Below are 57,671 nucleotides of genomic sequence, written 5' to 3' on the forward strand. Positions count from 1 at the left end.
GAAGCTTTTTAGGGATTTCTGACTTAGAAAATTTTGAAACAAAAGCTGCAACATATAAAGGCAACCAGAACACAAGTGACATCCCTATTATTGCTAGATACTCCATTACCCCTCCTGTATAGCTAACGCCCCAATCAGAGGCAAAAAATAGTTGGTTAAAATAAGCGACGCAGGAGCAAAACCAACTGTTTTTTGTCCTACTGAATTGGCTTGTTAGGATTCACATTTCAACATGCTAGAAACTATACTTGAAATAAAGTCTTGTCCTTTTTCTGTAACTTCTAGAGGTGTATTAATTCTTTCGGCCTCAATATAACCATTTTCGTATAAATCTCTCCGTACAGGTGGAACCGATTTCTTATTTAGCAAATACAAAAGTTCATCAGGGCTATATGTTGCAGCATCTTCTAGCCCCATACTTTCAATTCTACGACTTAAGTAGCTTTTTAAACGTACCATACGTTTAGTATCTATTTTTATTTGCTGCTCTCTCAGTGAATTTAATTCTGATTCTTTCGTTTTTAATTGCTGCTCCAGTTTCAGTTTTTCTTCTGGTTCGATTGTTGCTGCATTCAGTATTTTATCTAGAGACTCTTGCCACTTTAATTGCACAGCGTCTATCTGCTCTTGATTCTCTTTGCTATTGTTACCCGGCTCATCATCTCCGTTATTGTTTTCCAAATAGCGTTTATCAATTCTCTCTCCGAGTTCTTTTTGTCCAGAATTGACATGTTTAATTTGCTCATCAAGCCTTCCGAGTAACTCTGATGTGTCCTTATTGAATTTATTTATATTGTCATAAAACTGATTGCTTGCATTTGTTGCTGCAAAATAGAAAGCGGCAGAGAGAGAAATTGAAAAGAAGGCTAATAAAATGGACACTAATTCTGATGGTGTCAATTTAGTAAAGTCTATACTCAAATCACCACTAAACACCCTTATAGCTAAATAACTTGCTACGCCTATGATTGCTATTTCACGTATTAACCGTAGAACATGCCCAAACGTTAATTCAGATATTTTTACATTCACCAACTTCATTGAAACTCCTTGTGAAACCTAACGCCCATTTAAGGGGCTGATAATTGTTTGCTAAAATGTGTAGCGAAGCGAAACCGAGCAAACTGTTAGCAGTCCCGCTTGAAATTCTTGTTAGCAGTTTTACGCTAAGGCTGCTTTTCGAACACCTTTACACCTTCTGGAATTTGATACCAATTTAACTTTTCACAGACCCAAACATGAGCGGAAGGTTTGAAAATTTCGCTATCTTCTAGATTAACAGGCTTTAGTTTTAATTTAATCGTTTCTGAATCTGCTGGATTGTAATGGTAGATTCTGTTTCCACACGTAGGACAAAATTTAGCGTGATTTTTATTGCCACTATCTGCATCTCTACACCACTCTTTCAGTGCACCTTTAAACTCTATACCTGTTGATGCAACTACAGCTGTAACACTAAATGGGCTAGTTGATAATTTTTGGCATTCGGTGCAGTGGCAAGCTAAAACCATTTTTGGCTTTTCAAACAGTTTATAAGTTAATTGTCCACACTGACAAGAACCTTTGATTGGAAATTCCATGTTAAATTACTCTCCTATATTGAGAAACAGCTAACGTCGCGTTTCAGTGGCGCGGAGCGTCCAACTGAAAACGCCTTGTTGGGCAGCAGCATCAATTACCGGTTGTCAGTTCCGCTGAGCGATCCCAAATATTCGGAGTCACCTTGCTTGAATATCCGGAAACAAATGTCTTTTTCCGCCCGGTATCCGATTCATAGATATGGCGCTTTACGGCGCCGATATTGGCGCCGTAAATGTGGATGCTGATCGACACACGATCGGTGAGGGCGTTTGACACCTTGTGGATATCTCCGATGCGCGGTGATACCAGGTCAATGCCGCCGGGGGACAGCTGATGTGTACCTCTTGAACGCAAGCAACCTGCTGCAGGTTCTAGATCAAATTCCTCACAGGCTTCAGCGCCACGCATTACTCCAACCATGCCCCACACCGTGTGGTCATGTACCGGGGTCGTTTGACCCGGCCCCCATACAAAACTCACTACAGAGAAACGTTCCGTCGGATCGCAATACAGCAAGTACTGCTGATATCTTTCTGAACTCGGCTGAGCAAAATCATCAGGCAACCAGTCATCATGACTGACGAGATCTGACAGAAGCCTTTCTCCATCCGCGAAGATGTTCTCCTCGTCTCCGCCAGCTTGCTCGATCAAACGCGTGAAGGACTGAACGAAGTCCCGTAACCTAGTTATGTTTTTCATCATTGATCCTCCCTCCGAAGAGCATGCGCGCATATCGATCGCTCCCCTTGCCTGTTGCTGCCTAACGCTTGCTTAAGCGGAAAAATATTGTTGGCTAAAATGTTGAACGGAGTGAAAACAGCCAACTGTATTTTTTCCGTTTGAAGCCCTTGTTAGGTATACGTTAATCACCGTACTCTGATAAGTAAAGTTTTATACCAAGCTGCCCCATTATTGCCATTGCTTGAGGCGACAAAATAGCTCCACCACCACAGGCATTTTCTCTAATGCTAAAACCTACATCCACAATATAATTTGATGGTGAGAGACTTAACGGGTTTTCAAATAGCCATGACTCTAGCGCTTTGATTTGCGGTGGAAGATCCCAAACACCTTTTTCTAATTGGACAATATCTTCTGTAGAACCTTCTAACTTGATATGAATTGGCACCAGTCTTCCTTGTATACCTAACGCCCTGTTAACAGGCAATAAAATAGTTGGTTAAAATAAGCGACGAAGGAGCAAAAACCAACTGTTTTTTGTCCTTGTTTAACAGCTTGTTAGGCGAATTAAACTCTCAAAGTTTCCCAAGGTACGTTAGGAGATTTAACACTAACCAGTTTATATAAATCCTCCAGATATTCATTAACCATTTGCTGAATAGGAATGCTAATATTTTCTTCAGTAGTGATGTTGCCGCCACTAGTAAAAATAGGCCTATCAAATTTGATAGAAGCATTCCTTTTCTTAGTTTCGTGAACCTGACCAGAAGAATCTACTGATGCTTCAGCTTCACTACCAGTTTGTTTTGACGTTTTTACTTTTACAACACCGTGCTGAGCTGTAAATCCAGGTAAAAAGCTAATGGCGCTACGGTGAAAATCTTGGACTCGGTATGTGGCAATTAAAGTAGCATGGCGCACAGTAGAATATTCTTTATCAAAATCATGCCACTGGCTTTTAGGAAAATCTTTGGCGTGACACTCAATTACTTCTTTAATGGCTCTACACGAGTAAATTGAAGTATTAATACACCAGCTAAATACTTTCCAATCACCATTGTTTTGCAAGTTAATTGCTTGCTCCAAAAAAAACTTTGCTCTACCAAAGTGATCAAAAATAGAAAACTCAATTCCTTGTGGGAAAATATCAAGATGCTCGATAGTCATTCCATTCGCCTAACGCCTCGCTAACGGGCGCAAAATTGTGGGCTAAAATTAGCGAAGAATGAGCGCAAGCCAACTGTTTTGCGTCCACTTTGAGCGACTTGTTATAAGGCGGTTAACTCAGCCTTCAGATAATTGATTTTTAATTCGTATGAATTAACTTTACCTGACTTTTTCGCCGTTAAATTTAATATTTGCCAGCCAGCCATTGGTGAAGACCAACCTATTAAAACCCACTCATCTGCTGATGGTAGTTTATAAAGGTTTTCAATAGCGCCTTCATCAAATTTCCCTTCCGTTGAGGCAACGTATAAAGTTTCGTTTCCTAAACAGTTAAGTGCTGCGGAACAATGCGAATAAGACGACGTTTTGTAAATACGGACTTCAAATCCTTGTTCAGGAAAGATCTTGGTTTTCTCTATCGATACCAAATTATTTAAAACAAAAGTTAGCTCTGAATTATCAATATTTTTTAATATCTCAGCATTCAAAAATGGAGAAGTCAATAATAGTAGATATAAAAAAATACGCCTGAACATGTTGAGCCTTATAACGCCTCAAGAATGGGCGCATGTTAATGCGTCCCATTGCTTGACTTGTTAGCACATGATTTTTCATGCTGTGCCGCAATATATTTCTTCATAGCACACTAAACAAACCATCAATAGTGCAATCCCTGCAACAAAAAGAACAGGATGGGCATGAATAGTTAGTAGTGCATAGAAAATAGATAAGAAAGCAACAATACTACGTGCCACCATTTGTTTATCAAAGGCCATGTCCCAGGTAAACCTATTAATCAATAAAAGGGAAAGAAGGTAGATTGAAGGTGGTGCAGCAATTAACAGCTGCCCTGCAAGAGTCAGATGATCACTATGCTCTACTGAATGGATAGCTATCTCTATTCCAGCTCCAAACGCCGCAATCGCAACAAAAACAATGAAATGTCCATAACCAAAGATAAACACGTTGGTGGTGGTTTCGAAGTTTCTTAGCTTGCTGAAGTCCCAATTAAAATAAGTCCACCAGATACAGGCGATTATAATATACCCCAAAATCGATATTAAAAACGCATTTGAATCAGGCGAATACCCCATCCCAATTGACACTGCAACCAATGTTTCTCCCAATACGATAATCGTAAGCAGGCTATAACGTTCCACAATGTGGCTAGTGTGGATAGGTATATGTATTTTTGTTTTCCATGCGAAGTATGGTGCAGCAATATGAATTAACATTGCCACGATCCATACATAGTACTGCTCAGGGGGAGGGAATAGTAAAGATACAAGCCACACTATACTTCCAAAAATCTGGCCTAGTATATATTTCAGTGAAAATGATCTTAGTTCAGTTTTTGAAATAAATATTCGAAGCCAGCCTACAACCAATAAACCCTGGATAATAATGTAAGAAATAACGAATAATGTAGTCTCACCATGTGTAATTTTTCTTATAGAAGCGGCTAGTACTAGAACTCCCAAGATCGACCCCAGATACATAACTCTGTAGAACACATCATTATTATCAAAAAGGGATGAATACCAGGTGAGTTGGTTCCATGCCCAATAAACGGCAAGGAATAGACTGACATATAGCACTAAACCTTCAAGTGAGTGATTCTCAGCAAGCATTAAACTAAGGGCTGCTATAGAGATAACAAAAGCCAAATCAAAGAAAAGCTCTAACCAAGTAGCTTGACGGTGACCATCGTTACCGTGGAGCTCAATGGGGTTGAAATGTGAAAACATTATCTTACTTCCTCTCATCTCGCTATAGAGTGCTAACGCCTTACTAAGCGGCGCGAAATAGTTGGCTAAAATTGCGAGGAACGAAGCTAGCCAACTGTTTAGCGTCCGTTTGAGTAACTTGTTATATGCCGATTACTCCATGCCTATATATTTAGGATTAGCTTGTATACGAGCAATCCATTTCTGAATAGATGGGTATTCTGACAGTTCAAACCCTCCCTCATAAGCCACATGTGTATACCCATATAATGATATATCAGCGATAGTTAATTGAGAACCGATAAGATAAGGTGTTAATTGTAATTGATCTTCCATTACTTTAAGCGCTTTATGACCACCAGATTGCTTAGCTTTATACTCTGATTTACGGTCCTCAGGTAATCCAAGGTATTTGGCAATAAAGCGAGCAACGGCTATAAAAGGTTCGTGACTGTACTGTTCAAAAAATTGCCATTGAAGGACCTTTGCAGTAGTAAAGCGACCAGTACCAACTAATGATGTCCCCGATGCAAGATAATTTAAAATCGCATTAGATTCTGAAATAAACGTTCCGTCATCTAGTTCAAGTAGCGGTATTTTACCATTTGGATTCTTTCTTAAATAAGACTCGGTTTGAGTTTCACTTGCTAATATATCAACTTCGATCCACTCATGGTCAATATCTAAAAGTGAAGTAAGAAGTTTTACCTTATAGCAATTCCCAGATTGAATATCTCCATAAATTTTCACTGAACTCTCCTTAGGCATATAACGCCCAAATAACGGGCTAAGTAATGCTTGCTAAAATGTGCAGCGAAGCGGAACCGAGCAAGCGTTACGTGTCCCTGTTTATTTACTTGTTAGTTGCTGGTTGTTAAAAGCACAACTGTAGCAACAACTTACCATGTTTAATGGACGGGAGGAAGAGCCGATAAACACTTCCGCACTACGCACCTAAACATGAATTTTGAGCCTTAAAACTAAGGTTATTTAAAACATTAAACTGCGCAAGGCGAAAACTGGATTAGGCAAAAAGGAAGGATACATTGAGCGGCACTTCCATTGCCAAACCAAAGATTGAACCAAACGCAAAACATTAAGTTGAGCACTTAACGCGAAAAATAAATTAGTCGATTTAGTGCGGACAACTAACAATTTAATAGTGCGCAACTTGCGCATATTTATACTTACAAATCGCTCACTTTTCTACTTTTACTATTAATAACAAATTCAATAAAACTTTGCTAGTTAAAGCACTTAGAAATATATTTTAAAATGATCATCAGACAAAAGTGCGCAATTTGCACATTTTCTTGAATATAGGGGAAACTCGACTAAGCTGTATGTTTATACAGTTGCTGTTAGGGTTAAATATGAAAACAAGATCTCCTTATTTGAATTATATTGCTGACTATATGAGAATGAGACAATATTCCCCAAGAACAATTAGCACTTATCTTAAGTGGATAGCTTCTTTTATTCACTTTCATGATAAGCGACACCCCTCATCTATGGGAGACAATGAAGTAGAAGAATATCTAGAGCACTTGGTTTTAAAAAATAACGTGGCACCACGAACCCAAGCTACCGCTTTAAACTCATTATCTTTTTTGTATAAGCACATTGTAGAAAGTAAATTGTCATTAAATTTGAATTTTACTCGTTCTAAGAAACAGCCTAAATTACCTGTAGTGATGACCAAAGATGAAGTAAAAATATTAATGAAACATTTGAATAAGCGGTACTATTTAATTGCAGGACTGATGTATGGCAGTGGACTTCGTGTCATGGAAGCTGTTCAATTACGTGTGCAAGATATTGATTTTGATTATAAGTGTATTCGTATTTGGAACGGTAAAGGAAATAAGCATCGTATAGTGACTTTGGCATTAGGTCTAATACCATTACTTAGAAATCAAATAATGCAAGTAGATGAATATTTAAAATTAGATATCGAAAATGATCAATACTCAGGTGTTTGGATGCCTAATGCTTTAGCAAAAAAGTATCCATCGGCTAATAAAAGTCTTGCTTGGCAATATCTATTTCCATCATATAAATTGAGTGCAGATACTGATACGGGTGAAATTAGAAGGCACCATTTCCACCATACATGTGTTAGAAAAGCAGTAAAAGGTGCTGTAAAAGCTTCTGGAATGGAAAAACAAATCACTCCGCATACATTAAGGCATTCTTTCGCAACACATTTGTTACAAAGTGGTGCCGATATTAGAACTGTGCAATCACAGTTAGGTCATTCAGATATCAAAACTACTCAAATCTATACACATGTATTGCAACAAGGTGCTAATGGAGTTGTAAGTCCATTAAGTAATATAATTTGAAAAATTTGTCATTATGACGGTAAAAACAATAGGTATTATTATAATTTGTTCCATTCTATTTGTTTTGATGTAAAGATAGTTATCAATATTTAAAATTATAATTTACTCAGTCTTTTGACTACATTGAGTCTACATGCATTCAGTGGATATTATTAAATTATTGTTATTTAAGTATTTAATCGTTATTTATTATAATAAGCTGTTATAAGTCCCTAGGAACTATCGATGCCTAAAAATAAGCATAAAAGAAAAGCTTCAGCTCACTCTAAAATAAAATTAGCAAAATCGCCTAGCTTGGTTACGTCACACCCGAAAGTTTTTGGTTTAATTGGTTTATTTTTAATTATGGTAAGTATGTATCTTCTGTTTTTTGAATCTCAAGACGATGCAATGTTTGGTCTTGCTATGCTTTCTCTCATTGTGGGTGTAACTTTAACTATTTTTTCAAAAATGAGAATAACTAAAAAAAATCAAAGTCGTGTTTAATGTCCATATAACAAGCTAATATAAAAGATAAAAAACCATTTGCTGTTTTCGTCCCTCAATATTTTAGTAAACAATTTTTGCCTATTGTTAGGACGTTGTAGCGCAAAGGAGCTAGTTTGTATATCGAATATATTCTTGGGCTAATTTCTTTCTTTACTTCAGTAATTGCCGGAGTTGTTGGTTTTGGTGGAGGTATGCTACTAATAGCAGTGTTACCTTTATTTTTAAATCCTAGTTTGATAATTCCAATTCATGGTATCACTCAACTAGCTAGCAATTCTTCGCGAATGATATTCTCCTTAAAAGATGTTCAATGGTCACTACTTCCAAAATTTCTTGTCGGTTCAATTATTGGGGTATCTTTATTCGGATTTTTTTTGTCGAATATATCAACTGAATATATACCAACTTGCATTGGGGGGTATATTATCCTCAACTTATGGAGTGCACGTTTCTCTAAATTCATTAAGAAATATGAGAATTATTATTTTATTGGTTTTCTTCAAACAGGTTTGGGGTTAATTGTTGGTGCGACAGGGCCATTGTCACTTACCGTTTTAACGAAGGAACTAAGTTCAAAAGATGAGATAATAGCAACTAGCTCAATGTTCATGACTATTAGTCACTTAGCAAAAATCCCTGTGTTTATGGCTATAGGTGTGTCGCTTTTTGGGCATTTTAATTTACTTATGTTTATGATTTTCGGTTCGGTTCTTGGATCTTTTGTTGGTACAAAGTTAAGGTTAGCTTCGAATAATGATAAATTAATTTTAGTCATTAAAGTTTTATTAAGCTTAATGGCAGTTAGAATGTTAGCCAGTTCTATTACGCTATAACAAGTCACTATGGCTTCCCGATTAAACTAGCTGCTTCAATATACGAACCCAGAACTTGATGACAACTAGCGGATATCGATTGGCTTAATTCCAATAGGTAGTGTTGTTGACTAGCCAGATAAAAGCTATAAAATACGCCTATTCATATTTAATTGGGCAATATTATTAGTAAGATAATAGCCCTCATTTCAAAAACTAAGTAGTTACCATGATAGTTGATCTTAATAGCCGTTACGGCTTAAATCCTGCACATAGTGAAGTAGTAGATGCGTGCAAAATTATTGAGCCGTGCGATACGTTAGATATGGGTTGTTCTAATGGGCGTAATGCTGTGCACCTCGGCCAGCTCGGGTTTAACATTACTGCCATAGATACTAATCCCAGTGCCATTGATATACTGAAAAGTATTATTATTGAAGAGAACATTGATAATATTAAGGCTCAGGTGTATGACATTAACAATGCGAGTCTTGGTGAGGACTATGGATTTATTTCCTGTACCGTAACCTTAATGTTTATCGACCCAGCGCGTGTTGATGCTGTTATTAACGATATGCATAAGCGTACTCTAGCGGGAGGTTATAACCTGATTGTTTGCGCCATGAACACTGAAGAACACCCATGTCCAGTTCGTTTTCCTTTTACCCTAAAAGCAGGGCAGTTGCGTGAGGCTTATGAGGGGTGGGAGATGATTAAGTACAATGAAGATGTAGGTACTATGCACAATGGCGCTAAATTGCAGTTTGCGACAATATTGGCGCGGAAACCTGATTAAAACAAATAAAAATCGTTTACAAGCCACTGCTCATAAAGGCTATAGCTAAATTGTATTGAGGCGACAACAGCTTTCTACAACAGAGCCTTTAATAAACATGCCTATGTAGATCAATCAGCAATAATTCAAAATTGTTTGAATACGTCATTCCAGTGGTGTTTTAGGCTGACCTGGCATGGATGCCACTTATTAGACTATGCATGGAGCACATCGTCCTGAATCTAAACTAAAAGGCAATGGATCTTCGACAAAAGACTTCGAAGATGACGATATTAATGAACTCCTGAGTAAAGTACATAGGCAAGTTAATATAAGTTGAAAAAGATCACTCCCTGAGGATAAATAATGACTATAGCTAGAGCACTCCCCATATGTTTTTTTTACGTGGCAGCACTGTTTATTTTGTCTAGCTGTGCCACTCTCACTCCAGACTACGAAGAGCCCATTGTCGAGTTGGTTTCTTTTAAGACTTTGCCAGCTAATGGCTTCGAACAAAATTTTGAAATAGGCTTGAAGTTAACCAACCCCAATAATTTTGCATTGCCGCTCAATGGTATTAGCTATCAACTGAGTGTGGCAGGAGAAACCTTAGCTCACGGTGTTGCCACGAATATCCCCACCGCAGGAGCTTACGGTGAGTCACGCTTTATGGTGCCTATTTCAACTAGTTTACTAGGGGGAATCAAGGTGATAAGAGCGCTAATGGATACTCAAGGACAGGATATTAGCTACCAACTGAAGGCCAAATTAGATATCGACATTCCCTTTGTGCCAAAGTTGACCGTCATTGAAAATGGTATTATCCCTCTCGGTCAAAAGCCTTTGAAGCATTGATTGTTCTTTACTTAGTGAAATTGATCACCGGTAACTTTGTAGAAATAAGTGCGGTTAAAGCCAAAAATAGCGCAGAAATCCATAAACAACTTTCTAGTCCGTATTCTTGATACACCCAACCTGAAAGCAATGTACCTATTAACCTCCCCATGGCATTAGCCATATAGTAAAAGCCCACATCAAGCGATACAGCATCACTGCTTGCGTAGCTAACGATAAGATAGCTATGCAAGGAAGAGTTAATAGCAAAAACACCACCAAATATGAGTAATCCAATAATGAGGGAGGTTTGGATATAAAAATCATAATGTAAAGTTAATGCTATAGCTGCGGGTATTAATGTTAGATAACATGCCCATAAAAATGCAGTTCTACCCGTTGGCACTTTGCCTTGTTTTTTATCGGTGCCTTTGCTACTTCCAGTAACTAGAGGGGCTATAGATTGTACTAGTCCATAACCAATTACCCAGCTTGCCATGAAGCTACCAACCCACCAATGATCCCAGTTAAATTTCACTGCTAAAAATACGGGTAGGGCAACGACAAACCACACATCTCTTGCGCCAAACAAGAACAGTCGGGCTGCAGATAGAATGTTAATCGACGCGCTTTTAGATAAAATGTCAGTAAACTTAGGTTTGTTTTTTGCTTTCCCTAACTCTTCTTTTAATGCGATTAAACTAAATAGCCATACTAATGATAATAACGAAGCCATTAGTATTATCGCGCCTTTAAATCCCAGTAAGGTCAGTAATAAACCACCAAGAAAAAAACCAATGCCCTTTAAGGTGTTTTTCGAGCCCGTAAGAACAGCCACCCACTGATATAGCTTACCTTCATTACCTTTAGGAACAAGTAACTTAATGGCGCTTTTAGCGCTCATTTTATTTAAGTCTTTGGCTATTCCTGATAATGCTTGCGCTGCCATCACATATAAAATTGTGAGCATTTCAGCAGGAACCGCTAGCATGCTAAGGGCTATTATCTGCAGGGCTAGGCCAATATTCATGGTTTTATTCAAACCAAGGCGTGCGCCTAACCAACCGCCAACAAGATTGGTGATAACACCAAAGATTTCATAAAATAGAAATAATAGGGCAATATTTAAAGGGCTGTAACCTAACTGGTGGAAATACAGTACTACCAGCATTCGTAGCGCGCCATCAGTTAAGGTAAACGCCCAATAATTACCGGTGATCACCAAGTATTGTTTCACTTGTTTAGATAACTGTGGTGATAACGCCTTTAGCGGTGAAAGCCCCATGGGTAACTAATCCTTGTCTGCCAAGCCTACCATGCGCGCCAGTTCGGCTGTTCTGTTGGCATAACCCCATTCATTGTCATACCAAACGTAGAGTTTTACTTGAGTGCCATTCACTACCATTGTAGATAATGCATCAATAATACATGAACGAGGATCGGTTCTATAATCAATTGAAACAAGCGGACGTTCTTCAAATCCCATGATGTCTTTTAGCTGACCTTCAGCGGCTTGTTTAAGTAATAAATTTACTTCTTCAACTGTTGTACCGCGAGCTACTTCAAATACACAATCTGTAATTGATGCATTGGCTAAAGGAACACGAATGGCATGACCATTTAACTTTCCCTTTAGCTCAGGGAAAATATGGGTGATAGCCGTTGCTGAGCCCGTCGTTGTCGGAATTAAACTCATACCACAGGCGCGTGCTCTGCGTAAATCTGCATGAGGGGCATCTAATATGGTTTGTGTATTGGTTATGTCATGAATCGTTGTCATTGAGCCATGTTTAATGCCTATTTTTTCATGGAGAACTTTCACTACTGGTGCTAAGCAGTTAGTTGTACATGATGCTGCCGTTACAATAGGATGAATCGCTTTGTCGTATAAATGTTCATTTACCCCCAAGACGATATTTAATACACCGTCTTCTTTTACTGGCGCGGTTACCACTACACGTTTTACGCCTTGCTCTAAGTAAGCTTGTAACAACGCTTTGGTTTTTATTTTCCCTGATGCTTCAATAACTACATCACAATGAGACCAATCTGTATCTTCAGTGGCATAGTTTTGCGTACAAGGAATAGCAATACTATTGATTATCATAGAGTCTTCATCATGAGTTGCCTCATGACGCCAACGCCCATGTATTGAATCAAACGTCATTAAATGGGCAAGTGTTTCGGCATTGCCAGCAGGGTCATTAATATGAACAATTTCAATGTCATCCCAATCAAATGCAGCGCGCATTGATAAGCGGCCCATACGGCCAAAACCGTTAATACCAATTTTTATTGTCATTTATTTGTCCTAAATAGTATGAGAAAAATTATAAATAAAAAGTAAAATAATCAAGTTCTATTAACTTTGTATTGTTAATGAACGGTGCAGTGAAGTGCCTCGATTTATCGCTATTCTTGTAACCACATTTCAATATCTTTATGAGACGGAATAGAACCACTATGTTTACCGGCTAAATAGTCGCGAACATGCTCTACATTCATAGAGGCTCTTATCAAAGCAATAACGTAAATCATGACTAATAATAAAAAGAAAATCTTCGTGGTGTCTTCAATAAAAAAATGAAGAGCATCGCCTAACTTAGTAGTTTTTGATACCCCGAGTACATTAACAACTCACCAGGTGGCAAAATCGGTAAATAGCTCAAACATCCGTTTCCCCAAACCAGCTCTGTGTACGATTAATAAAATAAACTAAGGACAACATAACAGGCACTTCAACGAGAACGCCCACAACGGTGGCCAAAGCCGCGCCAGAGTGTAAACCAAAAAGGGATATAGCAACGGCAACAGCCAATTCAAAAAAGTTGGATGTACCTATCAAGCAAGCTGGGGCAGCGATGTTATGCGGCAGTTTCATCCACTTTGCTGCTACGTAAGCGATAATGAAAATACCGTATGTTTGGATCATAAGCGGGATTGCAATTAAGCCGATGGTTTCGGGTTCAGACACTATCGTGTTTGCTTGAAAGCCAAATAATAAAACCACTGTCGCTAATAAACCAATAACCGACCAAGGCTTTAAAACTGACAAAAGGTGGTTTAATGATTTTTCACCATTACCATCATTCAGAATTTTTCGGGTCACAACGCCAGCAATTAAAGGCAGTAATACGTAAAGTACTACAGAGATTAGTAGCGTTTCCCACGGTACTTGAATATCGCTCACGCCAAGTAAAAATGCTGAAATAGGGGCAAATGCGAATATCATAATAACGTCATTTACTGACACTTGAACCAAGGTGTAGTTGGGATCGCCTTTGGTTAACTGTGACCACACAAATACCATTGCAGTACAGGGGGCAACGCCTAGCAAAATCATACCTGCGATGTATTCTTGAGCTGACGCAGGATCAACTAAATCAGCAAAAAGGAAGTTAAAGAATAACCAACCTAATCCAGCCATTGTAAAAGGTTTAACCAACCAATTAATGACAATAGTTAACATTAGCCCTTTAGGGTTCTTACCGACATTTTTTATCGCTGAAAAATCAATTTGAACCATCATAGGGTAAATCATCACCCAAATAAAAACAGCCACTACAATGTTAACGTGTGCAATTTCAAGGTCAGCAATTAATTGAAAAGTATCAGGTTGCCATAAGCCTAACACAACGCCAAGAATGATACTCAAGCCTACCCAAACCGATAAATAACGCTCAAAAATGCCCATGGTTATATCCTTTAAATATTTATTTACAGAAACTCGCTTTATCAGGTCTGTTTTGCATTTTATCTAGACGCTTAAGCTCATTATTAATCAGTGGAATATTGTTTTCTGTGGTATGGGCAATCACAGATTTAGCCCATAGTGGAAGTTTAGGATTAATGCGATAAAACACCCACTGTCCATGCTTTCTATCGGTAATGATTTTAGTTTTTTTTAGTACTGCAAGATTGCGTGATACTTTCGGTTGGCTGTTTTCTTCCATTGCTTCCATCAATTCACAAACACAAAGTTCACCATGATAATGGGTCAACATTAGTGTTTTTAAGCGAATATCATCGGTTAGAGTTTTATAAAAAGATATTGGCTCAAAGTCTGTGAGTTGATTATTCACTTCTGCATCTGTATTTTTTTGTGAAGTACTCGTTAGATCAATCGCGTTTTTTTCTACCAGAAGAAACATAGCTAATCGGTCGTTTAATTCATTTAAGGTTACGGAGAAAGCGTTGCTGTCAGAGCGTTCCTTTGGATCGGGTATATCCCATGCCAATTGTTTACCTGCGTCAGTAAAGCTTCTACATTCCTCATTAGCTTTATCACATAGCGTAATGACGTAATCAAAGACCTTACCTTCAAACTCATTTATATTTTTAGAGACTAAATTACTAGTATAAACCCCAAACGTGCTTAAGGCATTAATTGCACGAGGATCAACATCACGAGGGTGTGTGCCGCCACTATAAACGTTAAGTAGATTACCCGCCTTATGCCGTAGTAACGCCTCAGCCATTTGCGACCTAGCAGCATTTTCTGAGCAGATAAAAAGGACGTTTTTCTTATCAAGTTTATGCATTTATTATAATCACGTAATGAATATCAATATTATTATATATATGATTTTTCATATATTCAATATTTGTAGAAACTGATTATTTTTTTGATTTCCTCAATTCTCAGTACCAAACATTGTACAGGTTAAACATCTGCCATTAAGTCGTCTATAAAATATACCGAAGATTAATTTCTACCTGTACAGTTTAATTTGGCATATATTGAGATATTAGCTTAACTTAATGGTATCTATAGAAAATATGGTTGAGGGATGAACATGCAAAATTTAGAATTAAATTCAACGATAACATGTCCTAAATGTGGTCATTCAAAAAATGAAACAATGCCAACTAATGCTTGTCAGTGGTTTTATGAATGTGAATCCTGTAAGGCTTTATTAAAGCCTTTAAAGGGGGATTGCTGCGTTTACTGTTCTTATGGAACGGTAAAGTGTCCGCCAATTCAAGCAGGACAAAATTGCTGTGATAGCTAACTTTAATTACCGCTGTTAGTAAAAGTGAAAATTGGCTCTCAAATAGTTATGTCTACTTTTATTTCGATAGTTAATGTAATTGGAGGTGTAATACCAATTACACTAACTAAGTGATCATTTTCAAATGGCTTAAATATCCAATAACATCGTTGCTTTCAATCCCAATAGCCAGCTATTACTCAATCAAGCGCCTTGCCTACATGGATGTAGGTACTTAGGTTTTGTCTGGAACTAAAAACCTGTGTTCTTGAACATTTATTCTCATTGAATTTTGTAACCTTAATTAATGTAAATGGTATTAAGACGGCATATGTCATTTATAAAACCATAATAATTACCACCTAACTGACTAAGTTTCTGTTTCGCTGCCATAAAAGCTATATAATCACGGTTTGAATATGCGATCACCAAATTGATAAGGCTAGAACCATGAATACTAAAATATACAAGCGAGTACTATTTCTGACTGATAACTTAATGGCCGCGGCTCAAGAAGAAAATCAAGCGAAATTCGATGGTTATTATTTAGAATTAAGAGAGCTTTGTGAAGAACATGAGAAAACTGATAAAGACCATCCAGTACAGTGGGAGACACTTGCTGATTTTACTGATGATCTAGCATTAGCCGTTACTATCTATGAACAAGCATTAGTTAAGGCTGAAGCAATTAACTCTAAAGATTTTCGTTCATCTATTGGCTTTTCAATCGCAGCATTAAAAGTTGAGTTAGGTGATAAAACAGGTGCTATTGAGCATCTAGAAAAAGCTAAAATCAGTTGTAATAAAATTGTTGATAAAGAATTAAAGGCTGAGATTCATGACTTGTTGGAAGAATTAAAAGACTCATAAAATAGCTTTAAAAAATAGCTATGTTATAGCATTAGCTTGCTTGTTTTCTCTGTGGAAATCATAGATGAATAGGGTAGGCTAACAGATCTAAAATAGGCGTTATTAACAAAACATCGCTTCTTAATACTTTATGCTTAGTTTTACTTTTTATACTCTATAATTTTTCTTCCCTTTATTTGATTTAAATTAGGAAAATTAATGGGTTTATCCTTGCAGTATTTTTTATCTCTGTTTATTATTTTTAGTATTCGTCAATATCATATAGGAATAAAATGAAAGAAAATTATTTTAAAAAGTACCCGAACCAAGATGGATTTTTTAATGAGTATGGTGGGGCGTTTATTCCGCCAAATTTAGAAGAAGAAATGAAGAAGATTAAAGATGCTTACTTTGCGATTAGTAAGTCTCATAAATTTATTTCAGAGCTACGTGATATTCGAAAATATTATCAAGGTCGTCCAACCCCTGTTTATCATTGTCACCGATTATCAGAGAAATATGGCGGACAAATTTATTTAAAAAGAGAAGACTTAAATCATACAGGTGCTCATAAGCTCAATCATTGTATGGGCGAAGCCTTACTTGCTAAACACTTAGGTAAAAAGAAATTAATTGCTGAAACAGGTGCAGGACAACATGGCGTTGCACTTGCTACCGCAGCGGCTTATTTTGGCTTAGAGTGTGAAATTCATATGGGTGAAGTGGATATTCAAAAAGAGTACCCTAATGTATTACGCATGAAAGTATTAGGCGCAACCGTTATTCCAGCAACACATGGTTTGAAAACCTTAAAAGAAGCTGTAGACAGTGCTTTTGAAGCGTATCTTAAAGATCCTGTTTCAACTATTTATTGTATAGGATCTGTTGTTGGTCCACATCCATTTCCTATGATTGTTCGTGATTTTCAACGTGTTATTGGTATTGAAGCGAGAGAGCAATTCTTAGATATGACTGGAGAATTGCCAGACAGTGTTGTTGCTTGTATTGGTGGTGGTAGTAACGCTATGGGAATATTCTCCGCTTTTTTAGATGATGATGAAAGCCAATTGTTTGGTATTGAACCAGCTGGAAAGTCTTTTAAAACGGGAGAGCATGCCGCCACAATGACTTTAGGTAAGCCGGGTCTTATCCATGGTTTTAAATGCTATACCCTACAAGATGAAAATGGTGAACCAGCACCAGTACATTCTATTGCCAGTGGCTTAGATTACCCCGGTGTTGGTCCAGAACACAGTATGTTAAAAGACTTAGACAAAGTGACTTACGACAGTATTACGGATAAAGAGTGTATTGATGCATTTTATGAGTTAAGTCGATTAGAAGGGATTATTCCTGCTTTAGAAAGTGCTCATGCGGTTGCTTATGCGATAAAACTTGCGCAGAAATATCCTGAAAAGTCAGTGCTTGTTAATTTAAGTGGTCGAGGAGATAAAGATCTCGACTATGTTGTTGATACTTTTGGTTTACCTGAGTAAATTCACCATAATTTCCTACAAAAAATAACAGGTGATAGATTGCTATTATTGCCTGTTATTTCGTGGTTTTTATGCTTTGATCCTATTAACCTCTAGTTCAAATTAATGATGATTTTTTAAATTTTGCAAAGCACAATTAGAAAAAGTTCATTAATAAATTATTAAGTCGGAAAAAGTTTAACTGTGTCGTTGAAAAACTTTACTAAGTATAATAACGAACAGAATGTCTGACGTTTTTAAAGGTATCTAGGTCAGTTGTTAATGCAACAGACTAGTAGCCCCTATGGTTAGTCAATATTTAGTACCTTTTTCAATGGTGCTAAATACTGCTCAAAGTATCGCCATTGCTCGGTGGCACTTTTATAAATGGGTTGGCGAACTTGTTCTGAACTAGGTGTTTTAATATTGCGCTTTGTTTTATGAAAATCTACACAGGATTGTTCAAACTCTAAGCCACAAAAATCAAGAATTCGTCCTACCTGCTTTTCTAAATCATCAACCACATCTTCATGATTCACCCTTAAAACAAAGCCTGGTAGTACTTCATCCCAATGTGCCATTAATTTAATGTAGGCTTGGTAATAACGGCCAATGTCTTCAAGGTTGTAGCTAAAGTCTTGTCCTTCAGCAAATAACTGTTTAAAACCGCTAAAGCAGCAAGCCATTGGTGAGCGTCTAGCATCAATGATTTTTGCATTGGGCAGTATTAACCGAATCAGGCCTATATGTAAAAAGTTGTTGGGCATTTTATCTATAAATAGGGGAGCTTGCTCTCTGTAGTCACGTGTCTCATCAATAAACTGTTGGCCAAAACGTTTGAAATAATCTGAATTGATCTCACTTAAATTTTTAGGGTATTGGTTTTCTTTATTTTTTTGGCTAGTGCTACGTCCACGTAGCCGTGAAGCTAAACCTAATATATTGTGCAGTTCCATCGTGCCGTCAACTTGACTATGTGAAGCCAATATTTGCTCAAGTAGGGTAGAGCCCGCACGTGGCAAACCAACAATAAATATGGGATCAGCTACGTTGAGTCCTAAATTTCCACGGTTTTTAAATAATTCGGCAGAGCAGTATTTTATCTGTTCTGCTATTTGTTGTTCTATTTTACTAATGTCAAAACCACTATGCGAATGTTGTAATTCATTTCCTTGTTGGTAGCTTTGAAAGGCTTGCTGATATTCTTGCCTATCTTCAAAGGCTTTACCTGTAGCAAAATGTAGTTGAATTTTATCTGTTAGTGCTAATTCTTTATTATTTTGCTGCACCCGCATTTTTGAAATTTCTTCATCACTAAATTGATAGGTTTTAGTGTTTGCTAAACTCCAAAAAGCATCACCATAGCTTGGCTGCAATAGATAGGCTTCTTGATAAGCGGCAACTGCTTTTTTGATGTCGCCTTTGGCTTTTAGTGCATGCCCAAGTTGCAAATAAAAACCGGCAGCGGGCTTACTTTGTAATGTAGGGTGTGCGATGGCTTGTTCAAAGAGGATAATGGCTTGTTCTATTTGACCTAAACCTGTTAAAACGCTAGCTTTAGCTATATTAAAGCTAAGATTGTCAGGTTGTACCGCCAGTAACTTTTCAACTTGCTGTTCTGCAACTTTGTATTTACCTAATCGAATAAGTAAATTTAGATATAGAGAACGTGCATGAATATGATCAGGCGCTAACTCAAGTGCACTGGCAAGTAAAAATTCAGCATCGTCATAAATCTTTAGCTCTAACCCTATTTCAGCGAGTAAACACATACCATCGATATGGCGTTTGTTATTTTGCAAAAAATGTCGACAAATTTGTTCTGCTTTTAATAATTTTCCTTCGTGCATTAACTCAGTTACAGCGAGTAAGGCAGGGGGTAACTTTTTTAATTTCTCTAGCTGATTAGCAGCTTTTTGAACATTTTCTTGTTGTTGTCCTTCACTATATATTTGAATTAACGCTTGCCAACTACCTATTAAACTTGGGTTTAGCTTTACTGCATTTTCAAAGGAAACCTTAGCGAGTGTTGGCTCATCCAAAGCAAGTTTTATAAAGCCTTTCTCTTGATTAGCACGGCTATGTGTTTCATCAAGTTTAAGTAATTCATTAATACTGGTTAATGCTGAAGAAAACGATTTCGCATAGCGATGGGCTACGGCATTTAAATACCATAATTCAATTTGGTCTTGTTTGTCAGTAGTTTGTGTCTGTAGTTGTTTACTTTGTTTAATGGCGTCATTGAATTTTGATGCTTGGACCAATTGTTTAATTGATTTTAATTGGTTTTCAATTGAAGAAGGGGATGTTGTGTCCAATGACTGAGCTCCGTAGAAGGTTAGTGAATTATCTTATTATTATTAACTGATACTTTATCAATAAAAAGCCGCTTGATACAAACATCAAGCGGCTTTATTGAACTTTATTAGGGGATTAGTGTTTAGCTAAATCTTAATAAAAGTCATACGAGAATCTAAAACCTACAGTACGTGGTCTGTTAGAAACAACTTTTGGCGTATACTGTTGAGTATCAATATATAATATTGCACTTTCATCGGTTACGTTGTCTATGAAAAGTTCAGCTTTCCATTCGTCGTTAGTTACACCAAAGCTTAAGTTGGCTAAAACGTAACTATCTTGCACATAACGACCGCCAGCAAATGTTTCTCCATTACTGTCTTTGAAGTTTGTGCCAGCATAAACATCTGCTTCTTTTTGAATGCTTAAACCGGAGCCTGTGCCATAGATTAACTTAGTGGCATCTTCTGTTATATAAGCATCCATCGACATACCTGCAAGCCTTTCTCCGGTATAACTGACTGAACCGTTAATATAACCGGTCATATCTTTTGCAACAGGGAAGAAATACTGGGCTTGTAAGTTACCTGAGAACTCAGCTGAATAAGGTAAACGACTACCGACTGCTGGCGCAATACCATCAAGTTGGTCATTAATAGATGTTAGCTCAGTATCAATAAAGCTAAATGCACCAGAGATAATTAAATTATCCGTAGCTACCCAAGTAAAGTCACCATCAATACCTTTAATTTCAGCTTCACCAACATTATCAGTAAATACTAAGAAACTGATATTGGTAGGGTCATAGCGTGATGTCTGTAGATCAGATATTTTTGAGTAATAGGCGGTAGCATTGAAACGTAATGTTTGATCAAATAACGTCGATTTAAAACCAACTTCAAAATTATCTAAACTATCCGTTGTTGAATACACCGGGATACGGAAATCTTCAAAAGCGCCTTCTTGATTTGTTGCTTTCTTACCACCTACTCGATTGGTAACTGGCGGTCTAAAGCCTTCTGAATAGGAAGCAAATAACATTACCTCATCGGACACTTTCCAATCAAGTGATGCCTTAATAATAGTATCATCAACCGTTAACGTACCATTGTTGTCAAGTAAGCTAGTTTCTAAATCCCCGTTAGTAATCGCATCTTGTATCGCTTGTGCGTCATCTTCAAACAATTCTTCTGTGAAAGCTTCAGGACTACCATCACCAAAGGCTCGTAATCGACTACTGACATCAACCGTTGTAGTAGCCCCTTTATAAGTATCTTCAATTTGATACCAACGGGCACCAATACTTGCGGTGACAGTGTCAGTGATATTAAACTCTAACTGACCAAATACGGCAATTTGATCTATAGTGTGGGTTACATCATTAACGAAGCTCACTTCAGAAGGAAAAGGGCCGCCATCACTGTTAATACCTTCACTTCCTGCAAGGATTGCGGCTAAATCAGGAAAAAGCTCTGTATTAGCTATTTTAAATTGACCAACCGTTGATAATTCTTGCGAGTCATAAAAAACACCGGCAGTAACACGCCAGCTATTTTCAGCAGAGGTATTCATACGAAGCTCATGGGTTGTGCGGGAGGTATCAGTTGCTTCTTTATAAAATTTAGTAGGGTCTAGACATTCTTGTATATCCGCTGCAGCGGAGTAGTTACAGACGTAATAAGAAGAAAATAAACCGCCATTAGTATAGCCAGTGTAATCAATGGTTGAATTGATATCTCTATCAAGGTAACCGCCGGTGTAAACAATATCTAAATGCTCAAGACGACCTGCTAATGTCCAGGTAGTTAAGCCAAAGTCATCATTGTTATTTTCGGGTACAAAACGATTCGTTGATGTTTCTCCATCAAGGTTTGGATCATAAGAAAACACCCCTTCAGTATCGAGAGATTGTTGGGTATGTTGAACTAACAGGTTCCACTCATCATTAATAATATAAGATAAGCCGAAACGAGCACCCGCGTAGTTTGCTGTATTAAAGTTATCTTCTACTAAGGCATCATTTTGTGGTGAGGTAATAGGCGTATTTTCAGGGTCTGCTAATTTACCCCAACCAGCAGAGATTCTATCAATAACAACAGCGCTGCCTATATAACCACCTTCACCAGGTACATTAAGAATGTTGTCAATCCAACCGCCTTGGTGGTCGTTGTAAGCGACAACACGCACTGCAAGCGAGTCAGTTAAAGACATATTAAAGTAAGCTTCAACCGAATTACTTAAATCTCCACCCTTTGTAGAACTAGTACTGGTATCAAAACCTGCAGCAAAACCATCATGGCTTGGTTTGTTGGTGATTAAGCGCACGGTACCTGATTGAGAGCTAGCACCAAAAAGTGTTCCTTGTGGCCCAGGTAACACTTCAATACGTTCAACATCAGTAGCGTAAATATCTAAGTTACGCCCTTGCATGGAAACAGGTTGCTCGTCTAAATAAAAGGCAACAGAAGGTTGTAATGCTTGAACTGATGAAACGGAAATATTAGTTTGAGTGGTTGCCGCGCCGCGAATATATATTTCATTTTGCCCAGGGCCTGTACCTTGGAAAACTACGTTTGGTAAAAACTCCACATACTGATCAAAGTTAGAAACACCAAGTTTTTCTAAGCTATCACCGGTTAATGCGGTAACAGTGACAGGCACTTCTTGAATGGATTCAGCACGTTTAGTGGCGGTAACTTCAATGATTTCGATCTTTGTTTTTTCTTGCTTGTTTACTTCCTCAGCGTATAGAGAGCCTGATGCCGCGAGTGCCGTTAAAACAGCACAATGCAGTTTAGTAAATTTCATGTTGATTATCCCTTGGTGTTTTTATTATATTGAGATTAAATATAGTTAGAGCTCTAACTATATTTAATCTAGATCATAGCTTAACAAAAAAAAGAGGGGGTTAAAAGTGAACATATATTGCAAGTACTTAACATTTATGAAGTATATGTTGAGTACTATTGTTTACAACATAACTTAAGCCGATATAATATCGACACAAATTAAATTTAGGGGAAAAAATTGTCCACACCTGTTGAGAGTCAACTGAATAAGAAAGTATTTGTTGGTGCCTCGTCTATTATCATTGCGCTTTTACTCTATACCGTAGCTCTACCCAAGCAAGCGCAAAGTCTATTCACTCTAATTCAGGCCAGTATTGTTGACAATGGCAGTTGGTTTTATGTGCTCACTGTAGCATTCATCTTCTTTTTTGTTATTTTTTTAGGCGTATCACGCTATGGTGATATTCGTTTGGGACCCGATCATTCGACACCTGATTATTCATTAACAACTTGGATCTCTATGCTATTTGCCGCGGGCATGGGAATAGGTTTAATGTTCTTTGGTGTAGCCGAGCCTTTGATGCATTATTTATCTCCTCCCACGGCACAAACAGGCTCTGTTGCAGCGGTTAAAGAAGCAATGAAGATGACTTTTTTCCACTGGGGGCTTCATGCTTGGGCTATCTATGCAATTGTTGCATTAGTGTTAGCGTACTTTAGTTACCGACACAATTTACCCCTGACGTTACGCTCTGCTTTATACCCTTTGATTGGCGAAAGAATTCACCAATGGCCGGGGCATTTGGTCGATATTTTCGCTGTAGTCAGTACTGTATTTGGTGTTGCTACCTCCCTTGGTTTAGGCGCATCACAGGTAAATTCAGGCTTTGGTTATTTGTTTGGTCTTGATATTTCTACCACTAATCAAATAATTATTATGTGTGTAATAACAGGACTTGCGGTTATATCCGTTGCAACGGGGTTGGATAAAGGTATTAAAATATTATCTGAAACTAACATGATTCTAGCTATTATCTTGTTGCTGTTGATTTTCGTGCTTGGTCCAACGGTGTTTTTATTACAGGCTTATTTACAGAATATTGGTGATTATTTAGCAGACATAGTACATAACACGTTTAATTTATTTGCATACAAAAAGACAGATTGGATAGGCGGTTGGACAATATTTTATTGGGGTTGGTGGCTTGCTTGGGCGCCTTTTGTTGGTTTGTTTATTGCTAGAATATCTCGTGGGCGCACTATTCGAGAATTCATTATAGGGGTAATGCTAATACCGACTGTATTCACGCTATTTTGGATGACTATTTTTGGTAATAGTGCTATTGATTTAGTTCATAACCAAGGGATTGTTAAATTAGGCGAAATGGTAAGCCAAGACTCATCAGTGGCTTTATTTGTTTTTCTTGAAAGTTTCCCGTTAACCAACGTACTTTCTTTTTTTAGTGTATTAATGATAGTGATCTTTTTTGTCACATCATGTGACTCTGGCGCTATGGTGGTTGATATGCTTTGTTCCCACGGTAGAAATGACACTCCGTTATGGCAGCGTGTGTATTGGGCTATAGGTATTGGTGTAGTTGCTGCAATACTGTTGCTGGCCGGTGGTTTAAATGCACTTCAAACCATGACTATCGCGAGTGCTTTGCCTTTTACTATCGTTTTATTGCTCGCTATTATTGGCTTAATTAAAGCGTTAAGGGTTGAAGGCTTTAAGCAAGAAAGCCAGCTAATAACCGCAATACCTCATTCAAGCAATGAAAATAATGACAGTTGGCAGATGCGATTAAGTAATATTGTTGATTTTCCCAATAAAACCAATGTTAATAAATTCATTAGCCAGGTAGTTTCACCCGCGTTTGATTCAGTGGCGAAAGAACTGAGAGAAAATCAAATCAATGTTGACATTTCATCTGAAGATGGGCTGAGCTTCATTGTTAATCATGGTGAAGAGCAAGAGTTTATTTATCGGGTACTTGCACGAAAGTATTCACAACCAGATTTTGTCACTGAAGCTGATGAAGATGAGCAGAGTTACTATCGAGCAGAAGTTCATTTGGTTGAAGGTGGGCAGGATTACGATATTATGGGCTGGTCTAAAATGGCGGTGATCAATAATCTTATCGATCAATACCATAAGCATCTGCACTTTTTACATTTACTACGCTAATGATTAGGTGCGTCAGTTTTAGTGATAAGGTTTCGTATTCTAAAATGTTACAACGCCATTTTTTTCAAGTGCCGTTATTCTGCTGTTACTAAAGCCAAGTTGGGTTAGTATTTGCTTGCCATCGACACCAATTTTACCACCTGCTCGTTGATAATCAGTTTGGTAAATCGAGAACTTAATGGGACAACCTAGTTGCTTTTGCATTCCTGTTTTCGGGTGTGGCACATCAACAATCATGTTTCTAGCGACTATCTGAGGATGTTCGCTAGCTTCTTTTAGGTTAAGCACGGGCTCGACACATAAATCTAGACTGATAAATATTGCCTGCCATTGAGCATAAGTTTTTTGTTTAAAAGATTGTGTAAAACTTTCTTTAATTTGTTGTTGCGCTGAGGCTTTGTTAGCTAATGGGAGAAGATGATCTAAATCGAGGAGCTGGCACAAACCACTAAAAAATTTAGGCTCTAAACTACCGACCGACAGATAACGACCATCACTAGTCTGATAATAGTCATAAAAAGTACCACCATTAAGCAGGTGAGACTCAGCCGTTGGTACATCGTTGCCAGCAAGTGTTCCTGCACCACTCATTGCATTTAAAGCAAAGGCACAATCGGTCATGCTGATATCAATCAGTTGACCTTCTCCTGTGCGTTGTCGGTGATGTAGTGCAGTTAATATACCAATAACGCCATGGAGAGAACCTCCGGCAACATCGGCTATTTGAATTCCCTGAGGAATTGGCGCTTGTTTTTTTCTTTTGGAATAACTGCTAATACCCGCGATGGCAAGATAATTTAAATCATGTCCCGCACGATCTTTGTATGGTCCGGTTTGACCATAACCTGTGATTGCACAAAAAATTATTTTTGGATTTATCGCTTTTAGAGCTTCATAACCAATACCTAGTCTGTCCATTACGCCAGGCCTGAATTGTTCAAGCACCACGTCGTATTCTTTGACTAACGCTTTGATGATTTCAATGGCTTCGGGCTGCTTTAAATCAAGCGCGATTGATTTTTTAGAACGATTCAAATATTGATGTGCGGCGGAGGAATCGCCTATTTGAGGTGCCATTTCCCGTACTAAATCAACACGAGTGGGAGATTCAACCCGCAAAACCTGCGCCCCGAGATCGGCGAGTACCATTGAAGCATATGGACCGGGAAGTAGGGTAGAGAGATCTAAAACTTTAACATCACTTAACATGAAGTGCTCCAATGAAATAATGAGAAATTAGAAGGTAGGCGTGAAAAGGGGAGAAGTAATAAACCGCTCCCCCAAAGGTGTTTTTTATTTAGGCTCCATTCGAATAGCGCCATCAAGACGAATAACTTCGCCGTTGAGGTAACTATTGGTAATAATGTGAGCTGCTAAATCAGCATACTCAACCGGATCACCAAAACGTTTAGGGCTTTGCACCATTTTTATGAGCGGATCGCGAACATCGTCACTAAATCCTTTCATCATGGCCGTATCGAAAATACCCGGAGCAATGGTCATAATACGAATGCCAAGTGGGGCTAAATCTCGGGCAATTGGTAGAGTCATTGAAACTATGCCGCCTTTACTTGCGCTATACGCTGATTGGCCAACTTGACCATCGAATGCGGCAACCGATGCCGTATTGATAATTACACCACGTTCACCTTTAGCATCTGGCTCATTTTTAGCCATTTGCTCAGCGGCTAAACGCAGTACATTAAAAGTACCAATCAGGTTAATATTAATAACTTGGGAGAATTTCTCTAGGGCTAAAGCGCCATTGCGACCAATGGTTTTACCACCTGGGGCAATACCCGCGCAATTAATACAGGCGTGAATGGTGCCAAAGGCATCAACCGCTTCTTTTATGCCTGCGACAACAGAGGCTTCATCAGTAACATTTACTTTGGCAAAGATAGCGTTATCGCCTAAGCTAGTAACGAGTGATTTGCCAGCATCTTCGTTTAAATCAAAGGCAACAATTTTTGCGCCTTGTTTGGCCAATTCCTGACATGTGACTAAACCTAAGCCTGAAGCACCGCCAGTTACGACAACAACTTTATTATTTAAATCCATGGGTAATCCTTAAATTAGTTAATTTCTTGTAATAAATCACGAGCGATAATTACGCGCTGAATCTCGCTAGTACCTTCATAAATACTTGCTACGCGAACATCTCTAGCATAGCGCTCTAAAGGATAGTCTTTAATGTAACCAGCGCCGCCCATTAGTTGCAGTGCGGTATAGCAAACCTGATTGGCTTTTTCAGAAGCAAATAGCTTAGCCATTGATGCTTCTTTACCAAAGGGTTGTCCTTTGTCTTTTTTATCCGATGCGTTCATCAGTAATAAGCGCGACGCTTCTAGGTCAGTATAAGCATCTGCTAGCATCCATTGAATACCTTGGAAGTTTGCAATTTTCTGACCAAATTGTTGACGTTCATTAACATAGTCACGGGCAAAATCGATTGCGGCCAAGCCTACGCCTAATGATAGTGAACCAATACCGATACGACCACCGGCCAGTTCAGAAACGGCTACTTTAAAGCCTTGGTTTAGTGACCCCATTAAGGCATCTTTAGGAATTCGGCAGTTATCAAAAACGACTTCGTTAGTGGCTGAGGCATGTTGACCCATTTTTTTCTCAGCTGGCGATATGATAAGGCCTGGGGTACCTGCTTCAACTAAGAAACATGAAATACCTTTACCTCTTTTCGCATCAGGATCAGTTACCGCCCATAAGACAAATACACCGGCATATTCAGCGCTAGTAATAAATTGTTTAGCACCATTAATCACCCATTCATCACCGTCTAAAACAGCTTTAGTTTTCATACCTGAGGGGTCTGAACCCGCACCAGACTCAGTTAAACAAAAACCACCCGCGGCATATTCGCCACTGCATAATTTAGGTAAGTATTTTTGTTTTTGCTCTTCACTGGCCACAGATTCAATGACTTCACCAACCATATTGGTCACTGACATAGTCACTGCTGTAGAAGCACAGGCGCGTGCAATTTCAGTCATTGCTAGACTAAATACTACAGTGCCAGCTTCACTGCCACCATATTGGGAACCCACATTGAGTCCCATAAAGCCGAGGTCAGCAAGTTTTTGTAAATTTGATAAGAATAGTTCACGATCACCGTGTTGATCGAGTTTTTCAGCCACAGGCGCAAGTTCAGTTTGTGCAAACTTTGCCGCCATGTCTTTTATCATCGCTTGGTCTTCAGTTAGTGAAAGGTCCATAATATTTCTCTTTTGAATTTGCTTAGTAAAATTAAGTATTTATCAATGTTAGCTAACGCTTGTCTAAGGAGGCATTAATACCTAGATATTTGCTGACAGGTTTTTAAGGTAAAGTTTAGTGTGTGATCAATAACTTCAACGAGAAACCTACCTGACATAACGACATATGCTGTGTAAAAATAGCTACTAATACTATAAGTAGTATTAAAGTTAATTAAAATGACAAAATGTAACGATATAACTCACTAAATGTTACACATCCATGTATAGTTGATAACAAATACCGGCGACAGATAAGGTAACCATGGCAAAAGTAGATATGCATTATTTTCGAGAAGCGCTCAATTGTGCTGTACGTAAAGGCCTTGATTGTGACGCAATTTTATCGACATTGGGTATTAATATTGAGCCAGACCAGCAAAGGGTTGACGGTGAGCAAATGGCTAGCTTAGTGCAGTACGTATGGGCAAACCTAAATGATGAGTTCCTTGGCTGTACTAACCAACCCTGTAAGCTGGGGATGTTTCCTTTTATGGCTCGTCATGTGCTGCATTATAAAAGCCTTGAAAAAATGCTTGAGCAAGGGATTTCCTTTTACAACTTAGTGACAGATGATTTAAAAATGAAGCTAGTAAAGAGTGGTGACTTTGCCGAATTAGAATTCATTTTCTCCCATCCTGAATTAGACCCTAATCATTTCTTTCTTGAATTCTGGTTGATTATTTGGCATCGATTTTCCAGTTGGCTAATTGATGTAAAAATTCCCTTGAGACACGTTTGTTTTACTCATGCTAAACCTGTCCATTACCGGGAAGCAAAATTACTTTTTTCATGTCGCCACAGTTTTAACCGTCCGGTAGTAAAATTATGTTTTCACGCCAAATATTTAGGTCTACCTTGCGTTAGAACAAGAAAAGAGCTTACACGTTTTTTACGTGAGTCACCGGCTGATTTAATCACTATTCCAGGGAGTGAACATAGCTTCAAGGCTAAAATTAGAGTAATTCTTATTGATCATGAGAGCGATATTCTTTATTGCCCAAGCTTTGGAACTATCGCATTGAATTTAAATATGAGTGCGCAAACGTTACGCCGTCGTCTTAAAGTAGAGGGTACAAGCTATCCGATGATTAAGGATGAAATTCGACGCGACTTAGCGATTGATTATTTACTTATGAGTAACCGCAGCATCACAGATATTTCCACTGCTTTGGGCTTTAGTGAACCCCGCTCATTTACTCGTGCTTTTAAGCAATGGACTGGAGTTTCACCGTCAAAATATATCCGTTCACAGTTGTAATGAAATAATTAATTTAGTCACCAATCGTTATGTTTATGCCATACCTCTTTTTATTCTTAGTAAATTTATTAATTCGTCCGCAGGAGTTGGTTTAAACCCCCGTGTTTAGGCGGGATAGCTCTAAGCTAGTAGTTGCGTATATTATATGGGTATGAAATATCGTTATCGAGTTTTAACAGGCGATGTAGGGTTAAGAATTAGAGATCTAACGAGGCAAACTTGTGAGCATTTAGAAATTGAAATACTACAAAGTGTAGTCAGTCAAGATCATGTTCACTTATTAGTTTCGGCTCCGCTTAATATATCACCGTCAGAAATCATGTCACGAATAAAAGGGCGAACATCGACAAAGTTGTTTTAAGAGTTTCCTCAATTGAAGAAAAGATATTGGGGGCAGCACTTTTGGGCTAGAGGTTACTTTTGTGTAACGGCAGGAGAATTAACGAAAGAGATGATCAAAGAATATTTGGAACATCACTTCGAGAGTAAAGCAAATGACAACTTTGAAGTGGAGTAATCGGCTTTAGCCGAAATGCTGGACTTTCAGTCCGCTGTTTTTTAACCCACCGTCTTTAGACGGTGGTTGTTTAGTATTAACTTTTATCTCGATTTGGGTCTCAAAGCGCTATAGAAAATAATCTATTCGTTCGCCTTGAATATTCAACAGCCATTCACTTTATATAATCAAAAGGTAACTATGATCGACTATTTCAAGTCATTAGTCGATCTTGAAAGATAGATTTAGTCTTTAATATTTGAGGGGATGCATGAGAGCAACAACAGATTCAGTATCAAAATAGAATTTTTATTAAGGTCGCTTTTGTATCACTGTGACCAAAAAGTGCCTTCAAAATTTACCGTTGCTAACGGCCGTTTAGTGCTCAATATGACCCATTCATTCTTTGTCGCTTGATCCGACCTTTCGGTCATTAGCCTTAAAAATTATTACCATATATTATTCTAATGAATAATATTATTGTGTTACTTCAATGTATAATAACATCTCCAGTTAGGTGGCCAAATTCACTATACCACTACAAATTGTTTGTGAAAATATCAATTAATGAAGTTGATTGCTTGGTTATATTATTCTACGTTTTCACCTTGGAATTAGGCTAGCATCCGCGGTATCGGCTAAGATGGCTATGATGAGAGCAAGTCAAAAAATGGTTAAATATAAAAGGTGAAAAAAATGAAAAATGAACTGGATAACTGGACTACTTGTCAGGAATGTCTGGGACGCGGCCAAAGAAGCATGAGGCTCCGCAAGAAAGTGCGCCTCCGCTACCAGAGAGAGTTGGACCAATTTAAAAAAACGAATAGTGAAGGAACATCGCCTGTTCGCCCTAAAGGTCACCTTTATGATTGCCTGAACTGTTGCGGCTCTGGCTTGATTAACTCTGTTAGCCATCCTATTGCCGATCCAGAAAACTACCCACATGTTGCCATTGTTGGGGGGGGTATAGGAGGAGTAGCTCTGGCTGTAGCTCTTATGCACCGAGGTATCCCTTTTACACTTTATGAACGCGATAGCAGCTTCGGTGCTAGATGTCAGGGCTATGGACTCACTTTGCAACAAGCGAGTAAAGCGATCGAGGGATTGGGCATTTTCTCGTTAGAAGAAGGTCTGATTTCAACCAGACATGTGGTTCATACTACAGAAGGTAAAGTGATTGGTGAGTGGGGGATCAGAAAATGGCTTCCCTCAGATATAAAAACGTCAGTGAAGCGCAGAAATGTGCATATTGCACGGCAGTCTTTACGCTTAGCTTTGCTTGAGCAACTCGGTGGACATGATGCGGTGAAGTGGGGACACCAGTTAGTGGATTATAAGGAAAGTGAGAGTGACGGTGTTGATCTGAGCTTTCAGATTGAGGGGAAGGGAGAGTTAAAGAGCGTTAGGGCGGATCTTGTGGTGGGAGCGGATGGTATTCGTAGTTCGGTGCGTAGGTTGCTAATTGGTGAGGAGACTACCCCTTTACGTTACCTAGATTGTATTGTGATCTTGGGTATTTGTCCTTTGGCAGATTTTGACGGGCTTGATAGTTCTTTGTTGGATTCAGCCACGGTATTCCAAACCGCAAATGGCCATGAGCGCATCTACATGATGCCTTATGCGTTAGACTCGGTAATGTGGCAACTTAGTTTTCCAATGCCAGAAGAAGAGGCTAAGGCATTGAGTGCCTTAGGCGCTCATGCACTCAAGGAAGAGGCATGTCGACGATGTCAGTGGCATGATCCCATCCCTCAGATTTTAAAGGCGACCCTGGAAGCTCATGTTTCTGGTTATCCCGTCTATGACCGAGCACTACTCGAGTCAGAATTGTTGGAGAAAGGGACTCAAGTGACTCTGATCGGCGATGCGGCTCATCCTATGAGCCCATTCAAAGGACAGGGCGCGAATCAAGCGCTGTTGGATGCGTTGGCGTTGGCTCGTGGGATATCAACAGGATGTAGACCCAGATCACAATGGCGGGAAACTGGCCTGAGAGGAAGTGTGTTAACTAAATTTGAATCAGAAATGTTAGCACGCAGTGCTTCCAAAGTGAAAGGTTCAGCAGAGGCTGCAAAGTTCCTGCATTCCGACACTGTGCTTCATGAAGGTGACGAGCCTAGAGGACGATGTTTACAAAGAAAAGATGCTTAATTAGATTGTTTTATTATTTTTTGGCTAAGTATTCTAAAGCTGGATGGTATCAAAATTACTTATGACTACACAAGTGGTCGTTCGTATAATGTAAAATTTTAAAAATCAGGTGTGAGTTATCGCTATTTAACAGGATCAAAACTAATACGTGAAGGGGCTGATTTCCTTACTGGGGTTAAAATGCGCTAGCCGTGCAAAAGAATAGAAGCCAAAAGAATAGATAGTATGCCAAAGACAATAAGGGTATATGATTGCGAAACAGATATGTTTTTTCCATGCTCATACCCCTTAGTTCCTAAGGCTTTGTATTCTGCTGGATACAAGGACTCACCTTCAATGTACTCATCTTTATCATATAGCTTCATTGCCATTTCGATTCTAACTATAAGTTTAGCTACTGCACAAAACTCTTTATACCTAGATTGAACTCCGTACGTTGAGATAGAAACGATCATTATAATAGCCCAGTTCAGGATAGATAGTTGACCAATTAGATCTGCTTTGTTTGAAATGATCCATCCGTCAATCACAACAAGCACGCTAATAGCGCCAGTACTTATTTTTGACATCCTTTCTCGAAGAATGTGCGCGGTTGACTGCTGCTGTGTATATAAAGTTTTCAAAACTTCTAACTTAAATGTTTCCAATTTATTTTTCCTTGGCCTAACAGCTTATTATTTTCAATGAATAACCCTGCCTTAAGAGGCGAGGTGTAGATTATTCATTCGAATACTCTACAATATTACGCCGCAAGCAGCGAGGAATTAAACCCGAAGAAGATTAAAACAATGATAATGGTAGTAGTTGACATAAACAGTCATTACCTTTAAACGTCATAAAGGCAACATAGATACGAATATCTTAATCAAATCTCTATCTCACCGCCACATTAAGAAAACAGCCAAAAAATTTATAGCACTATACATTTTTTGGCTGTGAAAAATAAGATTGCTGAATAACGTCAGCAATCGCAGTATAATTATGGCAAGATTATCAAAGGTATTTAAAATCCAGTATGGCCGAGCAAAAAAATCATCCCGAACTAACCATTACGCAGATTCATCTAACTGAAGATAATAAGGCAGATCCAATAAAACCAGATTTAATAAAAAATTGTACATTGGTTAGTCATCAAAGCAGTCATAAAATAGATAAAGTCTCACCTAAAATTGTACTTGCTACCCTTAACGCAAGGTACTTTCACACCAGTTTTGGTTTACGTTACCTTTACGCTAATTTAAAAGAATTGCAGGGGTGTTGTGAAATAAAAGAGTTTATTATCCAAACTCGCGCCATTGATATTGTTGAACAAATATTAGCATCAAAACCAGATATTGTTGGTTTCGGTGTCTATATCTGGAACATCGTTGAAACGACCGATGTTGTTAACCTTTTAAAAGTGATCGCACCAGAAATCAAGGTTGTTTTAGGCGGGCCTGAAGTGAGTTATGAAACGCAGCAGCAAGCAATTGTCGGCTGTGCAGATTATGTATTGACGGGCGCGGCAGATTTAAGTTTTTATCAACTGTGTAAAGATATTATCAATAAAACGCCACCCGATAGAAAAATTATTCAATCGAAACTCGTTCCGTTAGAAGAAATAGCATCGCCTTATCAGTATTATACTGATGAAGATTTAAAACACCGCCTGCTATATGTTGAAGCGTCACGTGGCTGCCCATTTAAATGTGAATTTTGTTTATCGTCTTTAGACAAAGCATCCACGCCATTTGAGTTAACGTCATTTCTTGAGCAAATGGAAATTCTTTATCAACGTGGTGCGAGAAACTTTAAATTTATCGATAGAACCTTTAATTTAAACATTAACACCACCATGCAAATTATGCAGTTTTTCTTAGACCGGATGACTGATGATCTATATCTTCATTTTGAAGTGGTACCCGATCACCTACCGAGAAAATTAAAAGAGTTGTTAACGCTGTTTCCTGAGGGAAGTTTACAATTTGAAATAGGCATACAAACCTTTAACACTGAGGTACAAGCTAATATCAGCCGTAAGCAAAATAACGCCAAGTCAAAAGATAATTTAATCTGGTTAAAAGATAATACCCACGCACATATTCATGCTGATCTCATTTTTGGTTTACCGGGTGAAACCTTTGATACGTTTAAAGATAGCTTCAACCAACTCTATCATTGTCGGCCTCATGAAATTCAAATGGGTATCCTCAAACGATTGAAAGGTAGCCCAATAATAAGGCACACAGAAGCGTTTGATCTGCGTTTTAACCCATTGCCACCATTTAATATATTAAGTACTGACAGGGTTAGTTTTACCACCATGCAACGTATTAACCGCTTTGCACGATATTGGGACATGATTGGTAATTCAGGGCGCTTTAAATACTCATTACCTCATATTTTGTCTGATGAACCTTTTGATGACTTTATGGCAATTACTGAATGGATTTTTAATAAAACCGGGCAAATACATAAAATTAACCTGAAAAAATTATTTGAGCTGATTTCGCAATCAGTCGAAGCGTTATTCCCAGAAAAACATCAACTTGTTATTTCAAAGATTGAAGCAGACTACGATGCAGCGAAATTAAAAAGCCTGTTTAGCAGCCTAAATCTTTATGCGACTGCGCAGACTAAATCAACAAGTAAAAATAACTCATTACAGCGACAACAACGACATATGACCTAATGGCCGTGAATATATTTATCTACTTCCATTCCCCATCACCTATAACAGCGTAGGATCAAATTACTTTAGATAAAAAATTTAGGTTTGCACTTAAGGTGCACTAACATAAAAAATTATGCAACTAACAGCAAAAGCATCACATAATCACGCTTTACTTATTTCAGCAAGAATGGATTTTTGCACCTATACTTAAGTACTTAACAAGTTTGGTGATTAATCAAATTTGACCTAGAAGGAACTATTTATCATGGATAAAAACAAGTTGTTGGGGATGGGTATCGCGACCTTAATGTTATGTGCGTATAGTGCAACGGCATCTGACCTCAGGGGAAGTCTCAAAGGGGTATCAGGAGCAAAAGTTAAAGTAACTTGCGGTTCAGTGATTCGCTCGAGCAACATTGCCAAAAATGGCGGTTATCGGGTCAACGATTTACCTGCAAACCAGTCCTGTGGCTTTACCGTAAGTCACGGTTCAGCAAGATCAGTAAAGATTTCTTTTAGTACCAGAAGTAGTGTGACCTACTATAACGGTGTACTAAGAAAAGTCGGTAAAAAATTAATCGTAGTTCGTCAATAACTGTTTTCAACTGATTGCTGAAACCTATGAGCAATAAAAAAACAAAAAATACACAACATGAACGAGACTGGCTAGAAATCGGCCTGAAGGCTATGGTGCCCGTGGCCGGCGGATTGCTGATTGCCTTTGCTGGGTATGTGAGTGAAATAACACTGTCATCGCTTGCACAAAAACAGCAAAGTGCCAGGCTAATTACTGAATTACAAATTAGCAGAGAGCAAGCTGAAAGTAATTTACGTAAAGATGTATTTGATCAAGCACTGCAAGCATTTTTATTAAAAAACCAAAGGCAAGTTAATTCATTAAATGGCATGTCAAAACAGCTTCTTCGACTCGAACTTTTGTCTCTAAATTTTGGTGATTCTTTAAGCCTGTCCCCTTTGTTTACTGAGTACTTAAGAGACCTTAATAAGCTTAATCCAATTAATAGCGAATCCACATCTAATTTTAAAATTGACAAAGGGGAGTTGCGCAATCGACTTAATTCGCTTGCAAAAAGGTTAGCCAGTTCTCAGATATCCTCGTTAGCGCAGCATGGAACGATTAAGTCGATTAGAATACCCGTAAACGGGTACAAAGTTACTGATACATGTGACGCGATGATATATAACAAAGAATCGTATCCATATCCCGAAAGAGGAATTCAGGAACAACTCGGTATCTACAAAGACGAAAATAATAACTTAATAGATAACGACAAGTTGGACGATATATTCAGCGGAATTACTGAATTGGAACAAGAGAAAAAAGAAGTGTTTGCGCTATTAACAAATCCAGAGGTCCAAACAATACAGATAGAAACTAAATCGACAGAATTACTAACATTGCTAAAAAAAAATAATGATCAGATTACAGAATTACAAGCAAAAGCAGAACCAAATGAAGATGAGTTGGGTCATCTCCATGAGATTAAAGAGGAAATTCTAGAATTACAACGAGTAATACAACACAAAGACACTAAGACATTGGCGGAGCAGATCAAAGGACTAGAAAATAATCTCAATAACCAACGCACAGAGATGTTTGAAGCCTACCGAATCATGTTAAATGCTGGGAGAAAAATTGAATTGTTGGGCACAAGACGCAATCTGGAAATTGTCATTTCAAACGTTGATCATTGTAACAACAGTGTAAAAGTCACCGTCACTATTTATTGTCAGATAGCTTATGTTGAAGCTGAAGAAAATGCTGATGATGTAGAGTCGCTTAATAATGATAATTCACAATGCCAGAGAACAAAGAACAAAAATAACGAAAATAATAATTCAAATCAAATCGATGTAATCTATAAACGAGGAGATCTGGCGGTCAAAACTAATCAGGGGTTCGTGCCCGAGATAGTACGAAGTTTCAAACTCGATTATTTTAATTTTCCAATGGTTGATAATACCCGGCTGCAAAATAATCACCGATTCGCGATTGTATTAGAAAATTTAGATTTAAAAAGTGATGATCCACATATCGAATTAATCGGAATTATGTTTCCTTCGGAATACGCTAGTTTAAGGGATAGGCCAGGAATGAGTGAAGCAAAAACACTGTTAGAAAATGCGCTAGATGATGAATAATATATGTATCGGTTAATAATTAGGTGTAATTGGATAACTAGATAAGGATTAAGGAAAATGAAATTTAATACAAACCTGTTTTTGGCTATAGTAATAGTTCTAGTGCCATCAAAAGCTGTTTTAGCTCAATCGGAGTCGCAACAAAACTCAGAACAAAAGCAAGAAAATTCTGAACCAACTGAACAGATACAAATGGGTGAATGGAGTGGAAAGTTATTTGATAGAATGACCAATTTATACAACTTGGCGTTTATCGTTAAATTTGATCAAGAAGAATTAGCCATTACAATGATTAATCTCGATTTGGATCCAACTCCTGAATACACTTATAAGTTAAAAAATATCAATCTGAAACATGATAGTTTGTCATTCAGTATTCCCGACGAGTATGACAAACAAGACTGTATGTTAGAAAAAGAAGGAAATGACTTTATCGGATACTGCCAATCTACAGATAATGAATCAAGTAAAAAAAGTAAGTTAACAATGGTTCCTCCTCCTAAATAAAATAAAATAAAAGCGAAAAATCTGAATCTTAGTGCCTTTACTTGACGTGGTCAACCCAATGGTCAACCCAATGGTCACTACGGGCGATCATGATGACAGAGTTGTACCAGCGCATTCTTTTAGGTTTGGCGGCGGAGCTACAAGCAAAGCAAACGCAAACAGCAGCACTCCCTATGCTTATTCGCATTGAAACTAACAGTGGTCATGGCGCAGGTACCCCAGTGAGCAAAACGATCAATCAATATGCCGATATTTTTGCTTTCATCTTGTACAATATGAGCATTAAAACGCTTCACAATTAACCAATATTAAAAGATAATCCCGTTCCATTTAATTCATTACATTCAAGTGGAACGGGTTTAAATACTAATACGGGTAATTATTTACCTAAATAAATGGTGTTCACTTGATGCTTATGGTTAAATTTATTTATTAATATTTTAGTAAACAGGTTCAGTATTGATTAACCTTTATCCCGCCAACAAAATGGAAAATTTGTTAACGCTACTCAATAAAATTTCCCAAGTATCTCCCATCGGTGTTTTCAACCAAGAAGTCATTATTGTGCAAAATGCTGGTATGCAACACTGGCTTAACCTTGCGATTGCGAGTGAACGCGGAATTAGCATGAATATGCGTTACGCGTTACCAGCTCAATATTTGTGGCAGCTAATAAGAACACTGGCTAGTGAAGATAAAGTACCTGAGCAGTCTCCCTATTCAAGAGAAGTGCTCACTTGGCGGATTTATGCCTTGTTAGCCACTGAATCGGTGAGAAATGATGAAGTTTTTACACCAGCGACCCGTTATTGGTTTGATCAGGCCGCATCAAAAACATCTACAAACTCAACATCAGAAACCTCCAGTAAAGCTGATTTAAAACGGTATCAGTTAGCAGGTCAAATGGCTGACTTGTACGAGCAGTATTTGATTTTTCGTCCAGAATGGCTTGATGCATGGCAACGCGGCGAAGAAGATATTCCGCTTATCACTGAGAATAAATGGCAAGCCAAGTTGTGGCAGTTACTGATTACTCAACTCCCTTATAATCCGGTTGAATTGCTAAATGATGCGATTGCTAACATAGCCGATAAATTGAGTAATGATCCGAATATTCTGCCTAAACGCATGAGTTTTTTCGGCATTAATACCATGGCACCGATGTGGTTGAATTTTATCAATGCGTTGAGCGAATATATTGATGTCGACTTTTTTCATTTAAACCCCTGTTTTTCTTATTGGGGCGATATTATCAATGAAAAACAAGCGTTCAAAAAACTATCTCATTGGTCAAATGATGCTGATAACGATGAGCATTTATTTGTTGGAAATCCGTTATTAGCCAATTTTGGTCAACAAGGGCGTGAGTTTCTAGCATTATTACAAGAATACAGTACTGTTGATATAGAATTGTTTGTTAAAGCCAGTAGCGATAATAGTGATCTAGATGACAATGAAAACTCAACGTCATCAGTGTGCATTTTACATCAATTGCAAAATGATATTTTAGAGTTATTCGATGCGACAGACAACGGTGACGCAACAGAGCAACCTTCACCGTTAGTTGACGATTCAATCACCATTGTTAGTTGTCACAGTGCGCTACGTGAAGTGCAAGCGTTGCACGACTATTTGCTTCATCAGTTTAATGACACAGCATATAACGACAATAAGTTAACACCAAAAGATGTGTTGGTTATGTGCCCACAAATAGAGCAATATGCGCCTTATGTGAATGCTGTTTTTACCCGTGGTTGGCAAGATTTAACCGATGAAGTACCGCCATTACCGTGTTCAATCGCCGATCGCAGCGCTAAAGATAGCGATCCCTTAATAGCTGCTTTTAGCGAACTACTGACATTACCTGACTCTCGTTTTCAAGTATCTCAATTGTTAAGTTTTATCCGTTTGCCTGCGGTTGCTAATAAATTTTCCATAAACGCTGAAGACAGTGAAAAAATTAGCCTTTGGTTACAACAAGCCACTATTCACTGGGGTTTAGATCAAGCGCATAAAGAAGCGTTATTAGGAGAACAAGCCAGTAATAGCTTCACTTGGCAGCAAGGGTTATCTCGCTTGTTACAAGGTTTTGCTTATTCGGATACCGATAGCATTTATCAAAACCAACTGCTACTTGGCATTGTTGAAGGTGATGACGCTATTTTATTAGGGCAATTAATGTTGTTTATCGAACAATTACAACATTTTGCTCATCAGCTAAATAGTGCTAGAACGGCTAAAGCATGGCAAAGTTTCTTACTAAGCCAACTTGAACTGCTTTTTGCCACCCGACTTGTTTTTTCAACGAATAGTGCTGAACAAAGTAAGTTACAAGCCTCGCACCAAACTAATAATCAAATAGATAGCAGTATCGCTATTATTGAACAAGCGATTTCATCGTTAGTTGAGTATTGTGAACATGCACATTTTGATGAACAAATTGGATTACCTATCATTGTTGATTTTCTTAATAATCATTTTAGCCAAGGCGATGCTAGTCGACAATTTATGGTTGGGCAAGTCACCTTTTGCTCTATGTTACCTATGCGCAGTATCCCGTTTAAAGTTATTGCGGTATTAGGGTTAAATGATGGTGAGTTTCCAAGGCAGCGCCCGGCATTAGGTTTTGATTTGATAGCACAAAGTAAGGCTGTTTTAGGCGATAGATCTCGTCGAGGTGATGACCGATATTTGTTTTTAGAAGCGCTTATTTCTGCCAGAAAAGCTTTATATTTAAGTTATCAGGGACGAAATATTAGAAATAACAACGAAAAACAACCCTCATTAGTCTTAAAAGAGTTAATGGACTATTTGGTTCAAGGTTATGGTTGGCAATTTCAGCAAGAAAATTCTCATGTTCATCAAATGCCAATGCAGCCTTACAGTGAGGATAACTATATAGCTCGCGATACTGAGTCAGGTTTTAAGCCCAGCTTTGATGCTAATTGGTTAACGTTAGGTCAAAACGAACAGGCACAAGCAACACAAGCGACATTGGTTGTTGAAGCGTGTGATATAGCGGATAACGTTAACACCTTAAGTGCGACAGAACTCATTCGTTTCTTCCAGCATCCAAGTAAAGTGTTTGCGCAACAAGTGCTTAATTTATATTTAGCTAGTAATGAGGTAAGCCTTGATGATGTTGAACCTTTTACTGCGAACCATTTAGAAAATTATTTACTAAAACAGGATTTACTTGCTGCCAGTTTAGCGGCGAAAAATAGTCTGACAATCGAACAAGTCATTGAAACCGCTTCTTTATCGGGTAAATTTCCTGACTTACCGAGCACAGAATCACATTTTGATGAGGCGCTTGATGCAAGTAGCCAACTTGCCGAAGAAATTATCGATCAAGGTTGTGATAATCCCGAGCTAATTGATTGCCAAATAGTGCTTGCCAATACTAATAGCAATACTGTCGCTGGCAATTCATCCGAACAAAGCATAATGCTTATGGCACAATTACCCGTTAAAGTGACTCATGCAGGCGTGCAACTGGTGTTTTACCGTAGCTCTAGCGCGAAACCTAAAGATTTATTCACCTTGTATTTACATCATTTAATCATGCAGGTGTGGCAACAACAAAATAGTGTAATAACGCCTGACAGTACTAACTCGCTTCGCTTATTGAGCCAAGTAGAACAAACGCGTGGTTTTTATTTTAATGCTAAAGCACAAAAAGTTGAACAATACTGTGTTAGAAGTGAAGGAGCTGAAGAGGCTAAAGCTGAGTTAATCATGTTATTGAAGGTTTATGCCCAAGGGCAAAAACAAGCGTTAATGCTCAATGCTGATTTAGCCGCTCAAGTTTTTAAAGAATCACGAGGTAAACGAGTTGAAATGACGCCAGAGCGTTTCGATCAATTTTGGCTAGGCTCAGCGATGCCAATAGGCGCTATACCCGGTTTTGGTACCGATTCTTATATTCATTACTTTTGGCCACAATGCCCGAATATAGAAACATTATTACCGCAAATTGAGTCCGTTTATCAAGGGGTGTATAGCCGTGTCTTAAAAGAAAAGACAAGTACCAACGCAGTGAAAGCAACAAAAGGAACTAGCCGCTAATGTCTACCAAGGTGAATTTGAAAAACTTAGATGCGGCTACTATCCCTTTAACAGGGAGGCACTTAATTGAAGCCAGTGCGGGTACCGGTAAAACCCATAATATTACCCGTATTTATTTACGATTATTACTAGAAAGAGAGTTAAAAGTAGAAGAAATTTTACTGATGACTTTTACCAAAGATGCCACACAAGAGCTTCGTGGCCGAATCGATGCTTTTATTCGTGAGGCGTTAACTAACTGGCAAGCATTATGTGAAAAGGAACCTTATTTTCAAGCCATTAGCGAACGTGTAAGCGATGATAAAAAAGAAAGTCACGAAAAAATTCAATTCCTGCTAAAACGGGCGTTATTATTTTTAGATGAAGCCGCTATTTTCACCATTCACGGCTTTTGCCAACGGGCGTTGACACAACACGCTTTTGCCAGTGGTTTACCCTTTAACGCTAACATGTCGACCAATAGCAATGAGTTGATTTTAGAAGCTTGCCAAGATTGGTATCGTCAACTGGCTAAACAAAACAGTGATTCCTTTGCGTTAGTCGCTCAATTTTGGGTTACGCCAACTGCTTTTGTTAGTAGCTTTGCTAAGGCTATTGCACATAAAACTGAGCTATCTGTCCTTGATGTTCAAGGTTTAGTGGTTCAATTCACTCAATTAGCTAAGCAAGCTTGCAGTGCTATTACAGCAGATTTAAGTTTACTTAACGAAGGTTTAGTTGCACATAAAAAAGCCGATGAACAAGAAAAGAGGGCGGTTGAGTTAGTTAAGCTACAAGCTTGGTTAGCACAGTTAAGTACGTGTGAAAATGAACAAGCGTTACTTGCTGCAATACAACAGCCGATGCCAGACTATTTACTTAACGGCAATCGTCATCCTAAGGCATTTAAAGCAGCACTAGCCCAAGTGTTAGCAAGCAGTAAAAAAATTAAAAGTGATGTTAAAGACTTAGCTAAAAAAATTAATAAAGCCAAAGCGTATCAAATAGTTCGTACTGCAATTTATCAAATACGTGAGCAAGTTCAACAAGCCAAAGAGCAACATAACTTACTCGACTTTGATGATTTAATTAATACCTTAGCGGACTGCTTAAAAAATGAAGAGGATAGTCAGCTAGCAAAGACATTATTGGCGCAATATCCGGTAGCCCTAGTTGATGAATTTCAAGATACTGATCCCCAGCAATTTGCTATTTTGCAGGGCATTTACTATCAGGCTCAAGCCCATAAACCTCAAACTCAACAGGCTGATGCAGCGCTTTATCTCATTGGCGACCCTAAGCAAGCCATTTATGGTTTTCGTGGTGGTGATGTTTTTGCTTATTTGAGTGCACGTAATGACTGTGATTACCACTGGCTTATGGATACTAACTGGCGATCAAGTCCTGATATGGTTAATGCTTATAATCAGGTGTTTTTGGGTGATGGTAATAACACGGTGTTTGGTTATGGTATTCCTTATCAGTCTGTTCATGCGGGTAAAACTACTAATCAACTGAGTAGTCAATCAAGTAACCAGTCGAATAACAAACCTAAAGCACTACAATTTATTCACTTTTCAGGTGATGAGGGTGATACCAAACAGTCAGATAGACCTTTAATGGCAATCTGGTGTGCCAATGAAATTGTGCAATTATTAAGGGATGAAGACGTTAAGCCGCAAGATATTGCTATTTTAGTGCGTGATGGCCGCGAAGCTGCTGATATCAAACAAGCACTGTTAACCGCTAATTTGGCCAGTGTGTTCTTATCTGATCGGGCAAACTTATTTCACAGTGAACAAGCCACGCAACTTATCAGTTTATTGAAGGGCATATTAGCGCCTGAAGATGAACGATTATACTTAAACGCATTGGCCAGTGGTTTATTGGGTTTTGATGCCCCAACGTTGTATCAGCTTCAGCAAGATGAAATGGCTTATCAAACATTGAAGTTCAGCTTTTTCGATTATAGAACTCAATGGCAACGGCAAGGTTTTATTGCGATGGCAATAAATTTAATGCATCAGCACTTTAAAATTACATTGGACATTAAAGATCGCGCGTTAACTAACTTGTTACATTTATTTGAAATTTTACAATCAGCTAGTCAAAAGTTCTTACAGCCACAAGAACTACTCTTTTGGTTTGAACAACAGTGTAGCTTAGAAAGTACCGCAGCAAATAGTGATGTAGAAGCAGAGCAGCGCCTTGAAAGTGATGGTGATTTGATTCGCATAGTGACGCAACATGGTGCGAAGGGGTTGGAATATCCAATAGTCTTTATTCCGTTTGCGACCCGTCATAAAGATCCGCTTAAATTTGGCAATAAATCGGTAAGCTATATCGAATATCATAATGAGCAAGGTCAATTGTGCTTGAGTTTAGATGGTGACGAACAAGCGAAAGCTGCCATGGCTAATGAAGCCTATGCAGAAACGATACGTTTGTTGTATGTGGCGATAACACGCGCAGAAAGCCGTTGTTATGTGCTTACCACGTCATTTGATAAATATGCTTTATCGCCTCTTGGCAAAACGCTAAAATGGCAAAAAGAGCAAGATATAGTACAAAACTTACAGCAATTAATGGCTAAATCACCACAAGCGATAGAAGTAAAGCAAGTTTCGTTTGATGGTATTGAAGTGGACATTTATCAGCAAAGTAACTCTGATTTAGCCAATGCACAAATACCCGAAGTGAGTAAATTCCATGGCAAGATTGAGCGTGACTGGTGGCTTAGTTCATTTTCGGCGTTAAGTAGAAACCTACGCCATGGTGGCGTATCAACACCGGATAGAGACACTGAGCTATTAGATAACATTGGTATAACGGCGACTAACCAAGCAATACTACTATTACGTTTTCAACTTGCGAAAGGCGCGCACAGTGGTAATTTATTACATGATATTTTAGAACATAGTGACTTTGTTACAGCGTATGAATCAGCAAGTAACTGGCAAGAAAGCATCAAGTGGCCATTAGTTAACTATGGCGAGCTAACAGCTGGTTTTACTGAAGACGACCTTATTACTTGGCTTGATGAAATAGTCGCAACACCGCTAGTTAAAACAAGCACAACTACTGGTGAACACTTTTGTTTGGCCGATATTACAATGCACCAAACATTACGTGAAAGTGAATTTTATTTTCCTATGGAAGAAGCAAATATTAGCGCACTGACTAAATTGCTAACCGATCATCGAAACTCTGCTTTAGTTGATCCAAATAATGTTTATGGCATTAATCACGTTAGACTACCAAGTTATAAATCCCTAAAAGGTATGATGCATGGTTTTATTGATTTAGTCTTTGAGCAAAATGGTAAATATTATGTTTGTGATTATAAATCTAGCCATTTAGGTGACGATTTTACTGATTATAATCATCACGCTTTACGCCATAATATCGAAAAAAATTATTATGATTTACAATATCTTATCTATAGCTTAGCTTTACATCGCTACTTACAGCAAAATGTGCCTGACTATAATGCTAAGCACCATTTTGGTGGTATCTATTATCTCTATTTACGCGGTATGACCAATGATGAGAAATACAGTGGCGCAGGGGTTTATTTTCGAAAAATTCTGCTTGATGAGTTAACAGCGTTAGATTGTCTTTTCCTCGGTAAAGAGTTGGGTAAAGAGCTAGGTAAAAAAGGCTTAGATAAAGAGTCTATTGATAAAGAATCTATAATAGAAGATGTTACGGCATCGACTAAGGAGGAAATATAATCGTGCCTATTTATAATAGCTTTTATCAAGCACAACAGCAGCTAGTTGATATTGAAGCAATTGATTATTTTTTTGCAATAGAAATGCTAACCGCATTAAAAGAGTCGAATGAACTTTCAGCCGAGCAAGAGCAAATCCTTAGCCATGTATTTTTTGCACTCAGTGTGAGTTTACGTGCAGGTCATACGTGTTTGCCGTTAACTGAACTTGCGCTGCAACATTGGGGAGTAGCTTTTGACGAGCAAGGGCAGTGTAGTCATCAAGGTTTTATTTTTCCCGATAAAGACAGTTTGTTCAATGTGCTAACAGCACTTGATCTTAGCGCGAAGGCACAGCAACCCATCGTATTTGAAAATAATCGTGTATACATGCGTCGTTACTATCAGTTTGAACAAACGCTTGTACAAAATATTAAAGCACGATTAACACAGCGACTGCCGACATCACCTGAAAATATCAGCTGTGTCCTTCAACAATTATTTCCACCGCTAGCAAACGATCAAGAAAAAACGATTGATTGGCAACAACTTGCGGTTGCCAATGCGATGAATAAAAACTTTACTGTTATCGCTGGCGGGCCGGGTACAGGAAAAACTTATACTGTTACCAAATTGTTAGCCGCTTTAGTTATGTTAAATGGCAACTCTCACTCTAATACTAGTAATAAAAACACTAATGCTATAAATAACCAAGCACTTGAAATAGCGTTAGTGGCGCCAACAGGTAAAGCGGCACAACGTTTATCTGAGTCCATTATGAATGCGATTGCCGGTTTTAAAGAATTGATTAATAAGGATGTTTTAGCAGCAATACCAACACAAGCGAAAACCATTCATAGATTACTCGGTGTTATTCCTAACAGCCCTAACTTTAGGCACGATCAAAACAATCTACTTAATTGTGATGTTTTATTAATAGACGAGGTCTCTATGGTTGATTTGCCTATGATGACACGAATATTTAGAGCCTTAAAAAGTAATACAAAAATCATCTTGCTAGGGGATGCCGATCAATTGCCATCTGTCGCTGTTGGTGGTGTTTTAGCAGATATTGCTCCTAGACCGCATTCTGGTTATAGCGCCGATAATGCCCATTATTTAGCCCAAGTTTGTCAATTAGATATTCAACAACTGAATAATGCATTCGAGCAAACAGAAAGTTATAGTGATCATCTCAGCTTTTTGGTCACCAGTCGCCGTTTTGATGGTGAAGGGGGGATTGGTAGATTAGCAGCTCATGTTATCAAAGGGGAAAATACGCAAAGTTGGCAGTTGTTAAAGGCAGCTAATGAACGTAAAGAAAATCAGTTGTCGTTAGTTGATGGTGATTTATATACTTGGCTGTCACCATTAATAAAAGAATACTATCAAGGTATCAGCCAATGTAGCACTATTGATGATGCGTTTGCTTTATTAACTAAATTTCGTATTCTCTGTGTTACTCGCCAAGGTGAGTTTGGTGTTGATGCCATTAACCAATGGGTAAAAGAGCAATTGGCGGTTAACTCTGCCCAGCCTTGGGGCCAATCCCAACAAAACTATCATGGTATGCCTATAATGATCAGTGAAAATGATTATCGCCTCGGGCTTTTTAACGGTGATATCGGTTTGCTTTGGCGTGCTAATAGTTACGCTAGTGACAACTCTAGTCGTAATAGTGATCATCTAATGGCGTTCTTTGAACAGCCTAAGACAGCAGAGGGAGAAACACATTATAAAACGCTATTGCCATCAAGGTTACCAAAATATGACAGCGTATATGCGATGACCATTCATAAAACACAGGGCAGTGAGTTTGCCCATGTTGCCATGTTATTACCTAAACAAAGCAATAATTTATTACTATCACGCGAATTACTTTATACCGGTATTACTCGGGCGAAAACACAACTTACTATTGCCAGTAACAAGCAAACTTGGCAACAAGGGGTTATAAGTGTAGTAAAACGTTATTCGGGCTTAAAGATAGTAGAGTAAATGAAGCTCAACATTAAGTATATTGATATACTTATAACCAAGCAGATTCAATATAATTACATGTACTGAATATACATATTTAAAAATACTTTTTTAGGAAATAAAACCTCAATGCAATTAATGAATATAGACAAAGCGCGTTATAGAAAACACTTAAACATAGTCATCATTGGCTTTATTACAACATTATTAGTGTTAGCGTTAACGTTCGGACAACTATTGATCTTCAGTTTTGGTCAAGCAGATGTCAATAATTTCAGATACAACCTATTAGGTGTTGTATTGTCGTTGCTAGCTTGTATGGCAGCTTTGCATACCTTAAAAACGTCAGATTTTTTCAAAGAGATTTACTATGTTTGGCAAATAAAGCAAATACAAAATTTAATTTACCGTAAATTAAAAAAAGTCAAAAAAGCTGCGAAAGATTTAGAACAAGAAGCGTTGATTATTTTGACTTTTTACTACCAAAGTCAACAACAAGTTTATCAACTTGATGATAATACGATAACTATGACTAAGATAAATAAAGATTTAGCTGATTTACAAGAAATAATTGTTAACAACAATTTAACTATTAACGCTGAACAATTTGATAAAAAACTGATAACTTCTTTCAAATAATGGACACAATTCGCTAGATTTCATAGACAAAGTAGATGCTTTTTATGGTCTTATACCAATCTCACTAACTATGTGATCATTTCTACTTGTTAAAACGACCAACTATTTCGTTATTTATTTAATAGCTAGAACAACTAGTTATTGAAATGAACGCCTTGTATTTGACCGTTTTTCCTACGTATAAAATAGATCACCTAATTAATGAAACTGGTATTAGGATATGCAGAACTGTTAGCAATTTAGTGACCATAAATAAGACATAAAAAAACCAGTACTAATTAAAGGACTGGTTTATATATTTTATCATCAACTACATAAGTACTTATCTAGTCTAAATATAGAAGTTATCTTGCACGGAAAGTAATGCGACCTTTAGATAAATCATATGGTGTTAGTTCAACTGTTACTTTATCACCTGTTAAAATACGAATGTAGTTTTTACGCATTTTACCAGAAATATGAGCAGTCACTACGTGGCCATTCTCTAATTCAACTCGGAACATAGTGTTAGGTAAAGTATCTAAAACTGTACCTTGCATTTCAATATTTTCTTCTTTCGCCATGGGGCGCTAAACCTCTATATGTTGTGCAAAAAAGCCAAAAATTCTATTTAAATTGTAAGGATTTTTGACTGATAAAAAAAGCTGCGCGAATGATGCCTAATTGCACGACCAAAGTAAAGCTTTGTACCTGTTTATTTACTGTAATCGTTGATTTTTTATCCTGTGGAAGACTTTCTTTCAACTAACAACCATTTAGAGCTAATAAATCGTTCGTGCGGAAAGTAACTATTTTTATAATTCATCTTTTGACAGTCATCAATTTGATACCCTAAATATAAATACGGAAAATTTAATTGTCGGCATAAATCAATTTGAGTAAGGATAGAAAAACGTCCTAAGCCATAACTTTTAAAGTCAGGATGATAAAAAGTATAAACAGCGGATAAACCATTAGTCAGCACATCAGTTACGGCAACGCATATAAGCTGTTTAATACCATTAATTTCACACCAGGTTTCGATAAATAATTGTGTGGTTAATTTACTACTGATAAAGCTTTCAAATTGCTGAACAGTTGCGGGATACATGCTGCCATCTTGATGAAAGGTATTAATATAATTTTCATAGAGGGGGTAATAATACTCTCTCATTTGCTCAGAGTGTTTTATGGTGAAGCTAGCATTACGTTTTAATGAGCGTTTTTGGCTTTTAGAAGGACTAAAGTCATTAACTAATACACGAATAGATTGGCAAGCATTACAGTTTGGACAATAGGGTCGATAAGATTGTTCACCACTACGTCGAAAGCCCTCCGTCATTAAAATGCTATAACTGTGTTTATTTTGCAGGCGTTCATCGATGGCAATTAATAAACGTTCTTCTTCATCAGGTAAGTAACTACAAGGAAAGGTTTTGGTTATACCTACTTTAAAACTGCTATCATTCATACGACTACTTCTATCAAATTAATAGTGCGATATACCTATGCCACTTTAATTAATCGGTAATTCACGTGGTTGCCAAAAATTAGCTGGTACTTCTTTATTTATAGCAGTTTGTTTGAATGCAACAAAGTTTTCTCGTGAAATTTCTGTCGCGCCCATATCTTCTAAAAAACTATTAAGCAATTGACAATCAATAAAATCAACGTCAATTGTTCTAAGTAACTCAGCTAACGCAACCAAAGCAAACTTAGAAGCATTAGACGAGGTATAAAACATTGACTCACCAGAAAAAAAACCATTAATGGCGACACCATATAAGCCACCGACTAACTTAGGCTCATCAATCGAGTTTGTTTGCCAAACTTCAATAGAATGAGCAAAACCCAAATGATGTAAATTGGCATAGGAAGTTTGCATTTCAGGTAAAATCCATGTGCCGTCATCGCGAAAGGGGGCATCTGCACATAATGCTATCACTTGTTCAAAGACAGTATTTAAGGTGATTTTATAAGAGGATTTTTTTAGTGCTTTTCTTAAGGTACGATTAATGTGTAAATTGTCAAGTTTGATAATCGCCCTTGGGTTAGGCGACCACCACATTAGCGGATCGTTTTCACTAAACCACGGAAAGATACCTTGGCTGTAAGCGTTAATTAATCGCTGTGGTTGTAAATCGCCACCGACGGCTAATAAACCATTTGGCTCAGTGAAGGCTAGCTCTACAGGAGGAAAAGCCAAATCTTTCACATCTAGTTGATAAAGAGTTTGGCTCATAGTTGTTATTACGTGCTAATTATTGCGAATCAAGGAAGCGTTCAGCATCTAACGCTGCCATACAACCTGCACCAGCGGATGTGATTGCTTGACGATAGATATGATCGGCAACATCACCTGCGGCAAATATACCTTCAATACTGGTTTGAGTAGCATTACCTTGCGTACCACTTTCAATGGTTAAATAACCATTTTTCATGTCGAGCTGGTCGTTAAAAATATCAGTATTTGGTTTGTGACCAATAGCGATAAATACACCGGCAACATCGATCTCTTCAGTAGCATCTGATTTAGTGTCTTTTAAGCGTAAGCCTGTAACACCCATTTTATCACCTAAAACTTCATCTAAAGTGCGATCTGTGTGCAGAATAATATTACCGTTTTTAACTTTTTCATATAAACGCTCGATTAATATTTTTTCAGAGCGGAAAGCATCACGACGATGAACTAAATGTACTTCACTAGCAATATTGGATAAGTAAAGTGCTTCTTCAACAGCAGTATTACCACCACCAACGACAGCAACTTTCTGGTTTTTATAAAAGAAACCATCACATGTTGCACAAGCTGAAACACCACGACCCATAAAGGCTTCTTCAGAAGGTAAACCTAAATATTGTGCCGATGCGCCAGTACAAATAATTAAGGCATCACAGGTAAATGTACCATTGTCGCCAGTTAAGGTAAAAGGACGTTTAGAGAAATCGACTTTATTGATGTGATCAAAAATGATTTCAGTATCAAATTTCTCAGCATGTTTTTGCATACGTTCCATTAACGCAGGACCGGTTAAATCATCAGCATCACCTGGCCAGTTTTCTACTTCTGTTGTGGTGGTTAACTGACCACCTTGTTGCATACCTGTAATCATTACTGGTTTTAGGTTAGCGCGGGCTGCATAGACTGCGGCAGTGTATCCTGCAGGGCCTGAGCCTAAAATAAGTAGGGGACAATGTCTAACGTCGCTCATGAATGAGTTCTCCGGAGTTTATTTTTAACAAATAGTTTTTTGATAAATAGATATATACCCAAGTTACTTTAAAATGCAGGATTTAGCTGGAATTAGAAACGTTTTTAGGCAAGGCATTGATTGAAGAGAATGGTTACTCCCTTCTCAAAATCAATAACGCAGCATAAAACTTTTATAAACCAGCCCTGTGGGGATGACTGAACAAAATATGCTCATCGTTACATCTGTTTTTAATGGAATAACCATTAATAAAAAGATGCGCCTTGAACATGATCCGTTCAGGCATCCTGAAACTCGCATTTTGAAGTGACTTGGGTATATCTTTAATGATTGGGATGATAAGGGGTTCTATCAAGGGTGTACAGTTGCTTTAAAGAAATAATAGTTAAAATGAATATAAAAAAGAGTCTAAATGGTAAAATTCACTCTTTTCTTTTTTAACTACTGTTGAACTCAGTGTATATACCCATGATACTTCAAGATGTGCGTTTCAGGGTAGCTGAACGTTTCATGAGCAATACATGTTGTATTTAACCGGTTGTGACTCATTAACTATGGTGATTATTTCAGCAGTTTTAGAGCTGCTTAACTATTTATGCTCAAGTCGAATATTTTTATTAATGATTACGACTTTAAAACCTATGCAACGATGAATATTATCTTTAATCAATGCCTTGATTATATGCCTTTTAATTCTCGCTGAATGCTGCATCTTGAGGTAATATGGGGATATATCAATAAACTCTGCTTTCATGGAACCTTAATTGCCTTCAGAATTAGTTAAAAATACCGAACAAGACCTCGGTGACGTAAAAAATGCCAACACCAAGAACTCTCAACTCAGTGGTGTACAACGTTTACTTGAAACTGGCTTGTTATTTTTCAGTGTCTTTGCCATGTTCATTATGTTGGCATTGTTTAGCTTTGATCCCGCAGATCCTGGCTGGGCCCAAACTGGCTATCAAACACCCATTAGAAATCTAGGTGGCGCTGTTGGTGCTTATTTATCAGATTTATTATTAAATTTATTTGGTTTTATCGCCTACAGTTTACCTTTTGTTGTCGCTATTATAGGTTGGTTATTATTTCAGAAGTTTCATCAGTTAATGAAGCTAGATTACTTAACACTTGCCTTAAAGCTGATTGGCTTTTTTATGTTTTACTTAGGTATTACTTCGCTAGCAAGTATGAACTTTGATGATCTCTTTTATTTTTCAGCAGGTGGTATTTTAGGTGATGTATTAAGTGAAATGCTTATACCTTATTTTTCATTTGTTGGTAGCACCTTAGTCTTTGTAATGTTTAGTTGTGCGGGCTTTGTATTATTAACTGGTTTTTCATGGCTTAATTTTATTGATAACGTAGGTCGTTACACCATAGCAGGCGTGGTGTTTTTACAACACATTCCTAGTTATATTAAAGATAAATTTGGTGTGGGTGATTCAACCTTACCAAATGAACCAGAAAGTAACGTAATAGACCAAAGTGCCAATGTTAATTCTGAAAAAGCACCTGTAACGACACAAAAAAAGAAAAAGCTAGCTATTCCTTTTCTTTCATCAACGTCAGAAAAAGAAGTTCAGAAACAAGAGCACTTCATCGATATTAATGACTTAATGGATGGGCCTCTTGCAATAAAAGTGCAAGAGCACGTTAGTGATGCTGAAATATCTGCAGCTTTTGCGGATGTTGAAAAAGTTGAAGTTGCTGATGATAACGCATTAGGAAATACAAATTCTGCGGGTGAGCTAGTTAACAGTAGTGATGCCAATCAAGTTAATTTAGTACCGTCACCGGAAGAAAATTTTCTAGGTATGCCTTCAATTGACTTACTTGATCGGCCTGACAAAGCAAAAAATCCCATTAATAGAGAAGAGCTAGAGCAGGTAAGTCGTTTAGTAGAAACGATACTATTAGATTTTAAAGTACAAGCACAAGTGGTTGCTGTATATCCAGGCCCTGTTATTACCCGCTTTGAACTTGATTTAGCACCAGGCATGAAAGTGAGTAAAATTAGTGCGTTGTCAAAAGACTTAGCCCGGGCTCTATCTGCAATAAGTGTTCGTGTGGTTGAAGTTATTCCGGGAAAATCTGTTATCGGTTTAGAATTACCTAATAAATATCGTGAGATAGTCCATTTAAGTGAAGTTATTTCATGTGCTGCTTTTGAAGAGTCAACTTCACCCTTAGCGATGGTGTTAGGTAAAGATATTGCTGGTGAGCCAGTCGTGGTTGATTTAGCAAAGATGCCACATTTATTGGTTGCCGGTACCACAGGCTCAGGTAAGTCCGTGGGTGTTAATACCATGATTGTTAGCTTGTTATATAAATCAACGCCAGAAGATGTACGGCTGATCATGATTGACCCTAAAATGCTTGAACTAAGTGTTTATGAAGGGATACCTCACTTGTTAACTGAGGTGGTTACCGATATGAAAGATGCTGCTAACGCGCTGCGTTGGTGTGTGGGTGAAATGGAACGTCGTTATAAATTAATGTCTGCGCTTGGTGTACGTAACTTAAAAGGTTATAACAAAAAAGTATTGGCTGCTATTGCCACAGGCGAGCCACTTATTGACCCTCTATGGCAACCCAGTGATGGCTTAGATCAAACACCACCACTATTAGAAAAGCTGCCTAGCATTGTTGTTATCGTTGATGAATTTGCTGATATGATGATGATTGTTGGTAAAAAAGTAGAAGAATTAATAGCGCGTATTGCACAAAAAGCTCGTGCTGCAGGTATCCACTTAATATTAGCAACACAACGTCCATCAGTTGATGTTATTACCGGTTTAATTAAAGCGAATATACCAACCCGTATGGCGTTTCAAGTATCCTCTGGTTTAAACTCTCGCACTATTTTGGATCAGCAAGGTGCTGAGCAATTATTGGGAATGGGGGACATGCTCTATTTACCGCCAGGAACAGGAGTACCAACACGTGTTCATGGTGCTTTTATTGACGATCATGAAGTACATGCAGTTGTTAATGATTGGAAATTACGTGGCGGGCCAAATTATATTGAAGAAATTTTAGCCGGTAGTAATGATCCAGACATGTTACTGCCAGGTGAGCAGAGCGAAGGTGGTGAAGCAGAAGAGCTAGATGTTCTTTATGATGATGCAGTAAAGTTTGTAACTGAAAAGCGTCGAGTATCTATTTCCAGCGTGCAGAGACAATTTAGAATTGGCTACAACCGCTCTGCGCGAATAGTCGAACAAATGGAAATTCAGGGCGTAGTGTCAACTGCTGGCAACAATGGCGCACGTGAAGTGTTAGCGCCACCACCAATTAAAGATTAAGCATAATATGAATAAAGCGTTTTTTGTTAACTCTACTTTTGTCATCGCATTAAGTTTTGTCACGAGCTCAATAATGCCTGTAATGGCTGAGTCACAGGTTAGTTCTCCAATAAAGTTTGAAGCAAGTAAAAAGCTATTAAGGGCAAAGCTTGCTGATTTGAAGTTTTTTAGTGCTAACTTTACTCAAGAAGTTGTTAGTGAAACAGGTGAGTTATTAGAACAAAGTTCAGGGAAATTGGCTATCAGCAAGCCAAACTTAGCTAATTGGCATACTCTAGAACCAGATGAACTTGCAATCGTTTCTGACGGCCGTGATGTTTGGTTTTATAACCCATGGATTGAACAAGTCAGTGTTTATTCTTTATCCGCAGCGATTGCCAAAACACCCATATTGTTACTCACGAGTAAAGATGAATCGTTATGGCAGCAGTACAATGTTAGCAAATCAGATAATAGCTTTGTGATCAGCGCTAAAGATCCCAATAGCCAAATTAAAAATTTAACCTTAATATTCTCAGTTAAAAAGCAAAAGGTGCAAGGTAGCGAACTTAGTCAGTTTTCTTTTCTTGATGCCACCGGACAGGTAAGCCATATTAAATTATCAAATTTTGATGCCAAAAATGTACCCGAAAGTAGTTTATTCAATTTTACTGTGCCAGAAGGCGTACAAATAGATGACCAACGCGCTAACTAGGAACTTTTGTGAAAAACCAACAGCAGCAATCTAGCTTATTTACTTCGGAACAAGAGAATACAAATGTTACCTGTAACCAATCTGCTTCCGGTGCTGCGTCTTTAGCTATACCCCTTGCAGCGAGAATGCGCCCGAAATCTTTGGTTGATTATGTTGGACAACAACATATCCTTGGCGATAACTCGCCGCTTAAACGAGCCATCGAACAAGGTCATTGTCATTCGCTTATTTTTTGGGGGCCACCAGGCACTGGGAAAACCACCCTCGCTGAAATTATAGCAAACCACGCTAAAGCTCAAGTGGTTAGGCTTTCTGCGGTAACATCGGGTATTAAAGATATCCGTCAAGCCATTGAACAAGCTAAAATTAGAAAGCAGGGTGTTAGTCAAAATGACTATAGTCGCACCGTTCTATTTGTTGATGAAGTTCACCGTTTTAACAAGTCACAACAAGATGCTTTTTTACCTTTTATAGAAGATGGCACTATTATTTTTATTGGCGCAACCACCGAAAACCCAGCGTTTGAGTTGAATCAGGCAATACTCTCTCGAACACGTGTTTATACGTTAAAAAAACTAAGCCATGAAGAGTTAGCACAAGTACTCAATAGAGCATTATTGTTAATAGAAGAACAGCAAACGCTTGTTACTATAGATAAAGATGCTAAACAAAGTTTATTAAATCGAGCTGATGGTGATGCGAGGCGTTTACTCAATTTATTAGAAAACTGCCTTGATAGCCAGCATGGCCAAAGTAGTTCTGTAGTCGAAAATAAAAAAAATAAAGCTATAACTGTTGAATTAATTGCACTAGTTGCCGGTAGTAAAATTGCGCTTTATGATAAAGGCGGTGATGCATTTTATGATTTAATTAGTGCCTTTCATAAATCAGTACGGGGATCAGATGCTGATGCTGCCTTATATTGGTATGCAAGAATTCTGATTGGCGGTGGTGATGCCTTATATGTAGCGCGACGTTTATTGGCCATTGCCAGTGAAGATATTGGTAATGCTGACCCGCGTGCAATGCAATTAGCGATTAATGCTTGGGATACTTTTCATAGAGTAGGGCCAAGTGAAGGTGAGCGTGCTATTGCACAAGCGGTAGTTTATATGGCATTAGCACCCAAAAGTAATGCGGTTTATAGTGCTTTTAATCAAGCTAAACTGCTAGCCGAGCAAACGTCTAATTTAGATGTACCAGAACATTTAAAAAATGCGACGAGTGAACTGACTAAAAACCTAGGTCATGGCACGGGTTATCGTTATGCTCATGATGAACTAAATGCTTTTGCTGCCGGTGAAAATTATTTCCCCGAAGCGTTAGCTAGAGCTAGCGGTGCTGATTGTAAACTTTATCAACCAAGTGATCGCGGCTTAGAAAAACAATTAAAAGAAAAACTAGATTATTTGAATCAGTTAAACCAAAACAGTAATGAGCAGCGCTATGACTAGTACTATTAGTAACTTCACCCTTTACCTTTTTGTTGCTCTTGGCGGTGCATGTGGTGCAAGTTTACGCTTTTATATTTATCAATTGGTGTTAAATTGGTTAGGAAAAGGGTTTCCTTTTGCCACATTGATGGTTAATATCACCGGCTCATTTATTATGGGTTTATTATACCAACTAATTGAAAGTGGAATTTTAGATATTAATATCCATAGAACATTACTTGGCGTTGGTTTTTTAGGTGCATTTACCACCTTTTCAACATTTTCATTAGACTCTTTGTTATTAATACAACAAGGAGACTTAACCAAAGCGGCCATTAATATTTTATTAAATGTTTCGCTTTGTATAGCTGCTGCTGCCTTGGGACTTTATCTAGTCTCCGCTATAGCAAAATAATGTATTTATACTCATGGCCATTCAAAATGCACCTTGATTGGTAACGGGTATACATATATAAAAATAAGTTGATTTAAAACTTCAACTTTAACTTCAATTAGATAGATACGTGAATAATTATGCTTGATGCAAAACAACTTAGATCAGATTTAGATAATGTAGCCACACAACTAGCAAAGCGTGGCTTTACCCTTGATACGGCAACACTAACTGCGTTAGAAGAAAAACGTAAAGCTATTCAGGTTAAAACCCAAGAATTACAAAATGAGCGCAACACACGTTCAAAATCCATTGGTCAAGCAAAAGCACGTGGTGAAGATATTGCACCATTACTTGCTGCGGTTAGTCAATTAGGTGAGGAACTTGATGCAGCAAAAGCCCAACAAGATGATGTGTTAGCAAAAATAAATGATATTGCTAGTGCTATGCCTAACTTACTTGATGAATCTGTGCCAACGGGCGCTGATGAAGATGACAATGTTGAGCTTAAACGCTGGGGTACACCTAGAATATTTGATTTTGAAGTTAAAGATCATGTTGATTTAGGTTTTGGAGTTGGTAAAGGCTTAGATTTTGAAAGTGGTGCTAAATTAGCCGGAACTCGTTTTGCAGTAATGCGTGGTAATATCGCTAAATTGCACCGTGCTTTAGCTCAGTTTATGCTCGATGTGCATACTGAGGAACATGGTTATCAAGAAATGTATGTGCCTTATTTAGTCAATGCAGCTTCTTTATATGGCACTGGTCAACT

General features: G+C 38.0%; 46 protein-coding genes and 3 pseudogenes (1 of these 49 running past the window's edge). 26 read left to right on the plus strand and 23 right to left on the minus strand.

Features of this window, described 5'->3' with window-relative positions; translation table 11 throughout:
- Positions 1 to 213 precede the first annotated feature (213 nt).
- The 8 genes from DWA31_RS06535 to DWA31_RS06570 all read right to left on the minus strand — a co-directional run bounded on the left by DWA31_RS06535 (position 214) and on the right by DWA31_RS06570 (position 5,906).
- Entirely contained in the window at positions 214 to 1,041 is an 828-nt protein-coding gene (locus tag DWA31_RS06535) for a hypothetical protein (protein ID WP_114325812.1), read from the minus strand.
- Between the two features lie 125 nt (positions 1,042 to 1,166).
- A complete protein-coding gene (locus DWA31_RS06540; protein ID WP_114325813.1) occupies positions 1,167 to 1,580 on the minus strand; it encodes a GFA family protein in 414 nt (137 codons plus the stop codon).
- Positions 1,581 to 1,671: 91 nt separating this feature from the next.
- The gene (locus DWA31_RS06545) at positions 1,672 to 2,283 is read right to left on the minus strand and encodes a cysteine dioxygenase family protein (protein ID WP_245942518.1); all 612 of its coding nucleotides are present in this window, start codon (positions 2,281 to 2,283) and stop codon (positions 1,672 to 1,674) included.
- Between the two features lie 160 nt (positions 2,284 to 2,443).
- Positions 2,444 to 2,710, minus strand: a complete 267-nt coding sequence (locus tag DWA31_RS06550) for a hypothetical protein (RefSeq protein ID WP_114325814.1) — start codon at positions 2,708 to 2,710, stop codon at positions 2,444 to 2,446.
- Positions 2,711 to 2,829: 119 nt separating this feature from the next.
- Positions 2,830 to 3,429, minus strand: a complete 600-nt coding sequence (locus DWA31_RS06555) for a hypothetical protein (RefSeq protein WP_114325815.1) — start codon at positions 3,427 to 3,429, stop codon at positions 2,830 to 2,832.
- A 101-nt stretch (positions 3,430 to 3,530) separates the two neighbouring features.
- Complete coding sequence (locus tag DWA31_RS06560; protein ID WP_114325816.1) at positions 3,531 to 3,965, minus strand: hypothetical protein; 435 nt, start codon at positions 3,963 to 3,965, stop codon at positions 3,531 to 3,533.
- A 75-nt stretch (positions 3,966 to 4,040) separates the two neighbouring features.
- Positions 4,041 to 5,177 carry a low temperature requirement protein A gene (locus DWA31_RS06565; RefSeq protein ID WP_168427301.1) on the minus strand — a complete coding sequence of 379 codons (1,137 nt, stop codon included), beginning with the start codon at positions 5,175 to 5,177 and terminating at the stop codon, positions 4,041 to 4,043.
- Positions 5,178 to 5,309: 132 nt separating this feature from the next.
- Positions 5,310 to 5,906 carry a glutathione S-transferase family protein gene (locus tag DWA31_RS06570; RefSeq protein ID WP_114325818.1) on the minus strand — a complete coding sequence of 199 codons (597 nt, stop codon included), beginning with the start codon at positions 5,904 to 5,906 and terminating at the stop codon, positions 5,310 to 5,312.
- A gap of 623 nt (positions 5,907 to 6,529) precedes the next feature.
- Between DWA31_RS06570 and DWA31_RS06575 the strand changes: the two genes are divergently transcribed.
- From DWA31_RS06575 to DWA31_RS06595, 5 genes are all read left to right on the plus strand, one after another.
- Positions 6,530 to 7,501: an integron integrase gene (locus tag DWA31_RS06575; RefSeq protein ID WP_114325867.1), complete on the plus strand. Its 972-nt coding sequence runs from the start codon at positions 6,530 to 6,532 to the stop codon at positions 7,499 to 7,501.
- A 225-nt stretch (positions 7,502 to 7,726) separates the two neighbouring features.
- Positions 7,727 to 7,987, plus strand: a complete 261-nt coding sequence (locus tag DWA31_RS06580; RefSeq protein ID WP_114325819.1) for a hypothetical protein — start codon at positions 7,727 to 7,729, stop codon at positions 7,985 to 7,987.
- 116 nt (positions 7,988 to 8,103) lie between these two features.
- Complete coding sequence (locus DWA31_RS06585) at positions 8,104 to 8,823, plus strand: sulfite exporter TauE/SafE family protein (RefSeq protein ID WP_114325820.1); 720 nt, start codon at positions 8,104 to 8,106, stop codon at positions 8,821 to 8,823.
- 208 nt (positions 8,824 to 9,031) lie between these two features.
- Positions 9,032 to 9,598, plus strand: coding sequence for a tellurite resistance methyltransferase TehB (tehB, locus tag DWA31_RS06590; protein WP_114325821.1), 567 nt, complete (start codon positions 9,032 to 9,034; stop codon positions 9,596 to 9,598).
- A gap of 345 nt (positions 9,599 to 9,943) precedes the next feature.
- Complete coding sequence (locus tag DWA31_RS06595; RefSeq protein WP_114325822.1) at positions 9,944 to 10,432, plus strand: LEA/WHy family protein; 489 nt, start codon at positions 9,944 to 9,946, stop codon at positions 10,430 to 10,432.
- Positions 10,433 to 10,439: 7 nt separating this feature from the next.
- On the opposite strand, the gene arsJ is transcribed toward DWA31_RS06595, so the two are convergent.
- From arsJ to DWA31_RS06620, 5 genes and pseudogenes are all read right to left on the minus strand, one after another.
- Entirely contained in the window at positions 10,440 to 11,696 is a 1,257-nt protein-coding gene (gene arsJ, locus DWA31_RS06600) for an organoarsenical effux MFS transporter ArsJ (RefSeq protein WP_114325823.1), read from the minus strand.
- A gap of 6 nt (positions 11,697 to 11,702) precedes the next feature.
- The gene (locus DWA31_RS06605) at positions 11,703 to 12,713 is read right to left on the minus strand and encodes an ArsJ-associated glyceraldehyde-3-phosphate dehydrogenase (RefSeq protein ID WP_114325824.1); all 1,011 of its coding nucleotides are present in this window, start codon (positions 12,711 to 12,713) and stop codon (positions 11,703 to 11,705) included.
- A 161-nt stretch (positions 12,714 to 12,874) separates the two neighbouring features.
- Positions 12,875 to 13,084 (minus strand): annotated as a pseudogene (locus DWA31_RS06610) (permease); the annotation flags it as partial.
- Positions 13,077 to 14,105 carry an ACR3 family arsenite efflux transporter gene (gene arsB / locus DWA31_RS06615; protein WP_114325825.1) on the minus strand — a complete coding sequence of 343 codons (1,029 nt, stop codon included), beginning with the start codon at positions 14,103 to 14,105 and terminating at the stop codon, positions 13,077 to 13,079. The gene arsB and the pseudogene DWA31_RS06610, both read right to left, overlap by 8 nt.
- A 19-nt stretch (positions 14,106 to 14,124) precedes the next feature.
- Entirely contained in the window at positions 14,125 to 14,952 is an 828-nt protein-coding gene (locus DWA31_RS06620) for a metalloregulator ArsR/SmtB family transcription factor (protein ID WP_114325826.1), read from the minus strand.
- Between the two features lie 255 nt (positions 14,953 to 15,207).
- Here DWA31_RS06620 and DWA31_RS06625 point away from each other — a divergent pair, with 255 nt between their 5' ends.
- The 3 genes from DWA31_RS06625 to trpB all read left to right on the plus strand — a co-directional run bounded on the left by DWA31_RS06625 (position 15,208) and on the right by trpB (position 17,747).
- Positions 15,208 to 15,423 (plus strand): GDCCVxC domain-containing (seleno)protein, encoded by a 216-nt coding sequence (locus DWA31_RS06625; RefSeq protein WP_114325827.1) that lies wholly within the window; start codon positions 15,208 to 15,210, stop codon positions 15,421 to 15,423.
- 429 nt (positions 15,424 to 15,852) lie between these two features.
- Positions 15,853 to 16,272: a tetratricopeptide repeat protein gene (locus tag DWA31_RS06630; RefSeq protein WP_114325828.1), complete on the plus strand. Its 420-nt coding sequence runs from the start codon at positions 15,853 to 15,855 to the stop codon at positions 16,270 to 16,272.
- Positions 16,273 to 16,544: 272 nt separating this feature from the next.
- Positions 16,545 to 17,747: a tryptophan synthase subunit beta gene (trpB, locus tag DWA31_RS06635; protein WP_114325829.1), complete on the plus strand. Its 1,203-nt coding sequence runs from the start codon at positions 16,545 to 16,547 to the stop codon at positions 17,745 to 17,747.
- 287 nt (positions 17,748 to 18,034) lie between these two features.
- On the opposite strand, the gene DWA31_RS06640 is transcribed toward trpB, so the two are convergent.
- Both DWA31_RS06640 and DWA31_RS06645 read right to left on the minus strand, forming a co-directional pair.
- Positions 18,035 to 20,044 carry a tetratricopeptide repeat-containing sulfotransferase family protein gene (locus DWA31_RS06640; protein WP_114325830.1) on the minus strand — a complete coding sequence of 670 codons (2,010 nt, stop codon included), beginning with the start codon at positions 20,042 to 20,044 and terminating at the stop codon, positions 18,035 to 18,037.
- Between the two features lie 133 nt (positions 20,045 to 20,177).
- Positions 20,178 to 22,832 carry a TonB-dependent receptor gene (locus DWA31_RS06645; RefSeq protein ID WP_114325831.1) on the minus strand — a complete coding sequence of 885 codons (2,655 nt, stop codon included), beginning with the start codon at positions 22,830 to 22,832 and terminating at the stop codon, positions 20,178 to 20,180.
- 219 nt (positions 22,833 to 23,051) lie between these two features.
- On the opposite strand from DWA31_RS06645, the gene DWA31_RS06650 reads away from it, so the two are divergent.
- Positions 23,052 to 25,001, plus strand: a complete 1,950-nt coding sequence (locus DWA31_RS06650; protein ID WP_114325832.1) for a BCCT family transporter — start codon at positions 23,052 to 23,054, stop codon at positions 24,999 to 25,001.
- 39 nt (positions 25,002 to 25,040) lie between these two features.
- Here the strand turns inward: DWA31_RS06650 and DWA31_RS06655 are convergent, their stop codons facing one another.
- From DWA31_RS06655 to DWA31_RS06665, 3 genes are all read right to left on the minus strand, one after another.
- Positions 25,041 to 26,210, minus strand: coding sequence for a CaiB/BaiF CoA transferase family protein (locus tag DWA31_RS06655; protein WP_114325833.1), 1,170 nt, complete (start codon positions 26,208 to 26,210; stop codon positions 25,041 to 25,043).
- 84 nt (positions 26,211 to 26,294) lie between these two features.
- Positions 26,295 to 27,062 (minus strand): 3-hydroxyacyl-CoA dehydrogenase, encoded by a 768-nt coding sequence (locus DWA31_RS06660; RefSeq protein ID WP_114325834.1) that lies wholly within the window; start codon positions 27,060 to 27,062, stop codon positions 26,295 to 26,297.
- A gap of 14 nt (positions 27,063 to 27,076) precedes the next feature.
- Complete coding sequence (locus DWA31_RS06665) at positions 27,077 to 28,234, minus strand: acyl-CoA dehydrogenase family protein (protein ID WP_114325835.1); 1,158 nt, start codon at positions 28,232 to 28,234, stop codon at positions 27,077 to 27,079.
- A gap of 304 nt (positions 28,235 to 28,538) precedes the next feature.
- Here DWA31_RS06665 and DWA31_RS06670 point away from each other — a divergent pair, with 304 nt between their 5' ends.
- From DWA31_RS06670 to DWA31_RS06680, 3 genes and pseudogenes are all read left to right on the plus strand, one after another.
- Positions 28,539 to 29,534: an AraC family transcriptional regulator gene (locus tag DWA31_RS06670; protein WP_114325836.1), complete on the plus strand. Its 996-nt coding sequence runs from the start codon at positions 28,539 to 28,541 to the stop codon at positions 29,532 to 29,534.
- A 154-nt stretch (positions 29,535 to 29,688) separates the two neighbouring features.
- Positions 29,689 to 30,051, plus strand: a pseudogene (gene tnpA / locus DWA31_RS06675) (IS200/IS605 family transposase); the annotation flags it as partial.
- Between the two features lie 675 nt (positions 30,052 to 30,726).
- Positions 30,727 to 32,181 carry an FAD-dependent oxidoreductase gene (locus DWA31_RS06680; protein WP_114325837.1) on the plus strand — a complete coding sequence of 485 codons (1,455 nt, stop codon included), beginning with the start codon at positions 30,727 to 30,729 and terminating at the stop codon, positions 32,179 to 32,181.
- A 185-nt stretch (positions 32,182 to 32,366) separates the two neighbouring features.
- On the opposite strand, the gene DWA31_RS06685 is transcribed toward DWA31_RS06680, so the two are convergent.
- Positions 32,367 to 32,828 carry a hypothetical protein gene (locus DWA31_RS06685; protein ID WP_114325838.1) on the minus strand — a complete coding sequence of 154 codons (462 nt, stop codon included), beginning with the start codon at positions 32,826 to 32,828 and terminating at the stop codon, positions 32,367 to 32,369.
- Between the two features lie 368 nt (positions 32,829 to 33,196).
- On the opposite strand from DWA31_RS06685, the gene DWA31_RS06690 reads away from it, so the two are divergent.
- From DWA31_RS06690 to DWA31_RS06730, 9 genes and pseudogenes are all read left to right on the plus strand, one after another.
- Entirely contained in the window at positions 33,197 to 34,852 is a 1,656-nt protein-coding gene (locus DWA31_RS06690) for a B12-binding domain-containing radical SAM protein (protein ID WP_114325839.1), read from the plus strand.
- Positions 34,853 to 35,099: 247 nt separating this feature from the next.
- The gene (locus DWA31_RS06695; RefSeq protein WP_114325840.1) at positions 35,100 to 35,429 is read left to right on the plus strand and encodes a hypothetical protein; all 330 of its coding nucleotides are present in this window, start codon (positions 35,100 to 35,102) and stop codon (positions 35,427 to 35,429) included.
- A gap of 26 nt (positions 35,430 to 35,455) precedes the next feature.
- The gene (locus DWA31_RS06700) at positions 35,456 to 36,997 is read left to right on the plus strand and encodes a hypothetical protein (protein ID WP_114325841.1); all 1,542 of its coding nucleotides are present in this window, start codon (positions 35,456 to 35,458) and stop codon (positions 36,995 to 36,997) included.
- 57 nt (positions 36,998 to 37,054) lie between these two features.
- The gene (locus DWA31_RS06705) at positions 37,055 to 37,504 is read left to right on the plus strand and encodes a hypothetical protein (protein ID WP_114325842.1); all 450 of its coding nucleotides are present in this window, start codon (positions 37,055 to 37,057) and stop codon (positions 37,502 to 37,504) included.
- Positions 37,505 to 37,574: 70 nt separating this feature from the next.
- Positions 37,575 to 37,806 (plus strand): annotated as a pseudogene (locus DWA31_RS06710) (prolyl oligopeptidase family serine peptidase); the annotation flags it as partial.
- 157 nt (positions 37,807 to 37,963) lie between these two features.
- Complete coding sequence (gene recC / locus DWA31_RS06715) at positions 37,964 to 41,572, plus strand: exodeoxyribonuclease V subunit gamma (protein WP_114325843.1); 3,609 nt, start codon at positions 37,964 to 37,966, stop codon at positions 41,570 to 41,572.
- Positions 41,572 to 45,285, plus strand: a complete 3,714-nt coding sequence (gene recB, locus DWA31_RS06720) for an exodeoxyribonuclease V subunit beta (protein ID WP_114325844.1) — start codon at positions 41,572 to 41,574, stop codon at positions 45,283 to 45,285. Before recC ends, recB begins: the two co-directional genes overlap by 1 nt.
- Before the next feature lie 2 nt (positions 45,286 to 45,287).
- The gene (recD, locus tag DWA31_RS06725; protein ID WP_245942519.1) at positions 45,288 to 47,261 is read left to right on the plus strand and encodes an exodeoxyribonuclease V subunit alpha; all 1,974 of its coding nucleotides are present in this window, start codon (positions 45,288 to 45,290) and stop codon (positions 47,259 to 47,261) included.
- Positions 47,262 to 47,372: 111 nt separating this feature from the next.
- Entirely contained in the window at positions 47,373 to 47,882 is a 510-nt protein-coding gene (locus DWA31_RS06730; protein WP_114325845.1) for a DUF3087 family protein, read from the plus strand.
- A 344-nt stretch (positions 47,883 to 48,226) separates the two neighbouring features.
- On the opposite strand, the gene infA is transcribed toward DWA31_RS06730, so the two are convergent.
- From infA to trxB, 4 genes are all read right to left on the minus strand, one after another.
- On the minus strand, positions 48,227 to 48,445 hold the full coding sequence (gene infA, locus DWA31_RS06735; RefSeq protein WP_114325846.1) for a translation initiation factor IF-1: 219 nt from the start codon (positions 48,443 to 48,445) through the stop codon (positions 48,227 to 48,229).
- A gap of 155 nt (positions 48,446 to 48,600) precedes the next feature.
- Positions 48,601 to 49,332 (minus strand): arginyltransferase, encoded by a 732-nt coding sequence (locus tag DWA31_RS06740; RefSeq protein ID WP_114325847.1) that lies wholly within the window; start codon positions 49,330 to 49,332, stop codon positions 48,601 to 48,603.
- A gap of 45 nt (positions 49,333 to 49,377) precedes the next feature.
- Positions 49,378 to 50,103 carry a leucyl/phenylalanyl-tRNA--protein transferase gene (gene aat, locus DWA31_RS06745; RefSeq protein WP_114325848.1) on the minus strand — a complete coding sequence of 242 codons (726 nt, stop codon included), beginning with the start codon at positions 50,101 to 50,103 and terminating at the stop codon, positions 49,378 to 49,380.
- A gap of 19 nt (positions 50,104 to 50,122) precedes the next feature.
- The gene (gene trxB / locus DWA31_RS06750) at positions 50,123 to 51,073 is read right to left on the minus strand and encodes a thioredoxin-disulfide reductase (RefSeq protein WP_114325849.1); all 951 of its coding nucleotides are present in this window, start codon (positions 51,071 to 51,073) and stop codon (positions 50,123 to 50,125) included.
- Positions 51,074 to 51,837: 764 nt separating this feature from the next.
- Here trxB and DWA31_RS06755 point away from each other — a divergent pair.
- The 5 genes from DWA31_RS06755 to serS form a co-directional block, all read left to right on the plus strand.
- Positions 51,838 to 54,378, plus strand: a complete 2,541-nt coding sequence (locus DWA31_RS06755) for a DNA translocase FtsK (RefSeq protein ID WP_114325850.1) — start codon at positions 51,838 to 51,840, stop codon at positions 54,376 to 54,378.
- Between the two features lie 7 nt (positions 54,379 to 54,385).
- Positions 54,386 to 55,072: an outer membrane lipoprotein periplasmic chaperone LolA gene (gene lolA / locus DWA31_RS06760; protein ID WP_114325851.1), complete on the plus strand. Its 687-nt coding sequence runs from the start codon at positions 54,386 to 54,388 to the stop codon at positions 55,070 to 55,072.
- A gap of 125 nt (positions 55,073 to 55,197) precedes the next feature.
- On the plus strand, positions 55,198 to 56,526 hold the full coding sequence (locus tag DWA31_RS06765; protein WP_114325869.1) for a replication-associated recombination protein A: 1,329 nt from the start codon (positions 55,198 to 55,200) through the stop codon (positions 56,524 to 56,526).
- A complete protein-coding gene (crcB, locus tag DWA31_RS06770) occupies positions 56,519 to 56,920 on the plus strand; it encodes a fluoride efflux transporter CrcB (protein ID WP_114325852.1) in 402 nt (133 codons plus the stop codon). The genes DWA31_RS06765 and crcB overlap by 8 nt, the downstream gene beginning before the upstream one ends.
- A 119-nt stretch (positions 56,921 to 57,039) precedes the next feature.
- A protein-coding gene (gene serS, locus DWA31_RS06775) for a serine--tRNA ligase (protein WP_114325853.1) crosses the window boundary here: on the plus strand, positions 57,040 to 57,671 show its 5' portion. It continues 649 nt past the right edge of the window; the window shows 632 of its 1,281 coding nt (coding positions 1–632); its start codon is at positions 57,040 to 57,042; its stop codon lies beyond the right edge, outside the window.

The organism is Candidatus Colwellia aromaticivorans (assembly GCF_003333305.1).
GTDB lineage: Bacteria > Pseudomonadota > Gammaproteobacteria > Enterobacterales > Alteromonadaceae > Colwellia > Colwellia aromaticivorans.

What these genes read in the sequence shown, in the direction of transcription:
- recB (WP_114325844.1), top strand. Translation starts at nt 41,572, where the DNA reads ATGTCTACCAAGGTGAATTTGAAAAACTTAGATGCGGCTACTATCCCT.
- DWA31_RS06595 (WP_114325822.1), top strand. Translation starts at nt 9,944, where the DNA reads ATGACTATAGCTAGAGCACTCCCCATATGTTTTTTTTACGTGGCAGCA.
- DWA31_RS06670 (WP_114325836.1), top strand. Translation starts at nt 28,539, where the DNA reads ATGGCAAAAGTAGATATGCATTATTTTCGAGAAGCGCTCAATTGTGCT.
- DWA31_RS06540 (WP_114325813.1), bottom strand. Translation starts at nt 1,580, where the DNA reads ATGGAATTTCCAATCAAAGGTTCTTGTCAGTGTGGACAATTAACTTAT.
- infA (WP_114325846.1), bottom strand. Translation starts at nt 48,445, where the DNA reads ATGGCGAAAGAAGAAAATATTGAAATGCAAGGTACAGTTTTAGATACT.
- DWA31_RS06705 (WP_114325842.1), top strand. Translation starts at nt 37,055, where the DNA reads ATGAAATTTAATACAAACCTGTTTTTGGCTATAGTAATAGTTCTAGTG.
- DWA31_RS06680 (WP_114325837.1), top strand. Translation starts at nt 30,727, where the DNA reads ATGAAAAATGAACTGGATAACTGGACTACTTGTCAGGAATGTCTGGGA.
- trxB (WP_114325849.1), bottom strand. Translation starts at nt 51,073, where the DNA reads ATGAGCGACGTTAGACATTGTCCCCTACTTATTTTAGGCTCAGGCCCT.
- DWA31_RS06625 (WP_114325827.1), top strand. Translation starts at nt 15,208, where the DNA reads ATGCAAAATTTAGAATTAAATTCAACGATAACATGTCCTAAATGTGGT.
- DWA31_RS06605 (WP_114325824.1), bottom strand. Translation starts at nt 12,713, where the DNA reads ATGACAATAAAAATTGGTATTAACGGTTTTGGCCGTATGGGCCGCTTA.
- arsB (WP_114325825.1), bottom strand. Translation starts at nt 14,105, where the DNA reads ATGGGCATTTTTGAGCGTTATTTATCGGTTTGGGTAGGCTTGAGTATC.
- arsJ (WP_114325823.1), bottom strand. Translation starts at nt 11,696, where the DNA reads ATGGGGCTTTCACCGCTAAAGGCGTTATCACCACAGTTATCTAAACAA.
- DWA31_RS06535 (WP_114325812.1), bottom strand. Translation starts at nt 1,041, where the DNA reads ATGAAGTTGGTGAATGTAAAAATATCTGAATTAACGTTTGGGCATGTT.
- tehB (WP_114325821.1), top strand. Translation starts at nt 9,032, where the DNA reads ATGATAGTTGATCTTAATAGCCGTTACGGCTTAAATCCTGCACATAGT.
- DWA31_RS06575 (WP_114325867.1), top strand. Translation starts at nt 6,530, where the DNA reads ATGAAAACAAGATCTCCTTATTTGAATTATATTGCTGACTATATGAGA.
- DWA31_RS06630 (WP_114325828.1), top strand. Translation starts at nt 15,853, where the DNA reads ATGAATACTAAAATATACAAGCGAGTACTATTTCTGACTGATAACTTA.
- DWA31_RS06655 (WP_114325833.1), bottom strand. Translation starts at nt 26,210, where the DNA reads ATGTTAAGTGATGTTAAAGTTTTAGATCTCTCTACCCTACTTCCCGGT.
- DWA31_RS06545 (WP_245942518.1), bottom strand. Translation starts at nt 2,283, where the DNA reads ATGATGAAAAACATAACTAGGTTACGGGACTTCGTTCAGTCCTTCACG.
- DWA31_RS06695 (WP_114325840.1), top strand. Translation starts at nt 35,100, where the DNA reads ATGGATAAAAACAAGTTGTTGGGGATGGGTATCGCGACCTTAATGTTA.
- DWA31_RS06660 (WP_114325834.1), bottom strand. Translation starts at nt 27,062, where the DNA reads ATGGATTTAAATAATAAAGTTGTTGTCGTAACTGGCGGTGCTTCAGGC.
- crcB (WP_114325852.1), top strand. Translation starts at nt 56,519, where the DNA reads ATGACTAGTACTATTAGTAACTTCACCCTTTACCTTTTTGTTGCTCTT.
- DWA31_RS06690 (WP_114325839.1), top strand. Translation starts at nt 33,197, where the DNA reads ATGGCCGAGCAAAAAAATCATCCCGAACTAACCATTACGCAGATTCAT.
- DWA31_RS06620 (WP_114325826.1), bottom strand. Translation starts at nt 14,952, where the DNA reads ATGCATAAACTTGATAAGAAAAACGTCCTTTTTATCTGCTCAGAAAAT.
- DWA31_RS06740 (WP_114325847.1), bottom strand. Translation starts at nt 49,332, where the DNA reads ATGAATGATAGCAGTTTTAAAGTAGGTATAACCAAAACCTTTCCTTGT.
- aat (WP_114325848.1), bottom strand. Translation starts at nt 50,103, where the DNA reads ATGAGCCAAACTCTTTATCAACTAGATGTGAAAGATTTGGCTTTTCCT.
- DWA31_RS06560 (WP_114325816.1), bottom strand. Translation starts at nt 3,965, where the DNA reads ATGTTCAGGCGTATTTTTTTATATCTACTATTATTGACTTCTCCATTT.
- DWA31_RS06580 (WP_114325819.1), top strand. Translation starts at nt 7,727, where the DNA reads ATGCCTAAAAATAAGCATAAAAGAAAAGCTTCAGCTCACTCTAAAATA.
- DWA31_RS06565 (WP_168427301.1), bottom strand. Translation starts at nt 5,177, where the DNA reads ATGTTTTCACATTTCAACCCCATTGAGCTCCACGGTAACGATGGTCAC.
- DWA31_RS06730 (WP_114325845.1), top strand. Translation starts at nt 47,373, where the DNA reads ATGCAATTAATGAATATAGACAAAGCGCGTTATAGAAAACACTTAAAC.
- DWA31_RS06555 (WP_114325815.1), bottom strand. Translation starts at nt 3,429, where the DNA reads ATGACTATCGAGCATCTTGATATTTTCCCACAAGGAATTGAGTTTTCT.
- DWA31_RS06645 (WP_114325831.1), bottom strand. Translation starts at nt 22,832, where the DNA reads ATGAAATTTACTAAACTGCATTGTGCTGTTTTAACGGCACTCGCGGCA.
- DWA31_RS06765 (WP_114325869.1), top strand. Translation starts at nt 55,198, where the DNA reads ATGCGCCCGAAATCTTTGGTTGATTATGTTGGACAACAACATATCCTT.
- DWA31_RS06700 (WP_114325841.1), top strand. Translation starts at nt 35,456, where the DNA reads ATGAGCAATAAAAAAACAAAAAATACACAACATGAACGAGACTGGCTA.
- DWA31_RS06665 (WP_114325835.1), bottom strand. Translation starts at nt 28,234, where the DNA reads ATGGACCTTTCACTAACTGAAGACCAAGCGATGATAAAAGACATGGCG.
- lolA (WP_114325851.1), top strand. Translation starts at nt 54,386, where the DNA reads ATGAATAAAGCGTTTTTTGTTAACTCTACTTTTGTCATCGCATTAAGT.
- trpB (WP_114325829.1), top strand. Translation starts at nt 16,545, where the DNA reads ATGAAAGAAAATTATTTTAAAAAGTACCCGAACCAAGATGGATTTTTT.